The organism is Pristimantibacillus sp. Z349TD_6 (assembly GCF_056173205.1).
Window position 1 is genome coordinate 5,190,636 of sequence record NZ_CM149662.1, and the last position, 57,671, is coordinate 5,248,306.

Sequence of the window (57,671 nt, forward strand, 5' to 3'; positions counted from 1 at the left end):
CATCACGAATACGGGCAATATTGCCGTGCAGGCATCCGTATTTGATACGATTCCAACTGGTGCCGCCTTTGTGCCAAACAGTGTGCTAATCAATGGCGTACCGCAGCCTGGCGCTAATCCGGCGACTGGTGTTCCTGTTGGCACCGTTTCGCCTGGTGCATCCGTTAGCATCCTGATTTCACTGCAGGTAACGGTAGATGCACTACCTTCGCCGCAGCTGCTCGTAAACCAAGCAACAGCCAACTTCTCCTACGTACCGCCGGATGGTCGTGTGCTGACCGGAACTATTTTATCGAATGTATTGTCTATTCCTGTGTCTTCTCCAAATGTGTCTGTCGTGAAGAGCGCATCTTCCATTGATGCTGTTGTAGGCGATAACATTACCTATACTATAACGGTGTCCAACAATGGCATTGAATCCGTCAATAACGTCATACTCATCGACCCTACCCCAGCGGGAACAACGTTTACGACGGGCAGTGTCACTGTAGATGGTTCACCGCGGCCAACAGCTAATCCCAATAATGGCATTACCATTGGCACCATTGCTGCTGGAGGCAGCTCAACCGTTACATTCAATGTGCTGGTTGTTACACTATGAGCCCGCTTCCTGGCGGTAATCCAATGGTTCAAAATCAATCGCTTGTTCAGTTTGCCTCAGGAAGCGCAGAGCTGGTGACCTACTCCAACACGGTCAATACCGCATTAATAGGGACTCGTATCGTACTCGAGAAAAAAGCCTATGAAAGCGAGGTTACTCTTGGCAGCACGATAACTTACAATATCACGGCAACGAACACGGGAAACACTGCCGGCAGCGTCATACTTACCGACAAGCTGCCGGAAGGAACTTCATTTGTCGCGAACAGCGTAATATTGAACGGAACACCCATTCCTGGCGCTAACCCAAACAACGGTATTGCAATTGGAAATATGATGCCGCAAGCGCAAGCACAAATCATATTTCAACTCATTGTCGTTTCCATTCCAAGCAGCCTTCAGCTAATTAACCAAGCGCAGGCAGATGCCGAATTTCGAACAGCAGAAGGGCGAATTGTCACGAGTATTACCCACTCGAACACGCTCGTTACACCTGTTAATGAGGTATCGTTATCTGCTCGACTTAGCGCAAGCACCGAACAAACCTTTGTCTCAGAGCATGTAACCTATGAACTTACGATTGTTAATGACGGCAACCTTAGTCTCCGAGAGACAGTCGCTTCCTTCGATCTGCCTCTCGGTATCCTTTTTGTACCCGGCAGCGTGACAATCAATGCTGTTATTTCACCAAGCGCTGACCCGAATGCAGGTATCCCACTCGGCACTATTAGACCACAATCAACCATCGTTATCACTTATCGGGCGCAAACGACGGAGGATGCTGCCTCTATATCTATCAGCAAAGCGATCGTTCGTTATCAAGTTTCCGGCACGCCGGATTATACACAATCAAATGAGGTCGCCGTTATCCTTATCCAGCCTGAGATCAGCGTTAATAAGCAAGTAGATCCGCTTGTCGCTGTCCCAGGTGATGTCTTGCATTACTCGATCTACATTGATAATGCCAGTAATGTTGCCGTTGATGCCGTGATGGATGACACTTTGCCTGCTGGCACATTCTTTGTACCAAACAGCCTGAAGTTAAATAACCATTCGATGCCAGGCGTGTTTATTGAAGATGGCATTAATCTCGGTACGCTGCTCGGGCAATCACAAAACAGGATAACCTTTGATGCCCAAATCCCTTTACAACTTGCCACTGTTGCACCATTAACGAACACTGCATCGGTTGTCTACACTTTTCGGCTCTCAGACGGAAGAATAGTTAGCAATTCCGCGATCTCAAATGCTGCAATAACAGAAGTGGCTGCTCCTATTATTCAGCTTACAGCAAAGATCAATCCGCCTATTGTGGAGTATGGCGATACAATAACCATCGTTTCAACGCTTATAAATAAAGGGAACTTGCCAGCTTTCGTTTCATTTACAAGCGAGTTTCCATATGGCGTGGATTTATTGCCGAAAACGTTCCGTGTGGATGGAGCTCGACTAAGCCCCATTGATTATGACGGCAACCAAACTTGGCAGCTTGGAATTATACTACCCGGAGCAACACTTGAAATCATTTATTCTGCTATCGTTACGGACGCAATCGCTTCTGATGAAATCGCAGGTTATGTCAAAGCGAAATTCTCCTATGAGGTGCGCGGGCAAAGCTACACTGGCGAGGCTCTATCCAATTCATTAGCAGTTGCTGTAATTGGGGATGACGAGTGAAACAAAGAAACAAATAAGGGGCTGTCTCAAAAGTCATTTTGCGATTTTTTGAGCACTACTTAGAACTTATTTTCATCGAGAAAAAGGACCTCAAATTCCACTATACAGTGGAATTTGAGGTCCTTTCATTTGAAAACGGGGATGTTTCCCTGATGCAAAGACTTTTGCGGCAGCGCCTGCAGCATCTTCATCTAAGTGCAGAAATGCACTTATTTAACCAGATCTTCTTCAAATCTGATCAATTAGAGGTATTAGTACACCTATTTGCAACTTTCCAATCTTGTTTGTTAAAAACAGGTGCACTTTTACACTTATTTACTCTCCACTATCGGTTCGCGCACATTACAATCATACGACTATCATCGCTGATGCTGGATATGGTCAGTCTGAGTTATTATGCGCTACAAGTAGCAAGCAAGGGAAATAGCGAGGAAGGATATTCGCTGTCGGTAAGACGAATGATTGAACCCGAAAGTATTTTAGGACAGATAAAGAATAACCAAGGATTCCGACGTTTCTGCTTCGCAGCTTACCTAAGGTAAGTCTGGAGGTCGGGTGGCTTTCGCTTGCCCATAATCCTATGAAGCAAGCATAGACCAGAATAGAAAAATAGCAGTACAGGAATAGCTCTCCTGTACTGCTACCAATACTCCGTTCAAAGTGAGCTATTCCTCAGCGAGCTTGATGCTTATGGGACAGCCCCTTCAATTATTGAATCTCCTTTTGCCAAAGCTGCCTCACAAGTTGCTTCAAATAAAGGGACTGCGACCAGCGGTCACTAATCTCCGACTGCCGAGAACCAGCCTCATCTGACGTAATCGCATACGATGCAGGACCCAGCTCAACGACGACAGGGAATAAATCATTCTCTTTTCTTTGTCCATTAAGCCAGTGTCTCATTGCACTGCCCCACCATCTGGAGAAATGGGGTACCATCGGATGATTGCCTGTTTCCCCTGGGTCGATCTGTATTTGCTCGCCATTTGAAATACGTGTATGAATACTGTGCGTGTTCGGCAGCAAGCTTTGCAGCATCAGCTCCGCCTCATCCGAAATCGTATGAAGCTCACCAGCTACGACATAATGTGAATAGTCAATCGTAAGCCTCAGTTCCGGCAGCGACTGCAAATATTGCCGTGTTCGGATGAGATCCTGTGTAATCGTACCTCGGTGCGTCTCTACATAAACCGGGATGCCCGCCTGCCTCGACAGTGCATCAATTCCTGATAGCAGTTCAATGGCGGAATCACCAATGAGGAAAGGCGTCATCACCTGTGCATTGATGTAGCCGATGTTTTCGAATGCTGCTGCTTTTTCCAAAAACTGAGACATCTCGTTTAGTGAAGAAGGATATGCATTTACACTAAATGACATGTTGTATTTATGAAGCAGCTCCTTCCATAAGCTGCTTTCCTCAGGTGCCGGCACAAAGGCGTTAATGCCGTCGAAACCATTCTCTGCTATTAGCTTGAATTTCCCTTCCATATCTTGCGCATGCCCCGCTGTTCCTTGCAACCCGCTCATACCCCACCAGGACATCTCAACCAACAATTTATCTTCTGTTTTCATCATTAATTAGTGCGGATAGGCCATATCAAATTCAACTCCGCATGGTCCTCCGTCCGGGTTAATTTCCAAATCTACAGCGGTGCCATCCTGTCTAAACAAAGGGCGATAATGATCGCTAATATGAGTTGCTGACGCATTCGCATAATGGCAGATGAAGGCTCTGCGGAATTGATCCTTTGTTTTGTTTCTGTACGATCCATGAATCAAGTTCCCGTTGAAAAATAGCACGTCGCCTTTATCCATAATTACCGGCATCGCCTTGTGATCCTTAGGTGGCTTAACGAAATGGGAAGTGAACGATTCCGTTGAATCCGCAATTTCAGGACAGCTAATTTCATGCTCGCTCGTCTTCGGAACGACAAGCAAGCTGCCGTTCTCCTCATTTGCCGCATCGATCGCCGTCCAAGCTGCGATACAATTGCCTGGCTCCACCTGCAAATAAAAATTGTCCTGATGCAGCGCTTGACCTCGTGAGCCTGGCGGCTTGTAATAAAACATGCTTTGGGCTGCGAGCGCTTCTTCACCATAAAGATCGGCTAATACGTCCATGACCGGTTTATGGAGCAAATATTTTTTGGACGTCTCATTAAAGCGATGCGGATGCATGACCCGCGGATAACGCTTTAACGGATCATCTGTCTCCCCTGACAGATCAGGCTCAAAATAACCCGGCACTGCTTTATGGCTCATTTCCTCGAAAGTTTCTTCTATCGTGCGAATATCTTCCTGAGAAAAAAGGCCTTTTATCACAATGTAGCCCTCAGTACGAAATTGATTAACCTGCTCTTCTGTTAGTGCAATCAATGCTTCTGTCATCGCATAACGCTCCTTCACTGAATTAATCATTGCTCTTGACATAATCATAGTGGTTTCGCTATTTTTAAGGAAGAATGATTACTGCTGAAAACTACTTGTATTATGCTATTTTGAAAATGAAGGAGGAGTTTGTCATGCTTCCAAATCATAGAAAAGAAGCTGAAACAGAAGCACATGGCGGTGTGTTTCTAAGTGGTCTATTTGATGAATCCGACTCCTATCGTTATCGCAGGCCAAACGGAATAAGTGATTGGCTTATCTTTTACACCTTAGAGGGTGAAGGCTATTTACGCACATCCGCTGGAGAGAGGCGCTGCCGCAAGGGACAAATCGGGCTGCTGCGCGCTGGCATTCCCCACGAGTATGGGACGGTTGCGGGAAGCAGCTGGCACTTTTATTGGGCACATTTTCAGAAACTACCTGAAATCGACTATTTGCCAAAGGATGAAAGCATCGTCATCACGATTCCAGACGGCAATATGAGAAGTAGAGTACAACTCACCTTCGACCATATATTGAGTGATTCGAGAGAGCGGGCAAGCTTCTGGCAAATGTTATGTGAGAATGCACTGCGCCAAGTGATATTGCTCACAGCGCAGCAGCTAGATAAACGGCTAGATCCTCGCATCGAGCTTGCCCTGCAATATTTATCACAGCATATGGAGCAGCCGATACGCATTGAAGAGTTGGCTCGGTCAGTTGGATTATCTCTCTCGCGGCTATCTCATCTATTCAAGCAGGAGACAGGAACAAGCGTGGTCGAGCATCTGAATCATCTGCGGCTTCAGCAAGCGGCTCTTCTCATGGAGCATATGGGCCGTTCGGCAACCGAAGCTGCGCTTGATGTCGGCTTTAACAATTACAATCATTTTGCTGCGTTGTTTCGCAAAAGTTATGGCGTAAGCCCACGAACATACAAAAAGGACAAAGCCGCTCATAACGAGTAGCTTTGTCCGTAGGGTTCCATCTATTTAATTAGGAAGTAATCATTAAACCTTTTGTACGGCTAAATCAAGCCAATCCATCTCTTCCTTGGTGAGCGTAATGAGCGAGCCTGCATCACAGGAATGAAGCTCTTCCGCTGATTGCGCGCCAATCAAGGCACAAGTCGGAAACGGTTGGTTTAGCACGTATGCTAGCGCGATCTGGATAGCAGTAACGTTTTTCTCAGCTGCCAACTGCTTTGCACGCGCCAGACGCTCCCAATTCTCATCGCTATAGAACACGCGTACAAGATCCTCATTATCTCTCACTTCGGGAGTAAATCTACCTGTGAAAAATCCTCTTGCCTGCGATGACCACGAAAGCAGCGGGAATTGCTCTTCCTCATGCCAAGCGCACGTTTCCTCATCAGCAGAGACGCAGCCATGCCAGAACGGTTCATTCGCTTTCGCAAGGCTAAGGTTCGGACTGCTGAATGAAAAACCGACAAGTCCATTTGCAGCTGCGTATTCATTCGCTTCCTTAATACGCTGCCATGTCCAGTTTGATACGCCAATCGCTCGAACAGTTCCTGCTTTCACATGCTCATTAAGAATATCGATAACCTCTGCTGCTGGTACTGCTGGATCATCCCGGTGCAGTGCATAAAGGTCGATATAGTCGGTTTGAAGACGCTTCAAGCTAATCTCCAAATCATGAGCAATAGCCTCTTTGCTCACGCGCGAACCCGTATGATCATGATGTGCGCCCTTGGTCAAAATAACCAATTGCTCCCGATTGCCGCGTTCTTGCATGTAGCGGCCAATCACTTCCTCGCTTTCCCCGCCGCAATAAATATGGGCTGTGTCAATTGAATTGCCTCCAATCGCTAGAAAAGCATCTAGATTAGTTGCTGCTTTCTCGTAGGAATCGTTATAGAAATAATCCGACCCTTTCATTAAGCGAGATACCTGCTTGGGTGAACCTTCAATTTGAATATATTCCATCGTAGTTTTGCCTCCTTAATTATGGTTTCGTTATATTTTAATTCGTGTATGCTCGTGAGCAGAAAGCAGGCATGCATCGATTACTTTCATGTTGTTAACCCCATCAGCGCTGCCGAACTGAAGCTCTGATACACCGTTAATGGCATTTGCCATATGATCGGCCTGCAAAGTGTAGGCGTTTACATGCGGCACCTCAACTTCACGGCGCTCTCCTTTTGCATCGACGAAGAAATTGCCGCTTCCCGGCGCGCCAGTCACAAATGCGGAAGGCACTTCGATAATACCCTCTGTACCTAGCACCTCAAGCGGGTTGCGGAATGCTGCCCACATGCCGCAATCAAACGTCAGTGAAACCGCACCTTCAAACTCGATTAATCCAGAGGCCATCATATCGACATGATCATGCTCTGGTGAGAACAAAGCCTGAACGGTAACGGCTTCAGGTTCTTTGCCAAGCAGCAAGCGAGCAGCATTAATTGGATAACAGCCTACATCGTAAATCGAGCCGCCTCCCCACTCCTTGCGGTATCTCACGTTTTCTTTATGTCCTGCATTGTTGAAGGTAAACGCACTGTGAATGCCGCGAATGTCGCCAATTTCCCCATCTGCGATCACTTTCTTGATCATGTCGTATCGAGGGTGATAGCGATACATAAAAGCTTCGGACAATAACACGCCTGCTTTCGCAGCGGCTTCAGACATTTCAGCTGCTTCTTGCGCAGTCAAAGCAAGCGGCTTCTCGCATAAAATATGTTTTCCTGCTTCAGCAGCCCGGATCGTCCACTCTCTATGCAAATGATTTGGGAGTGGAATGTATATAACGTCAATAGAAGCATCTGCAAGCAATTCTTCATAACTGCCGTAAGCAGTCGGGATATTCAGCTCTTCTGCCGTCTTCTTTGCCTTGTCCACGTCACGGCTAGCAATAGCCGCTACCTCATTTAATTCCGAAAGATGAAGGCCAGGTATTACTGCGCCTTTGGCAATTCCAGCGCAGCCCATGATGCCCCATTTTAGTTTCTTTGTCGTCACTCCATCGTCACCTCAACCATTATTTTATTATTATATTGCGATTGCAAGCTGAAACTAGTTACACCATCAGTTCAGAGCGCTGCACCTAAATCGTGAGGTACAAATTAGTATCAAACGATTTCATTGTGCTTGCCTCTAGTTTAAAGTAGATAACCAAAAAATAAAATGATATTATTTTGTTATAAGTTAAAACAATATTGTCATTGAGGTGAGCAACATGCAAAGACAAATACATCTGCTTACGCTGCCAAATAATCCTTTTTTCTGTTTACCTGAATCCGTCGGGAATTACTGGAATGAGCCTGATCATTACACGCTTCGTATGGCGGGAGCGCTCAATAACTTTAATATTCATTACGTTGTTTCTGGAAAAGGTTATGTGGAGTGGGATGGCGAGGTGCACACCCTCGAGGCTGGTGAAGCTGTTCTTTATTTCCCCTTGCAGAGACAGCATTACTACAGCAGCAAGGATGATCCGTGGGATATAAGGTGGGTTCATTTTTATGGGAGCGGGCTTCAGGACTATATGATCGAACGAGGTTTTCACAAAAGCCAGCTCTGGACAATTCGTCAGCCAACTGCTTGGGAACAGGTGCATGAGGATTTGCTGGTCGAAGCAGAAAAGTCTCGCATGCTGCATCCGACCAAGCTTTCTGCTCTCATGTATGCCATACTCGCAGTATTCATCGAGCAAGCTGTACCGATATCCGGCAGCAAAGCTAGTACGTCCGGCAACCGCATCTTAAAGCTGCTCCCTTTAATGCAGCAGGAAGCGGCTGAGCCGTTCATACTCGAGCAATGGGCTGAAAAAGCAGGAGTTAGCCCCTACTATTTTTGCAAATTGTTCCGAAATGTGATGGAAATGACGCCAATGGACTTCATTACACGCTGCCGGCTTCAAATGGCGAAGCAATGGCTTCTGGAGCGCAAGGATGTTAATATCGGACAAATCGCTAGTGATGCCGGCTATCCGAGTGTCAGCTACTTCAACAAAAGATTTATGGCTCATGAAGGGATGACGCCTACGGTATATCGTCAGCTTTACGGGGTGTAATACGAAGGTTACTATTGGCGCTGTAAGAACATATATGCACTTAATGCACTCTTTCGCGAGTAACCTGGCTGCTCTCGTGCTTTGTAAGAACCTATTGGTTCTTACAGACACTTATGAATGTTACTTTTTGCTCTGTAAGAACATATATGCACTTAATGCTCTCTTTCGCGGGTAACCTGGCTGCTCTCGTGCTTTGTAAGAACCTATTGGTTCTTACAGACACTTATGAATGTTACTTTTGGCGCTGTAAGAACATATATGCACTTAATGCTCACTTTCGAGAGTAACCCGGCTGCACTCAAGTTCTGTAAGAACCTATTGGTTCTTACAGACACGTATGAATGTTACTTTTTGCTCTGTAAGAACAAATATGCGCTTAATGCTCACTTTCGAGAGTAACCCGGCTGCACTCAAGCTCTGTAAGAACCTATTGGTTCTTACAGACACTTATGAATGTTACTTTTTGCTCTGTAAGAACATATATGCACTTAATGCTCTCTTTCGCGGGCAACCACCCTTTACTTGGGCTCTGTAAAAACACATATGCGCTTAATGCTCTCATTCATGAAAGTAAGAAGTAATATACACACGCTTAAATTCCTAATGGAACCATATACAGTCCGGTATCTCCGTCGTTCTTCATCACAACATCAACGCCATAGGTTTGTTTGATCGTTTCCGCAGTCACGACTGTCTCAGGCGCACCTTCTCCTACGATGCATCCTAATTTCATCACAATAATATGGTCGCTGTATCGAATAGCCTGATTCATATCATGCAGAACCATCACTATCGTAATTCCATGCTTACGGTTCAGTGTCTTTACTAACTCTAATATTTCGATTTGATGATAGATATCCAAATACGTCGTTGGCTCATCCAAAAATAACAGCGAGGTTTGCTGTGCCAGCGCCATTGCGATCCAAGCTCTCTGCCGTTCGCCGCCTGATAAATGCGCTAAACTTTGCTTTCGCTTGTTCAGCAAATTCGTGCAGCTAAGCGCCCAATCCACAGCTTCATCATCTAATTCGCTCTCTTGTCCCCACCGACCCCGATGCGGCAATCTACCGAAGCGAACCAATTTCTCAACAGTCAAATCTGCAGGCGCTTCCTGCTGCTGATGCACCACGGCCAGCTTCTTGCCAAGCTCCTTCGGCTTAAAATGCGCGAGCTTCTTCCCATTCAGCAGCACCTCACCTCCACTTGGCCGAAGATTTTTCGCCATTACACCAAGCAGAGTTGACTTCCCGCAGCCATTTGGACCAATGATCGTCGTAATCCGTCCTTCCGCAATACGGCTAGTTATTCCGTTCAAATGGAATGTTTTTTTGTCATATGAAAACCTTATTTCATTAATGTCCATGGACGCGTTCGCTCCTTCGCAGCAAAAAGATGAGAAAAGGACCGCCGATGACTGTCATGACAATCGAAGCTGGAATTTCTGTCGGAGCTAAAAGAGTACGGCCAAGCGTATCCGCAGTCAAAATGAGCAATGCTCCGCCAATCGCAGAGAAAGGCAGTAGCACTTTATGGTCTGAGCCAATGAGCAGCCTCGCAATATGTGGGACAAGCAAGCCTACAAACACGATTAACCCGCCAATAGCTGTTGCGACAGAAGCCAAAAGCACGGCAACAACCGAAACGAGCAGCCTTACTTTCATAACAGACATACCAAGATTTTGAGCGGTTCGATCCTGCAAAACAAGCGTATTGCACCATGAGCCAAGCAGCATCGAGAGTAACAAGCCTACACCGCCATACAGCGCCAACATATGTACATCATCCCAGGTTTTCATTGTAAATATAGAGGAAATCGCTTGATTTACGCTAGTTACCGCATAGCTGCCGCGATAATTAAAGGACTGCCCAAGACCTGTAAATGTAGCATTAACCGCCACGCCGACCAGAATAAGCCTCAGTGGGCTAAGACCTGAGCGCCAAGAAAGCGAATAGACCAATAGACAAGCGATTGCTCCTCCAACAAATGAAAACAGCGGCATCCAAAAAAACAATGCTGGGAATATCGTTACAAGCAGCAAAGAAACCAAGCCTGCTCCTGATGAAATGCCGATAACGCCTGCGTCCGCCAGCGGATTGCGCATTACGGCTTGAAGCAGTACACCAGACACGGCTAGAGCTGCCCCTGTCAATAAAGCAACGATTATACGCGGCAGCCGCAGGTCGCGAACAACCTCTACCTGTTCACTTGGCGAGCCAAGCAACCCTTTCATGAGTTCAACAAATCCTACGCTGATGCTTCCAGTCGTCATGGAATATACGATGGTTGCCAGAAGGAGCAGCGTAATTGCTGTGAAGCTGAATATTGTTTTTGGCATGAAAAACATCCTTATTTATAATCCTGATAAAGCATTGGAGCGAGCGCGGTTAGTGCTTGGACAACAGCCAAATTTCCCGTCGTGCCAAATAAAGTTTCTTCCAGATCATATACACGCCCCGATTGTACCGCTTCAAAATGCTTCCAGATATCATTTTTTTTGAACTCTTCATCAAACATTTTCACAACCTCAGCCGGCATGCCATGCGCTGCTCGCAAAATGACATCCGGATTCGCCTTCTGCAAATATTCCGTATTGGAAGCCAAAAATTCAACCTGCTCGCCCTGTACGATATTTACTCCCCCAAGCAAACGAACAAGATCTCCAATGTAAGAATGCTCCGTCGCAACCAAATAACTGCCGGGCACACCAAGCAGGATCAGCACCGTCGGTTTTTCTTTACCTTCTGTATTCCGCGTGATGGCAGCCAGCATTTCCTTCTGTTCATTTACGATTGCAGCAGCCTGTGTTTCTCGCCCATACCGATCTCCGAGCGTTGTAATTTCAGCTTGCATGCTGGAGATACTCGTTAAATTTAGAAAAGCAGCCTTTAACCCTGCACTCTCAAATACAGGCTCCAGCTCATATTGCAGCGTCGAGACAGACAGCACCTCCGTCGGCTTCAAGGATTTAACCATTTCCATATCAGGACTCATTGGATTCCCAACTTTAGTAACGGTGCTGTAACGCTCCGGCAGCGTTTTTACGCTTTTCGGTATGCCAACTAAATCAAGCTCAAGCGCATCCATAATTTGTGTAATAGCTACGGTTGTTGACACGATGCGCTGGCTAGGCTCCTCAGATACTGAGCCTGAAGCCGCAGCTTTGGACGAAGAGTTTGAAGACGGCGCAGCAGTTGGCGCATTTGCTGAACCGCTTCCCCCTCCAAGCGATCCGCAGCCTGCCATCATCGCAGCAAGAATCATTAGGTATAACCCCTTCATAAATCGATAGCGCATTTCCTTCTTACCTCCTTAAAAACAGCACAGAGGACACCCGTTAATCAGGGTCCTCCTATGCCATCTGTCTAAATCACCCGCTTCAAGCTCTGCAACAGCTGGAGCCTTCTTTGCTGCCGCTTATGCCGTTTTAGCTTTTTCTTGCTCCGCTGCTTTTGCTTCTAAATAATCGACAGCACGCAAAACGAGAGTAATCGCCTCAGCTCTTGTTGCGGACTTCGTTCCGCCGAACTGATTTTGATCCAGTCCCTTAATTAATCCGTACTTCACGGCCGTAGCAATGTATGCTTTGGCGTAGGAAGGAATTTCCGCTGCATCTGCAAAATTAAGCGAATCCGCTGCTTCCAGCGGCAAATGAAGTGCTCTTACGATCATGACTGCAATTTCCGTACGGTTTACGTTTTGCGTTGGACGGAATGTCTGATCCTCATAGCCATTAATAATGCCTGCTGCTACCGCTTGCTCGATAAAGGACTGTGCCCAAGTAGGAATGTTTTTCATATCTGCAAAAGCAGTTGAAGCGTTCTTGCTTTCCAGCTTCAGAGCTCTGCCGAGAATAACCGTCCACTCCGCGCGATTGACCGTTGCATTCGGTTTAAAGCTTCCATCCGGATAACCCTGAACGATGTTTAGCTTCAATGCGCGATTAATGGCTTCTTTCGCCCAGTTGTTTGCTAAATCTTTAAATGCAGACGTTGCATCTTTTCCAGCCAGCTTATCTTTTTCCTCTTGTTCCTTTTTCTTTTTCTCAATTTCTTCTGGCGTCTCTCTTGGAACGACAGAGCCAAATGAATCAGAGTCCCAGCTTGCTACTGGCGTTATTGCGCCAAGCTGAATTTGAATGCTGTATTCATGATGGTACTTCACTTCAGGCCAATCAATTTTCACCCAGCCATCCAGCTTAGCCGGTAGATCGGCCACTGTAAATTGTACTCGTCTTGTGTTAGCCGAAGCATCGGATTCGATCGTTGCTGGCGTAGAACCGCCAATCGTAAATCCGGTAATTTCCTTGCTTTGCTTTAGATTCACTTGTACAAGCTTCACACCATTTTGCACGAGCAAACGAGCAGGATGAGCTACATATTCATCCATGACTGACGTTTGTGTTGTACCTTGTTTTAAAAACTGAATATCAATCAAATACTTGCCGTCCGCAAGTGCTCCCGGTTCTGTTGGTTTGACCGGATCAACAACGACAATTTTTGTCGCTAGGAAAGCACGAAGCGCTTGATCCAGCGTACCTTCTGCATCAATGAGCTGCTGCTTTGTAGACAATATGCTGTTTGCGACAGCGTTCGCTGCTGTAATTGCACTAAGCAGTGTATCTTTCGCTGATTGCGGATATTGTCCTACACCTGTACCTGCGACTGCTTCATCATGAGCTGTCTTCGCTGCCGCAATAGCTGCCTTCAATACTGCAGGATCGCCATTGTCAAACAACAGACGAATGTTATGAGTCGCATCATAAGGTTTGCCTGTACGTGGATCAATTACGTTTGGCATAATGATTCTTACTTGCCCTGGCACAATTGCCGTTAAATCATCCACTTTAAATTTGATAACCCTCGTATTTTCCGTCTTGTTTTCACTGACAACGGTCACATCTGTAAGTATGCTGTTCTGAGCAACTTTAAACTCTGTAACGATGCTGCTGTCCTTTATTGCAAAAGATACATAAGTCTCACCGTTATTGGACGTAACAGATGCTGGCTTGAGGAAGTAACTGTCCATGCTCGATAATGCTGCATTTGTGGCATGCAGGGCCGCGAAAGAAATATTGCGAATCTGGCTTCCATTAAAAACCTGAACAGATTTCTCTAAAATCTTTGCCGCATTTGCAATTTCTGGACGTGTAGAATTGAGTTTCTTTCCTGTTTGTTCAGCTAATTGAATAGCAGAAAGCAATGATTCTTTTGCTGCCGCCTCATATTGCCCTGTAGCCGTTCCAACAACTGCGGAATCATGCAGTTGACGCGCTGCAGTGATCGAAACGTTTAAGGCATTAAGATGATTGGCATTATAGCTGAAAAGTACTGTTCGCTTCTCTGTACCAATTGTGTACTCTAATTTTGATAAGCCTTGATAAATAGAATCATTGGCTAGTTCATGTCTAGCATAAAGCTGATAGGCCGTCAGTCCATCTTCACCCTTTTTAATAGGGGTTTCGTACCCATTCAGAGTACCAGAGGAAACCTTACCATCTGAAGTTTGCCCAAATAAATTCATCAAAGGCTCGCTTACCAGCACCTCTGCAAAAACAACATGGGAGTAAGCATTAAAATATTTTTTACCCAATTGAGTAAACATGATTGCTTCTGTCTTGAAATCTTTGGAAAATTCCGATTTTTCTCCTGTTTCAGGGTCCAAAACAAGGAGCGGTAATACTTCTTTTTTAAATTGCTGATACTTTAAATCCTCCACTTTAGCAGTCAAAGTACTTAATGTATTGTTAACGGCAGTCTGTGTCGCTTGTGGATCACCAGCTACAGCCCTTGCTTCAGTAATCCATTGCCCAAGCCTTACGCTCGCTCCAACCGAATACTCACCATCTGTTAATACAGCATGAGCGGCTGAAGCTCCATTTGCTGTCCCTATATTTTTCACCGTTGTCGCAAAAACAGTAATTTCTTCTAAGGCACGTACCAAATTCACTTTATTTACAGTAATACGCGCTGCCTCGTACTTCTTTTTGCCCTCTTGCAGAACAAGGTAAGCAGCCTTGATCAGCTCTTGATTGGAACCGCCAGCGCTGTCGGCAATGCTTCTTGCCTGATTGATCGTATTTTGAAAAGTTGCTTTGGAGCCTAGCAAATAGAAGCCATCGCCAGTTCCCTCCGCCGTTGTACTCAGCAGCTCATTCGATGTTGTAAATAAAGCTTCAAGCTGCTCTAATGATACAGTGCCAGTCTCGCCTCCGCCCCCATTGTTTCCTCCATCAACGGGCAGACCTGAGATATCCAGCTGAAGCTGAACATTATACCAATTGTCATAATTTACTGAAGGAATAACGATATGAATCAAAATTTCTTGTTTCTCTTGCAAGTTCTCAATATCATAGCTAACAACGACGTGATCCGGATCTAATCCGTCCCCTGCTGGCTGAGCAGCAACGACTTGATACCCTTCTATGCCGTTGATTGTGTTCCCATTGATTACTGCTTTATCTTTTCCTGCTAATTTAGCCGAAAAATGTTGAAAGGAAGTATACTGCGTAACCTCATGCTGAAACTTTGCACTGCCATTATTAATAATCAGCTTGCCTGTGCTCGGATTAAGATAATCGTTAATAATCGATCGTTCATTGCTTCCATCCTTCACATAAAGAAAAGGAACACTATACTCCCCATTTGGCGTTACACCCGCCGCTGCACTCACAGGAAAGGCCGACAGCAACAATACGAGCGCCATGAGCAGCGCCGTCAATCGGCGAAATTTCATTTGCATTTCAAAAAACACTCCTTCGTCATTTAACTGCTTTCGCTTATGTACCCTAGCATTTTGAACAGGAGAGCGAAACATGCCGCAGCATTGCTCTCCTGTTATTTTTAAAGCGCTATTCTAACCGTAGAGCTCGCTGATGCTTAAACGCTCCAATTGAATTGGATTGTGTGAACCGTATTGTAGCCTTCAAATCCTGGTGATGGCGGAACGACAACGTGGATTTTGGCAACTTGATTCGGTGTGAAATCAGCCACTTCAAATGTAAATTCAACGTTGCCGCCTGTATAATTAGCAGCTGCATAGCTGTATGTTCCAGTAGCAGGATCTTGCACTTGCAAGTATTGAATGAAGCTTGAACCAGAGAATGTAACCGTTGTCGTTGTGCCATTGCTAGCTACAACTGCATCGCCTACTTTATAGGCATCAGCATAAGAATTGGCTGTATCTCCCGCGTTGCGAACGACATAGCTTACACCAGTACTCGCGAAAGCAGATGGAACAACTAGAGCCAGAGCCATTACGAGCATTAACATAACGAAACTTGTTTTTTTCATCGATTTTACCATTTAGAACACTCCTTATTTTTTAGCGAATTTGGTTTTGCGCAAAAGAATATAGGCTACTCCGACAACAATAATGATTAGGGAAATAACAAGCGGTGACAACACGCGCTTAGAAGAAGCCGAATCTGACAACTGCTGCGCAGCTTCACCTGTAGCAGGTGTATCCATATCAGCTCCCGCAAGCTGAACATCGGCCTTCGGTTCTTCATGAACAGCTGTCTCAGCAGAGTCGTCAACTTTGGTATCCTCTGAAGACAATGGCTCTTGTGTAGATGGGGTTAAAGTCTCCTTAGGCGATGATTGCCCTTCAGCTTCAGCCGCTATCGGACTAACGGTTGGAGCAGGCGAAGCTTCGACCTGTATCTCTTTCTTAGAATCTTCTTTTTTAGAATCGACCGTTTCAAAGCTCGGCTTATTTACCTCAACCTTTGGTTTTTCTGTCACCTTATTTGTGGTTTGAGGAGCTGTTGTACCTGTCTTTACTTCGGTCTCTTTTTTTGGTTCTATTGTGGTTGCTGCTGGTTTCTTTTCTTCTTTGACAGGGGCATCGGCTTTGCTGATCTGCTTCAGACTGCTAGAATCGAAAACTAGTCGAATCGTGTAGCTGTGATCATAATCAATATCCTCTACCGTTACGTGGATCTTGGACTCTAACGGCGTTGTAAGATCAGCAATTCCGAACTTAACAATTCTCGTATTGTCAGCTTCGTTGCTAGATACAATTGCCGTATCTATGTACCCGCCGTCACTCGGAACTTTATATTCCGTTACCCATGAGCTATGGTTTATTTGCAGTTGTACCTGCAAAGCTCCTTTGGTCACAATCAGCTTGGCTGGTTTTTCCCAATAGTCATTTGCCATCGATACCGATTCATCTTCGGCTTTCTTGACAACATAGTCTATCGAGTACGTACCATCAGCCAGTTCAGCTGCATGTGCTTCAGGTGCAAACGGAACAACGAGTAAAGTAATCATGATGAAGAAAGCCAGCACTCCAAACTTGTGAATAATTCTCTTCTCCTCCTTTACTCCTGACATCCAAGCTCGCAGCAGATTATCCGAATGGCTCTCTCTCAAATCATGAATATGATAATCATTATCAATTAAAATTTATTTTGATTATGATAATCATTATCATTCGACAATTAAAAAAAAAGCAATCTGCTGCAGAATGCATCCCCATTTCACGAAACGCCATTCTCAGGAATGAAACTATCATGCATGCCCACAATTTGTCAACACAAAAAAAGAAAATTAGCTATTTTCTAAATAATTCCTTTTTAGGTATTGACGTCCTCTGTTTTTAAGCATTATACTCTCGAAGAGATCATTGAGACTGATTATCAATACCATTTAGCTTGGAGGTACTGCAATTGTTATGAAAACTTGTCTCCCCCTATTTGCTGTGCTTCTGTTGCTCGTTTTTACAGGATGCAGTATCGGCAAAAGCAGCTCTTCAGAAATGAGCGATGGAAGTCTGATAGTAAAAGACTTTGCTGGACGCCAAATTGCTTTTAAGGAACCTCCCGCCAAAATTGTTGCTCTGGGCAGCGGCGAAGCTGATATTGTGGCAGCTTTAGGAGGAAATCTAGTCGGCCGACCTACAACATCCGCTCAGCCCGTTAATCGGGCAGTCCTCGAAGCTGAACAAATCGGAAATGCTCACGAGGTTGATTTGGAAAAAATAGCATTGCTTCGCCCTGATGTCGTGCTTGGCAATTATCCATTGAATGAGAAAGATATTCCCGTTCTTCAAGGAATCGGTGTACAGCTCCTGTTGACGGGTGCCAACTCCATCGAAGACATTAAACGCCAGATTGAGCTGATAGGCCAACTTCTTCGCAAAGAAGAGCAGGCAAAAGCAATTATCGCCAACATTGTTGATAAGATTGCTGTTTATAAACATACCGATGTAACCAACAAGCCGCGAGTGCTGCTTGTATATGGAGCACCAGGTACATTCATGGCAGCACTCCCTAATTCCTTGAGCGGCAACATACTCGAAACCGCTGGCGGAGTAAATATCGCTTCGGATTATCCGAGGCTGCAAAGCTTCCCGCAATACGCGCAGCTAAACGCAGAACGTGTTGTTGAAGCAGACCCCGACATCATTTTTTTCATGACGCATGGCAATCCGGAGGAAATCAAGAACAGCTTCATTCGTGAAATGGAGACTAATTCTGCATGGAGCAGCATATCCGCCGTCAAACAGCAGCGTATTGAAGTGCTGCCGCAGGACCTGTTCGGTACTAACCCTGGAACTCGTGTGATCGAAGCACTTGAGCTTATGGACCGCTTGCTGAAAGAAGTGCCTAACTGAAAGGATGCTAAATAAGGATTATGAATAAAGAAACACGTACAAAAAGACGTAAGCTGGCCTTCATCATCTCACCTATATTTCTGCTTTTAAGCGTTCTTATCGGGTTAATATCTGGATCAATCACGATTCCACTGCACGAGATATGGAGCATTCTTATCACAGGCGATTCATCAGCTCACTACGTAATATTGCTTGATCTTAGGCTCCCTAGAGTATTAATTGGTTTGTTGACAGGCGCATGCCTTGCTGCATCCGGAGCAATTCTGCAAAGTGTCATGCGCAATCCGCTTGCTGATCCCGGCATTATTGGCGTATCGGCAGGTGGCGGTCTCGCTGCTGTCATCACGATGGTGATGCTGCCGCAATTCAGCTTTTTATTGCCAGCTGCCGCTTTTGTTGGCGCCCTCTCTGCAAGTCTAATTATTTATTTTCTTTCATGGGATAAAGGTGCTTCACCTATTAAGATTGTATTAGCCGGTGTTGCAGTAAACGCGCTCGTGGGCGCCGTTATGAATGGCGTGATGGTCGTTTACAGCGACCGGGTTCAAGCTGTGCTTCCATGGCTTTCCGGCGGATTAAATGGACGAAGCTGGCATCATTTCAGCTTTATGCTGCCTTACGCGCTCGTTGGCCTCCTTCTTACGATACCAGCGGTCAAATCAGCTAATCTGCTGCTGCTCAGCGACGATTCTGCTCGCTTGCTGGGACAAAAAGTGGAGTTGCAGCGGCTTCTGCTTATTCTCTTATCTGCTCTGCTTGCAGGAATTGCAGTAAGCGCCGCAGGTCTTGTCGGCTTCGTTGGGCTGGTTGTGCCCCATATGGTCCGCCTTCTCATTGGAGACGATTACCGTTATTTGCTGCCAGTATCCATAATAACCGGTGCTGCTCTGGTCGTCATTGCCGATGCCGCGGCTCGTTCCTTATTCGACCCTGTTGAGCTGCCGGTTGGCATCTTATTAGCTTGCATCGGCGCACCGTTCTTTTTGTATTTGCTGAGGAGGAGTAACTGGCGATGAAGGCGATTCAAACCCATTCGTTAACGCTGGAAGCAGGCATGTTCAAGCTGTCCGATGTTAATATGGAAATCCCTAAAGGTAAAATAACTGCGATAGTCGGGCCAAATGGCTCAGGAAAATCAACGATGCTTAGATTAATCTCGGGTCTGCTGACTCCAGATAGCGGCAGCATTCTCATTAATGAGAAGAGTACGAGCGATTATAAAAGATCCGAATATGCCAAAAGTCTTTCCATGCTGACGCAAGCCAAAGATATGCTTCCTTCGCTGACCGTTCGCGAGCTGGTCGCTTATGGGCGTGCTCCTTACCAAAAAAGCTTCCGTCAGCGGCTAACTACGGAGGATGAACGCATCATTGATTGGGCATTGCGGGCAATGCGCATTCGGCGGCACGAAGACCGAATGTTTCATACTCTCTCCGGAGGCGAGCAGCAAAAGGCGCGAATCGCCATGGCATTAGCGCAGCAGACCGAAATTCTTTTGTTAGATGAGCCTACTACCTATCTGGACATGTGTCATCAGCTCGAGGTGCTGGAGACACTCGCCAAAATAAATCGGGAATATGGAACGACGATCGTTATGGTTCTGCACGATCTGCAGCAGGCAGCCGCTTATTGCCATTATATGATTGCCATGAAAGAAGGAGAGCTTGCTGACGCTGGAGAACCACGAACCATCATTACGCCTCGTTTCATGCGCTCCGTATTTGATTTGGATGCGAGAATCAGCTTTGCTGAACGTTATCCCATTATCATTCCTATACCCAAAACCGATGAGGAGGAAGAAACGATGATCATTGTGACGAATGTATCGCAAATTACGAAGGGCGAAGGAGAAAAGCTTGTTGAACGTTTTGATCGGGTAGGCAAAGTCGAGGAAATGGAAGGATTTCTTGGACTTGAGGTGCTTCTCACGCAAAACCTAAAGGACTACGACGAGGTTTCCATCGTTACAAGGTGGCAATCCAGAGATGATTTTAACAACTGGACAAAAAGCGAGGCGTTTCGTGAATCTCATTCCCACCGTAAAACGCCGGAATACATTTTATCTAACAAAATTATGTTTCAGGAAGTCAAAGTCAAGCGCACTCCGCTCCCTGCCGCGGAACGCAGCGATGAGCGGCTTGCCCAATAAGTTTCCTTCTTAACAAACAAGACAGCTATTCCTCCTCTAAACGAGGCGGCTGCTGTCTTGCTTTTGTCTGTTCATTTTTTACGAGCTTATCCGGCTGCTAAGTGAATGCTAGACCTTTTACAAGGATACTAGCGTCCCGCCTTCATTGGCAGAGCGCAGCTCTGCTTCAATGATTTCAAGCGTGCCTACCGCGCTCTCAGGTGCACAGATCGAAACTGGCTGCCCAGCATGAATAGATTCAATAAAATATTTGATTTCACGATAATAACCCATATCCTCAGACAATTCAGCGATAAAGCCTGGCGCATCATTTGGATTAACTTTCACTTGCCCATTTTCAAAAACGAGATTTCCGCCTTCAAAATTAACGCGATACGTCATAGCGAAGCCAAAGTCGCCTTCCAGCGTCCAATCTGCCTGAGCATTCAGCACCTTGCCGTCTGGATAAATATAATGAGTAGACACGACATCATAGCCGCTGCCTGGAATGACATTGCGTGCAATCGTTGATACCTTCTCAGGCTTGCCGAATAACCAGTGAACCATGTCTGCATCATGAATATGCATGTCCAGTAAACAGCCTCCGCTTTTGCTGCCATCCAGAAACCAACCCTTTGGCGCGGCAGAGCCTCTGAAGAAATAACCGCCCGTAACAGCTCCATAACGGCCATCCTCTACGCAAGCCTTCAAGTATTCATAAGCTGGCCAGAAGCGCAGGCATTGGCCGATCATCAACGTTTTTCCTGTGCGCTCTGCTGCATGTGCCATGCGCCAGCCATCCTCTGAACTTCCTGCCACAGGTTTCTCGCATAATACATGCAACCCTCTCTCAAGCATTGAGCAGGTTAAATCAGCATGCAGATTAGTAGGCAGCGTAATATCGACGATATCTAGTTCCTCGTTCTCTAGCATTGCAGCAATATTATCGTACAAACGGTAAGGCGCAAGATCATAGACGTCCTGCTCTGTCGCGATGTTTCCTGACGCTTTTCCTTCCTTCAACTCCTCGATCAGCAAATCGCAAATCGCTACGAGCTGAACAGGAGCTCCTTCCTTAGCAAGACGGACATAATTGTCAAAGTGCATCCGACCCATAAATCCAAAACCGATTAAACCAACCTTTAACATATTAAAAACCTCCTAATAGTTTTTGAGTAGATGAGTTCTAACGTCCTAATATGGCATCCATCGCTTTTGAAGTGTTGAAAATGATTTGTTCGGAATGGTGATTGTATGGCGGAATCATTTCTCCAGTTACATAATTGTCATAGCCAATTGCATGAAGCGCCTGCATGACAGCTGGGTAATCAACATCACCTGCTAATAGATCAACAAAGCCATGCAATCCGCCTGCTTGACGGCGGTAATCCTTGAAGTGTACCTTCTTGATGCGATGACCTAAAATACGAATCCATTGCTCAGGATAACCATTATGAAGCGCATTGCCGACGTCGAAATACGAGCCTACAAAACTCGAGTTATGCGCATCAATGAAGGAACGCATCTCAAGCGGCGATAACAAGAACTTGTTCCAAACATTCTCAATGCCAATCGAGACACCCGCGCTCTCAGCAAACGGAACAAGCTTCCCGATCGCTTCCAGCGCCCGGTCATATGCATATTCGTAATCAGCAACTTCACTGCCCGGTATAAAATCAACGCCAACAGCGCCTGGAATGACCAAAATGGTATCCACGCCGAGAGCCGCTGCAAGCTCCAGCTGTTTCTTGCACACATCGATTGCTTTCTCGCGTGTAGCCGCGTTTTCACTCGTCATTGGATAGGACCAGTACAAGCCTGTTGCTAAACCTGCAATTTCCAGTTCATTTTGCTGCAGTTCGTTTTTGATTTCTTGAATCTCTTTGTCGGATGCTGCTAGGCTAAGCTCGCCCGTCTCGTTCAATGACAGCTCGATTCCGTCAAAACCTGCTTTTTTTGCTGTACGAATGTTTTCTGCAATGGTTGAATCACCTTTGAAAGACCAAATATTAATCCCTTTTTTCATGTTGAACCCTCCTACATTTATGTTTTAAATAAATAACAGCCTGCCAAATTTACGGGGAAGATGAAAGTTTATCGCTTTGGTAGCCTGCCAAGCCTGGAATTCACGGTTGCCGTGTTTATCCTCATCAATTCGGTAAAAATTCACTCTCCAGCTTAATCCTTGCTCGAGAGGCTTCTTGAAATTCTCAACCGGAATATGCACAAAATAAATCCGTTCAGCATCGCCACTCGTTTCAACAGTTGTCTGAATACCCTCAAACCTCCATGCTAAGTCCGTCGAAGTGATCTCGGCTTCACCATCATTCGCAATCAGAGCATCAAAAACAACATTGTTCGGACTAACTTCTAGCTCTAGATAACGATGCCCAGTCCCATCCTCATCGATAAACAGCTCAACGACATCCTGCTCATAAAGCGGCTCATCGCGTATGGTAAAATCAGATACAACATGTGAATCCTTGCATAAATAGCGAATATGCAAATAGTTCTGGCTCCAGCATGCTCTTACTTCCGTACGCTCCTTAGGCTGCATGGCAGTAACCGTATCAACCAATTCAATCGCATCGAAGCTATCCCAATGGATAGCGCCAAAACCGGCGTCTTCGATGCTGATCGGCACTTGCCTGCAAAGATAGGTTTTACTCTCTTGAAATGCAGGAACCTCCATTTGTTCAAACTCCTTTTTAGATAATTACGTTATATTGAGTTTGCTGCAACTACATGTGATAATACGTTTATAATAAACGATTATTCTTGAAATTTATTTAGCTAGAATAGCGAATTTTTGGACAATTCCGTTCTCTTTTTTATTTTCTTAATGAAAGGAGCCTACCGCTTGGAAAAGTCTGAATCTCCCTTTCCACGCATTCGTTCAACTCCATTTCGCGAGTGGTCGCCCAGCGTCCACTACGCGCAGTTCCAGCGCTTGCCAACGGGTGCTCTGCCAAGACGTAGATTGTATGATTACGAGCTCCTGTACGTGTACCATGGCGAAGCAGCGACGACCATGCATGGGCAGCGCTATAAGATTGAAGCTGGTCAGCTTATCTTTTTGCCCTCTGGCGTCTATCACCAAAATGAAGTCGTTTCCAGCCCAAACGCTCGATTTCTCGGCATTCATTTTGATTTTTTTGATGAGCTCGATATTCAGACAGAGGCTGACATGGTTGTGAACGAAGCTGCTGTTTTGCCGAGTAAATTCATTTATGAGCCCTATGTTGAAGGGTTGGCTCCCTTATCCGATCATCCGGTCTACACGCCGCCTCTCGTATGCGTACAATTGATGGAGCAGCTTGTTCATGAATTCACTATGCGTCCTATTGGGTATGAGCTGGTTTGCAAAGGTCTAATGCTACATATATTGGCCCATTTGCTGCGATTGCCCTCATCTCGATCCGCTGGACAAACCTCACTTCATGGCGGCAGGATTGCCGAGTTAATGGAGGAAATAGAGGCATCACCTGCTGCCAATTGGACAAACACAACGATTGCTGCAAAGCTGAATTTGAGCATCGACCATACCGCGAAGCTGTTTAAGCAAATCGCCGGCATACCTCCTAGCGAATATGTTCAATCGATACGTCACCGTGAAGCTAGAAGGCTTCTTCGGGAATCCGAGCTTTCAATCGAAAACGTCGGCAGCATCGTCGGCTATTCCGATATCCACTACTTCAGCCGGATATTCCGCCGTCATGAAGGAATATCTCCGCGTGAATATCGGAAATTGTCCAAAATATTATAAAAAAAGAGCTCTATATAATGAAAGCCGAATACCTACAGTGGTGTTCGGCTTTTAACTTTTCTTCATGTTTGGACAAACTAAAAAACACTTCTTTGCTTTGTCCATTGAGTACAGCTCGTGTATCTATTACGATAATGTATATCGATAATGATTATCATTATCTTATAACATCTATTGGGGGAGAATTAAAATGTATCAAGGAACAAAATCAGCCGCTCTTTTGGCTACATTCGCACTAATGGGAACCCTATTGCTAGCCTGTGGCAGCAATTCAGCAAATTCGGGCAATACAGCGAGTCCAGCTGCTGAAGCAACAAAAGCACCTGAAGCAACGGAACAAACAGCCGATACCACCCGCTCCTTCACCGACTGGTCGAAGCATGAGGTAGAAGTTCCTGTTACTCCACAGCGTGTTATCTTTCACGGTGAAACTACCGGTGATTTGCTTGCGCTAGGCGTTAAGCCGATCGGCGTCATACAGGATATGATTAAAGGGACGGTATTTGAGCAGCAGCTCACTGGTGTCGAGGACGTAGGTTTTCCGCTCAGCGTCGAGAAATCTTTAACACTGCAGCCTGATCTTATTATTTTCTCGAATTCGGACGAACAGCAGTATGAGGTTATTTCAAAGGTTGCTCCAACGGTAACGTTCAACTCCTTCGCCACGCTGGAGGACAGAATGCGTACGCTAGGGGATTTGTTAAATAAGAAGCAAGAAGCTGAGGATTGGCTTGCAGAGCACGCGGTCAAAACAGCAGATATGTGGAAACAAATTCACGATAGCGGTATAAAAGAAAGAGAAACGGCAGCCGTATTTACAATGTATCCTGGCAACCGCCTGTTTATTATGGCTGGCACTGGGCTACCGCAATTTTTATATGAGAAAGGCGGCTTAAAGCCAACGCCAATCATCCAGGATCTTATTGATAAAGAACAAGGTTTCGCAGAAATCTCTACTGAACTTCTGCCAGAATATGCGGCTGACCGCATCTTCATTCTGAATCCAGTCGCTCCTGAGGCGCAGCAATCAACGAACGAGCTTATGAAAAGCGATTTATGGCTCAAGCTCCCTGCCGTGAAAAATGGACAAGTATACAATTTTGATTTGCTCAAAGCTTCCAGCGACGCACTTTCTAGAGAATGGTTGTTAGAAGAGCTGCCAAAAGCACTTATTAAAAAATAAATGCTGCTTAACGTCTGTTGAACTAGAAGAAGCTCTTCAACTACGGTTGATAAGCTTCTTCTATTTGTTTATAATGAAATTAATTGATAACGATTCTCAATACTGAAATGAGGCTACAGCCATGTCTAACTTAACGCATCAGACTTTACCTCTGCGCTCCTTAAGCTTCCATTTTGTAGATATGAAGCTGTACAGCCATACAGAGGGTGAAGTATTAGCGGAGAAAGTGACTTCCTGCTATACGATGCTTATATCGAGGAGCGGCAGAGGCAGACTGTTTATGGGTAATGAAAGTTCCCTTTTCTCGTCCTACAGTTCTTTCCTTCTATCCCCGAACACTGCATATCAATTTGAAAACATAGGCGACGGCAAATTGGAATATTACCTTATCTCTTTCCACATCCTTCATTTGCTAAACCAAGGTCCTGTGCTTTATACGGAGCAGCTATTTCCGAACCGTCAAGAGCTGCGCGTTTATCCGCTCGCACAATGGATGGATTTGCTGAGCCAGCTTTATACCGGAATTACGGACTGCGATAACATTGAAGCGCATCGTCAGCAAACGCATTTTCAGAAGCTTATCGGATTTGTTCTTGAACATAACCTGCAATTCGACTCGATGAGCAGCTCCACGCAAACGGTTGAACAAACGATTCAATATATGCAAAATCATTTTCAGAACCGAATAACGGTCAAGCAGCTCGTCGATATGGCCAACGTACCTGCTTGGCAGTTCACTTCAATATTCAAGGAGTTGACTGGCAAGAAACCGCTTGATTATTTGAATGAGCTTCGTATCAGTCGGTCCAAGGATTGGCTAATCCATACCGATAATACTTTGCGCGATATCGCAGATCGTGTCGGCTTTACCGATGAGTATTATTTCAGCCGCCGCTTCCGTCTTATAACCGGCTTTTCTCCAAGGCAATATGCCCTATCGATGCGCCAAAATATACTTGTTAAGGATTGGGACGGTCACGAGGTCAGCATTCCCGCTCAGCCCAATCGCATTTTTTATTGTGGTGAAAGTATCGGAGATATGAATACGCTTGGCATTCAGCTTGTAGGAAGCCATATGATCAGCAAAGGCGAGCCTTTTCGTTCGGAACAGGCTTCTGCTCTATCGCCTGACTTAATTATATTCGACCATTCTGATGAAAGCTTGTACGCACAAATGTCAGAGCTTGCGCCTACGCTTACCTATAATTCACGCGGGTCGCTTGATGAGAGACTGCTCATGCTTGGAGAGTGGTTTGGCAAAAAAAAAGAAGCCCAGCAATGGCTTCTTCATTATAATAGCAGTACGTTATTGATGTGGCAGCAGCTTCAGGCGTGTATTCGGCCTAACGAAACAGCTTCTGTCTTTATCTATCATCGGGGAAAACGTTTATTTGTCATGGGCAATATCGGTTTATCCTCTATACTGTACCATCCAGACGGTTTCCGGCCTACAGGGAAAGTTCAAGACATTCTGAAGTCTGGCAGACCCTATAAGGAAATTACAGAAAAAACCATCCAACAATACGCAGGCGACCGCGTATTCATGATGCTGCCCGAAAATGAGGAGTCCAAAGCAGCCATGGAGAAATTAGTGAATAGCCCAATCTGGAGAAACCTTCCTGCTGTCAAAAATGGCTTCAGTTACGTGCTTGACGAACGCGACTGGAATCAGGAGGATGCTTCAGCAAGGGATAAGCTGCTATTGCTTCTCCCCGAGCTGCTGAACCAAACCTCATAAATCCCCTTATGCGCCGAATTGAGCTTGGTGAAGCCTGCTGTAAGCACCACGCGCGTCGAGCAATTCATCATGATTGCCTTGCTCGGCAATCCCTTGCTCAGCTACAACTACGATGCGGTCAGCATTCTTGATCGTAGCAAGACGATGAGCGATAACAAGCGTCGTTCTGCCGCGGGACAGCTCAGCAAGCGCTAGCTGAATCGCCGCTTCCGTCTCGGTATCCAGCGCGGATGTCGCCTCATCCAAAATAAGGATCGGCGGGTTCTTCAGAAACATTCGTGCAATGGAGAGCCTCTGCTTCTGTCCTCCCGACAACTTAACCCCTCTCTCGCCTATCATTGTATTCAATCCCTCAGGCTGCGATAAGATTAACTCCTCCAGCTGCGCCTGACGAGCGGCTTTCATAATTTCTTCCTCCGACGCTCCGAGTTTGCCGTAAGCAATATTTTCTCGAATCGATCCATCAAAGAGGAACACATCCTGCTGCACAATCCCAATGTTGGAGCGCAGTGATTCAAGCGTCATATCCCGCAAATCAATGTTGTCGATCGTAATCGAGCCTTCTTCGACATCGTAGAAACGCGGAAGCAAGCTGCATAACGTTGTTTTCCCCGCTCCCGATGGCCCTACAAGAGCTACCGTCTCACCTGCGCGAATCGATAGGCTGAGACCTTGCAGCACCTTGTCTTTATTCTCATAACCAAACGTCACTTTGTTAAAGCGAATATCACCTTTGAGATGGCTTACCACTTGTGCATTCGGCGCATCGGCAATATCTGGTTCCGTTTCGAGCAATTCCAAATAACGTTTGAATCCGGCTATTCCTTTTGGATACGTCTCAATGACAGAGTTGATCTGTTTAATCGGACCTAAGAATACGTTCGAGAGCATAACAAATGCGATAAACTCGCCATAGCTCATATCGCCTTGAATAACGAACCACGTACCGCATACGAGTACAAACAAAGAAATGAGCTTCATTAGAATAAAGCTGATTGACGAGTTCCATGCCATCACGCGATATGCAATGAGCTTCGTCAAACGGAAACGACCGTTATTTTCAGCAAAACGTGCCATTTCATGCTTTTCATTTGCAAACGCTTGAACGACACGAATGCCGCTCACGTTATTTTCAACGCGTGCATTGTAGTCAGCGATATCAGAAAACATCCGATTAAAGGCTGCTGACATTTTACGGCTGAAGTACAGCGACAAATAAATCATAAGCGGTATAATAATAAAGGTCATTAACGCAAGCTGATAGTTAATGCTCAGCATAATACCGAACGCACCAGTCAGCGTCATTAAAGCAATAAATAAATCCTCCGGCCCATGATGGGCGATCTCTCCAATATCCATCAAGTCATTTGTCATCCGCGATACCAAATGTCCTGTCTTGTTATTGTCGAAGAAACGGAAGCTCAGCTTTTGTACACGATCAAACAGCTGCTTGCGCATATCGGACTCGATGTTGATTCCGAGCTTATGTCCCCAATAGGTAACGACATAATGCAGCGCAGAGCTGAACACATAAATGACTAATAGTCCGATACAAGCATACAAAATCCATTTCCAGTTGCCGCTCGGCAAAAGATCATCCACAACCCGGTTAACAGCAAGCGGAAAAGCAAGCTCAAGCAATGCAGCCAAAATGGCGCATGAAAAATCTAAAATAAACAGCTTCTTGTAGGGCTTGTAATAAGCAAAAAAACGACGCAGCATATCCAGCTTCCTTCCTAATCTATTTTATGACACATTCAATGATAACCATTATCATTTGTGGCTAATCTATCGTAGAACAAAAGGGTAAGGGGAGGCAATGGACAAATGTGATCATTTTTTTGTACAAAATGAAGCAACATCATCCGGAAAGATGTCATGATTTTGTAGATGTCATGTCCTTTTCTCACCATTTCATGCCTAATACAGCTGTGCTAAAGTAGAATCACTACAATGAAATGAGGGATATTGAAATGACAAGAACGATCCGAATCGGAATTATTGGAAGCGGCGGTATTGCAAGAGCGCATGCTTCAGCTTATAAAAAAATGCCTCTTCACGTGGAAATCGTGGCGGTGGCAGACAGCATAGCAGGAAAAGCGCAAGCTTTTATTGATCAAGAGGAACTTGTAAACGCCGTTGCTTTTGATGATCATAAGAAATTATTAGAGCTTGACCTAGACGGCGTCAGCATCTGCACACCAAACTTTGCACATTCTGAAACTTCAATAAACGCTTTGAATGCAGGCAAGCACGTGCTCGTAGAGAAGCCGATGTCTGTCACACTCCAGCAGTCCATCGATATGGTCGAAGCCGCTGAACGCAGTGGAAAAATTTTGACGGTTGGCTTCCAGCCGAGATACGATCCCAATATGTCGTTGATTCAAGAAATTGTTCAATCGGGAAAACTTGGTAACGTTTACTTTGTTGAAACAGGCGGCGGCAGACGGCGCGGTATGCCTGGCGGCACTTTTATTTCCAAAGAGCTTGCAGGTGCTGGCGCAATGGCTGATATCGGCTGCTATTCGCTTGATATGGCGCTTAATGCGCTCGGCTACCCTAAGCCGCTTACTGTATCGGCTTATACATCAAATCATTTTGGAACAAATCCGAAATACCATCGTGAAGCAGCCAACTTTGAAGTTGAGGATTTTGGCGTGGCAATGATTCGTCTTGAGGGCGACATCGTTCTCAATTACAAAATCAGCTGGGCTATGCATATGGATTCGTTAGGTGCAACGATGTTCCTTGGAACTGACGGCGGCCTTAAAGTCACTCCAGCAGGCACAGGCCCTTGGAGCGGTGTTTGGGATGGTAGCGTAGGCAGCATGACGCTTTATCACGATGTCGTTGATCAGCATATCCATTCGACTATTCCTGTTATCCAACATGGACTAAACTTGTTCGATGAGAAAGTAAGAGACTTTGTTGCAGCGATCGCAGAAAATCGTCCAGCTCCTATTCCTGGAGCAGAAATTTTGTACAACCAAGCGATTATCGACGGAGTGCTCCGTTCAGCTGCAAGCAAGCGTGAAGTTACAATAGAGCTGCCTTAAGCTCATCACACACAAAAAATGGCGGTGCAAGATTACTCTTGCCCGCCATTTTTGTATTCTTTTCTAATCTTTCAACCGCAAGTAGAAAAAAAGAAGCAATCATTTCGGCGGGTATCCTTCCATACATTAATCTATAACCTGTAAGACGGAAAGGAGCCTGCAATGTACGGCAATCAAATTTACTATACCGCTATTCCCATTCCCTGCAAAAACGTGTCCACGATTGAAGTTTTGGGCGAAGGGATCGTTACAGCTGCTCCAGACACAGCCTTGGTCATCCTTGGCGCTGTTACCGAAGGCAAGGAGCTGCAAGCGATACAAGCTGAAAATGCACAAATTACAGCAGATATTATACAATCCCTTCTCGATTTAAGCATCCCGCGCGAACATATCCAAACGAATGATTATCGTATCGAAATGATGTATGATTTTCCGGACGGAAAGCAAGTCTTTCAAGGCTACAAAGTAACTCATCTCCTGCAAATCACCATTGATCAAATTGCACTCACTGGAACTGTAGTAGATACCGCCGTTTCTCACGGTGCCAATACAGTCACTTCCATTCAGTTCTCGGTTTCCGATAGAAAACCGTTGGAAAATGAGGCCTTGTCGCTTGCTGTCCAGAACGCCCGACTGAAAGCTGCTGCTATCGCAAATGCATTAGGAACATCCATTTCTGCCGTTCCCAGCAAAGTTCAGGAAGTATCCAGTTCATCTGAACCTTTCCCTATCCAGAGAACCTTCCAATCCGATGTTATGGTCACACCAATCGAACCTGGACAACAGAAGATTTTTGCTGCTGTTCGTGTATGGTTCGCGCAAATCACATAAAAAAAGAAGCCGCTCCATCCCGGAGCGGCTTCAACCCATTCTAATTATACAGATGAAATAATGCCGCGGTTACTATTTTTTGCGAAGTTGATAATGGACTCATATTGCGTTTTAGCAATGCGACGGTCAGACATGGGAAGCTGAGGATTTTTGACTATCTCGGCTAGTTTCTTAAGCTCATGCATTTCCTCAGTTGTCACTTTGACCGTTATTTTCCCCACACGCTCCACCCTCCTTCGATATTTTTGTAAAAAATCGATTAGTCAAGCAAAAACGCCTTCGGCGTCCTTTAGACGCTGAAGTAGCTTTTACAGTGAAATATAAGATAAGTATGAGAAAATGATATACTTTCTTATATTTAAGCAAAAGGATTATCAGCTATGGTCATTATACGCAAAACTTAAGTAAACTTGCATGTTATTTCGGTGGCGTTTGCGGATTTGAATCATCTATTTCTTCAGGAAACAAATCAGCAAACTCTTTGTTCTGCTTGCTCTTCAGGTAAGATAAGCCTGCGTAGCCTGCCAGCAATGAACTGCTCACGACTGCAAAGTTGTCCGATGTATTGGCCATAGCCAGCGCTGTTTTTGCTAATATGCCTGTTCCGATTGCGATCAGCAAATCGCCGAGAAAGCCGAGATCAAAAAATATCTTTTTTTTCGCATTGCTATGATCTCTGAAGCCGATGACAAAAATAACAAAATAATAACAGCGCTGAATCCACTTTACTAACCAATTTGAAGAAAGGGATAATCCTTCTTCATCATATTCTATGACGAGTTTCGGCATTTCGATAATCCCATTTTTCACAAAATGTCCGATGAGGCCGCCTACTAAGCTCATGGAGATTGATAAGCCAAACACCTGAATAAAGGCTTGAAAGCTTGAAATAACCATCGCCGCATGACCACCTTTCAACAACACTCGTTTGGCAGCACTTTTTGGCACTACTCTCACTTTATGTTGCTGATGCATGGTTCACGACTATTATTTTTTGGTTCCATCCTCAAAAAGCTCTAACAGCATGTTTGGAATGGAGCCGCTTTGATTGTTCATGATCAGCCGAAGCATCTCATCGCCCAGATCATCCTCACGCTCTTCTTTAATGGCTGCGATCTCATTATGCAGTCGCTCCATCTTCTGGTCCAGCGCGGATGCAGAATCTGCTGCTTCTTTTAGTTCATTCAGTAAGCGAGGAGGTATCGCCTGTTTATATTTATAATAGATTTTGTGCTCCAGGCTCGCCCAGAAATCCATCGCTATCGTTCGAATTTGAACTTCTACACATACATTTTCCACTCGATCCGATATGAACACCGGCACCTCAATGAGCAAATGCAAGCTTTGGTAGCCGTTTGGCTTCGGATTTTTTATATAGTCTTTAACCTCCAATAAGGTCAAATCACTCTGATTGCTTAACATGTCGCTAATCCGGTAAATATCAGAAATAAAAGAGCAGGTTATTCGCAGGCCTGCTATATCTTTAATGTGATTCCGAATGCCGTTAAAAGAAAGCTCGCTTTGCTTCCGATATAGCTTTTCGACAATGCTTTTAGGCGACTTTAGGCGCGAGCTTGTATGCTCAATCGGATTGTATTCATGCAGTAAATGAAATTCTTCCTTTAATATTTCGACTTTTGTCTCAAGCTCTTGAATCGCAAATTTGTACATCATTAGAAACCGTGTGATTTGCTGCTTCATGTCTTTCATTTTTTGCATTTGATCCATAACCATACTTCCGTATTCCCCTTCCAATTCTTGCTGCTGAAATGTTTCGATTAGATCCCGCTAATCATCTAGCGATGTAAATATTCGTCTCAAATGCTCCAAATCCTCTTGCGAGATCCTCTCACTCATATATCGGATAATAGCATCATCATTTTCATTAAAAGCCTTCACAAATTGTTTGCCTTCATCTGTAATTTCCAAATAAACGACTCGTCTATCATCCTCGCTGCGATTTCTGCGAATAAGCCCTCTTTCCACGAGCTTGTCCCCGATGAGCGTAACCCCGCCCGCAGTAACCAAAAGCAATTCAGCTAGGTCCGTCGACTTCATGGGACTTTGTTTATCTAAATGTTGAAGCATTCTTGTTTGATTAATGGAGAAGCTGCAATCTATTCCTTTATACCATTCGGTTTTTAATTTTTTGTAAACAACCTTTAATTGCGGAAACAATTCTTTCCATTCCTCGTAGTTGTTCATGTTCCACCTCATTTCTGTTGTTTTGTTGACTTCCTATCATAATAATAACTATAATTACGTAGGTAACCTAATTACTTTATAAAATAAGTTCACCGAGGTGAATCCAATGTCCGCAGATAAATATGAAAATGTGACAGACTTAATCGATGTTTTCCATAAATTCGCTAAAGCCGACTGGCGGAAAAAAACGATGTGGGGCGGTCTTAAAGCGAGCGAGGTTCGAATGCTCGTTTGTGTGAAAAAAAGCAATGATAAAGGTTCAACAGGAACGACAGTTACAGAAATCAGCAAATTGCTGCAAGTCACCTCTCCAACCGTTACACAGATGCTTAATAGCTTAATTGCATCTGGTCATGTGGTTCGTACATCCGATAACATAGATCGAAGAATTACCGAAATAAAATTAACGGAGACTGGCGAAGAAATTGCCCAAAAAGCAATAGACCGTTTTATCTCCATGTTCAAAGGCTTGATTGATCATTTAGGCAAGGAGCAAAGTGATCAGCTTGTCGTCATGTTAAACCAAGTATTCCACTATTTGGACTCTGCCAAAACAAATGATGACTTTTAATAAACAAAGGGATTTCGCTTCCTGCAAAGCTGCAGGAAGCGAAATCCCTCCTATAGGAGCCGCTCTTATTAATTATTAAGAGCAGGCTCTTTTTTCAACTTTTCAGATGGCTCTACAGTAACTGCTTCTTTCTTGTCAGAAGAGCGAAGCGGAATTTCTTTCAAGAAGAACACGAGTAAAAACGCGACGATCAGCAAGGACATACCGAACAAGAATACAACCGTCAAGGAATCGCTTAGTACCGAGCGAACCATCTCGATGATGTGAGTGAACAAAGGCTGAATTTGTTCCGGCAGCGTCGCATGAAGCTCCTTCAGCTTCGGTTGATCGAGCAGCATTTGCGGGTTAAGGAAACTAGACAATTTCTCAGCTGTAGCCGCATCTACTTGACTTAAATCAGGTCCTTGCCCTGCTGCGACAGCATCCTTCAGCTTACTGGTTAAAGTGGAGTTCATAACCGTACCCATCACTGCAATACCAATCGTACCGCCCAGGTTACGGAACAACGTAGCTGTTGCTGTAGCCACACCAAGCTGTGAAGGCTCTACTGCATTTTGAACGGTTAATGTAAATACTGGCATTGAAATACCAAGTCCAATACCAAATACGATCATTGCAGCAACCGCAACGCCAACATTAGTCATGAATGCCATCATAAGCATACCCGCGACCATGAATGGCATACCGATAAGGGCGAATCGTTTGTATTTGCCTGATTTGGAAATCCAACGACCAGACATTGCACTTAGGAAAATCATGGCGATCGACATCGGCATGTTTACAAAGCCCGAGTTCGTTGGTGAAATACCAAGCACACCCTGCACGAAGAATGGCAGGTACATCATCGCACCCATCATGCCGGCATTCATAAGGAAACCGACGGAGTTGGAGATCGTTACAATGCTGTTTTTAAACATCGACAAAGGCAATACTGGGCTTTTGGCTTGACGTTCTACAAGAATCAATAGAACTAATAACACTGCTGCAGAGGCGAACATGCCAATAATTTGTGGCGAGCCCCAGTCATATTTTGTACCTGCCCATGAGAAGCCGAGCAGCAATGCAATAAGCATAAGTGAAAGCAATAATGAACCCCAATAGTCAATGGATTCCGTTGTTTTACGCGCTGTTTTTGGAAACATGGACCAAATCATACCAAATGCAATTATGCCAAGCGGTAGGAAAATCCAGAAAATCCACTTCCAAGCGATATGATCGACCATAAAGCCGCCTAATGTTGGCCCGATTACACTTGAGAAGCCGAATATGGCCATCATTAATCCAGTCCATTTCGCCCGTTCTCTAGGTGCGAACAAATCACCAACCGCCGTAACGGTAGCTGACATCAGAATACCGCCGCCTATACCTTGAATACCACGATAAGTGATGAGCTGGAATACCGTAGTTGAAGTGCCGCATAAGAAGGCTCCGATTATAAATAACACGATACCGACTAACAAAAACGGCTTCCTTCCGTAAATATCCGAAAGCTTACCTACAAGTACAGTAGCAATCGTTGATGTGAGCATATAGATGGTAATAACCCATGTGTAATACTCGATGCCACCCAAAATGGCAATAATGCGCGGCATAGCCGTACTTACGATTGTCTGATTGATAGCTGCGAAAAACATAGCTGCCATCAGAGCAATCATGATTGTTAACTTTTTCTTCTGACTCAGTTGCTCCATATGCTCTGCACTCCTAAACATTTTTATTTATTATGGCCTATTGGCCGCCAAACTACTTCGCGAAATAGTTAGGTTGCCTACCTATTAGACAATGATACAATAACTTTAGTACTAAAACAACTGTCAATTCATTGTCGTGCTGGATACACTTAAATAAGATTAAATCGTTTAAAAACACAAAAAAAACAGGTCAAGAAATACTTGACCTGTTTTCCTGTCATCTATATTAATCGCCTAGCGGAAACCAGCCTGGCGTATGAACAATTGCCTGCCAGAGCGGGGTAGGAACGACCAATCGATCTTGATCATCCTTGCTGAGCGTTGTTTTTATTTCCGATTCGCGGCCTTCTTGCACCTTCTCGACCCAATCCGGTTCAACAATAATTTCGCGGCCAATCGCAACAAGCGGAATGCCGATATCTAATGCCTTTACAGCATCTTCTGGGGTATGAATGGACCCAACGCCAATAATCGGTATTAAGTGACCTACACGATCTTTAATCCATTGCATACGCGTTTTCGTTTCTTCAGCGCCTCGTTTAGGCAATGACCAGAAATCCATTAACGAAACATGAAGATAATCGAGCTCTTTGTTGGTAAGCTCATCTAGAAGCCTAAATGTATCCGACATGGTAATACCAGGCGTAGTCGCCTCCTCAGGGGAGAAGCGATAACCAACTAGGAAAGGTTTTTTCGCATAGGCAGCAACCACTCGCTTCACTTCATCAACGACGGCTAATGGGAAACGCAATCTGTTCTCAATATTGCCTCCCCAACGATCCTCACGTACATTGGAATGCGGAGAGAAAAATTGTTGGACAAGATAACCGTTTGCGCCATGAATTTCAACACCGTCGAACCCTGCCTCAATTGCTCTTCTAGTCGTTTCTCCAAAGTCGCGAATAATTGATTCAATTTCCTCATCTAATAACGCTCTAGGTGTAACCCCAGCGTTCTGCTCCGAAGCTACAGCGCTCGCACTTACCACATCACCATTTGGCACGAGGTTAATTGGGCATTCTCTGCCGCCATGAAAAATTTGAAGCACCGCTTTGGCGCCCTTTTCTTTAATTGTTGCTGCCAAGCGCTGTAGACTCGGAATCATGTCATCGCTGTCGCTTGCAAATTCGCCGTGAAATCCTTTTCCGTTTGGTGAAACGTAAACACAAGCTGTAATGACTAGGCCTACTCCACCCGATCTGCGGCTATAATAGCTCAGCTCCGTCTCCGATACCGTTCCGTCTTCGTTTGCTGAGAAATTAGTCATTGGTGCCATAACAATCCGGTTTTTTAACTCAACACCGTTTTTAAAGGTCATTTGTTCAAACAATGGCAAATAAGTTGATTTCATTTATTTCATCTCTCCCGTTATCCTCTGTTTATCTAACTAACTGTAACTTTTTTGTATACTGTAATATTATTTCATACAGTTAGAGATGTCAAGCAGCAAAAAAAGCATCCCAAACCATAAGGCTTAGACATGCTTTTTCTACTCTTCCCCATTAGTCTTGCTTATATAAATACTCGACTTCACTTCTATTGATGTATAGATTCCAAAATTGTTCTGCAATTTCATCTGGATCATAGAAGCTTCCTTTGGCAACAAAACCAGCAATCGTTACGGTACCAACATAAATGCCATGCGGTTGTAGTTCTTGTGAAAGTGAGAAAGCAAGAGAGCGAATGCCCGCTTTACCGATCGACAATGAGGACAATTCAGCGGCAGGTGCCAGCGCCAATCCGCCGCCAGTAAACAGTATTGCTCCATTCTTATGCTTAATCATATGAGGAATGACTTGATTCGCGCTCGTTAACGCCCCAACAACATTTACTTTAAACTCCTCAAGCAGCTGCGTTTCAGTTAAATGTGTAGGTGTAGCCTTAGATATGACAGCCGCATTATAAACCAGAACATCAGGGGAACCATAAAGCTGCTTAATTTGTTCAAATGTAGAAGTTAATGATGATGAATCGGCTGCATCAGCTTTAATACTATAAGCTTCAATCTTGCTATTATTGAGCTCCTTCGTATAGGTTTCCAGAGCATTCGTGTTCCTCGCTGCAAGCACAACACGAAATCCTTCGTTACCGAACTTCCTTGCAACACCCGCACTTACACCTGGTCCAGCGCCAACAATTACGACTAAAGGTTTGCTCATCTCGCTCTCTCCTTCTAGTTAAATTATATAATTTCCAGTTTATTGCACTTGTAGGTAGAGTCAAATTTTATCATTTTTCGCATCATTCCTCTAATTCAAATATTTTATATCCTTAATACGAAATCGCTCTGTTGTTTCAAAACAAATAGCTCCCATATTCAACTACACTGCAGAACTCACTGTGTGTAATTGATTATAGAGAGCTTCGTTTATTTTACGATTGACTTCTAAGCGGTTGTTGAAGATGATTTGGTCTTCTCAAGCTTTGTCTGCAAAGCTGCTTGATCACGTGATGGTCTGAATAGCAAATAATACAAGCCAACAATGATTGCAGCCAAGATTGCTAAGGAAAAGAAAATATTGCTATATAGGTATGCCCCGTTATGAATGGCAAATGGGTTAAAATGGACTGCCGTTTGCTTCAAATCCAGCATCTTGCCGATAATGCTCGTTGTCATTGCTCCCGAAATAAAGTTAAGCAAGGACATGAGCCCCATCCCTACTCCAATTTGCTCCTTGGCAAGCGTTCTTGATATCGTGTTGGACATCGCAATTTGCATAAAGGTTTGACCTATATTGCCGAATATTAACAAAAACACGATTAGATATGGCGATAATCCAACAAACATTGATAACAAAATAAAACAAGTAAAGCTTAATGAAATCGCAAGGTATACTAAAAAAGAGTTGCCTTTCTCATCTGCAAGCCTGCCCCCGCGACGCCCCATCAAAGCAGAAGTAATAGCTGCAGGAAACATGACAAAGCCGATAATCGCAGGGGACAACTGGTTAAGACCCGCCAAAAACTGTGGGGTTACAAAAGGCATGCTAAAGCTTAACGATGTAGCTAGAAAGGTCATGATTAAGCCAAACGTATATTTCTTATTGCTGAACAGCTTGGGCTGGATAAACGGCTCAGACGCTGTTCGAATGCGCACAATAAATAAAACAAGCGTTACAGCACCGCCTAGAGCAATAAACCAACTTCCAACTGAAATGGACATCAGTAATAATGCGACGGATCCTCCAAGCAGAATGCCGCCCAAATAGTCAATTTTTTGAGCTTTTCCTCTGTCGTTGTCCAAATATTTTCTAAAGAACGGAAGTGCAATCAGCGGAATGACTGATATTAAAAATAAAAATCTCCAATTGATGAAACTTGTAACGATTCCGGCAACAATGGGCGCGAGTGCGGTTCCAAGAGCAAGACCCGCCGCAACCGTACCTAACGCCCTGCCACGCTTCTCAGGAGAGAAATAACGTACAGGGACAATCATCGCAGTAGCTGGGATAACGGCTGCCCCGCTTGCTTGCAGCACCCTCCCAAGCACGATCATCCAATATTCAGAAGCGAGCAAACCTACAATCGATCCAAGTGCAAAAATAATTAATCCGAAGGTCAATAGATCCTTTAACCGGTATTTGTCCGCGAGCTTTCCGTATGTAACGGAGCCTACTGCAAAAACGATCATATAACCCGTAATCAGCCAGCTCACCTGTGAGGCGGTAATGCCAAATTCCTTGCTGATGACAGGCATAACAACATTAAACATTGAAGCATTCATAATGGAGAAGACTAATGTAAAAGCTAATATAGGCAGCAGCTTTTCGCCTATTTTTTGTTTATCTGCAACTTCCATATCCCGTTACGTCCTTTCCTGTTTTAGAATGCATGTAGTTTGAATTCAAACTATATGTCCGAATATAACGAGCGTATCGCTTATTCATACGCTTTAATGATTTTTCTGAGTAAAACATGTAGAAGTGCCGCTTCTTCCTTGGTTAGCAAATGGTCCGATTTCTCTTTCGCTTGTGCAACAGCACTTGAAGCTTTCAAGGACATTTCTACCCCTTGCTCGGTTAAATAAATTCTTTTCATTCTTGCATCCGAGTCATGCGCACGCCTTACAACCCAGCCTCTCTTCACCATCCCGTTAATTAAGCTGGTTACACTCGATTTGTCTATAAATAGCAGCTTCTCCAAGTCGGCATTCATCACGCCTGGTTTCATGGCGAGCAAATGAAGCGACTGTGATTGCTGAGGAGTGAGGCCGAGCGGCCTGAGCGAAGTTTCAATCTCACGCCGAATATTCGTAAATGCCAGCTTTATAAGCAATGTACTGCTGTCCTCTTGCTCCCATGGAAAACGAGTAATGTGATTGTCTTCTCCCATTCAGAGCACCGCCTAAACTAGTTTGAATTCAAACTAATAATAAGGATGTAAGATTGCTTTGTCAACGAAAATTAACTGGACTGCGCTCGTTAATCTCCTTTTTCTAGTCTATAACTTCAATTCTCTTGTTTCATTTCATATAAAAGAGGTTATAAACAATAGAATTAACTGCATATAATCAAATAGCTTGTTTCACATTACAAGGAGGATTCAATCATGGACTATATTATTAACAAAACATTTAAAAACGTGGATGTATACTTTGACGGCTCTCATTATATTGGCTGCTCATTTATAGACTGCACGATTCATATAACATCACTGCGTTTTAACTATGATCGCTGCACGTTCTCTGGTTCAAAATTCAAACTCAGCCCTAAAATGCTAATGCTGAGAAACGTTTATTCATTATTGCCTTCATCTATAACTGGATAAACGAATGTACAAGCCTAAACCTAATGTCCAGCTTCAGGGAAACTAAAGTTTAAAAACTTTAATGCCTCTGAGCGCTGGGCATTTTCTTTTCCCCCTTTAAAAAAGATATTCCATCGCGTTCACATTTCGGTTTAATTTCCTAATTGAGGAAACATTAATGAGTAAGTAGGCTATACTTTATGTGTCCCAGATGGCAAAATAATGAATAGTAAGGGACAAACCATACATAAGGGGAATATTAATGAAATGGATTCGCGAAATAGCTTACAAGCTGCATCTAATTAAGCTTGTATCCATCCTATACCGTACAAGAGTACTGCGTTATCTATTGCCAGTTGCCATTATCGCCTTTGTATACTTCGAAGGAAAAAAACAGTTCCGTGAGATCCACTGGGGAAGAATGATCCATGAGTTTCATCACATGCACCCCTTCACGATTTTTCTTCTGCTCAGCTTCTCCATGCTCGCTGTCTCTGTCATGAGTACTTATGACTTGTTGATTCGCAAGCATTTTCATTTAAAGATTGGAATTTGGGATACGATTCGTTATGGATGGATTGCAAACACCTCTAACAATTTGATTGGTTTTGCGGGTCTTACAGGTGCAGGCCTGCGATCAATTCTATATCGAAATCGAGAGGTTCCCATCGGCAGTATTGCTGCTTCTGTTGCCTTTCTTTCGACGATAACGTTCACAGGACTATCGCTGCTAGCATGGCTGTGTATTATCGGCATTTTCCCTGTTCAAGCATTGCTGGATGCTCATCCATGGCTCACCTATGCGATGTGGGCAATTGCACTGTATTTACCGCTATTCGTACTGCTTCAAAGAACCTCGCTTTTCTCCAAATGGATTAATCGGAATCGAGGACAATTGACTTGGCGCATTATGACCGCTTCTGTTGGTTCATCCTTTTTGGAATGGTTTTTTGCTGGGATGACCTTCTGGCTTATTGGAGCAACATTTATTCCTGAACTTACATTTACAAACGCGCTTGGAATTTATACGTTAGCAGCAATAGCCGGCATTATAAGCATGGCGCCTGGCGGTATCGGTGGATTTGATTTAACGGCTATATTAGGCTTACAGCTGCTCGGCTTTCCACCTGATAAATGCGCGGTCATCCTTGTTCTGTTTAGAATTCTGTATTATTTTGTACCATGGTTAATTGGCCTTATGATGGCCGCATTCGAGTTTCCTATGAACCGGAAACGAACGGAGCAGTCTGATAGCGGCATTATGGATCGAGCATTAAATATTTGGCAAAGCGTATGGCGCTGGCCGGGACAATTTGCGTTTATCGGCGAGGTTGGGGCATGGTCACTCGGTAAGCTTGTATTTGCGAGTGGGGTCATATTGCTGCTGTCCGCGGCGACACCGGCTTTACTTTACAGGATACATTTCACGGAAGAACTGGTTTCGTTTCAAATTATGAGGCTGTCCCATCAATTAAGCATCATCATCGGCATTATGCTGATCATGCTGTCTCGCGGCATTTCACTTCGTGTGAAGCGAGCCTATTATTGGACACTCTTCCTGCTTTGTGCCGGTTCCTTCTTCGCACTTGCCAAAGCGTTTGATTACGAGGAAGCTATATTTCTTCTCATTGTCGCTTTGCTGTTATGGATTTCAAGACATCGATTTTATCGTTTGGCTATACCCGTAGGAATTTATAATGTGTTAGGCTGGGGATTTATTACACTCTTAATCACCTATGGCTATTACCTCATCGCATCCCATTCGTATCCGGCATTTCTCAAACATCTGCCAAGAAAGGCTCACACCACTTGGCTGATAGATCCAAGCCAGCATACGATAGCTGCGATATTTGGTCTCTTGGTTGCTTGGCTCTTCCTATCCTTGCTTTATATGTTTCGTCCTAAGCCGCTCGCCGTTTTAGAAACAGCCGAGGATGAACAGTTGAAATTAAAAGCTTTTCTTGAAAAGGAACAAGGAAATTTATTGACGCATATGCTCTTTACCGGTGACAAGAGCTTCTTCTGGGCGATGAATGATCAAGTGTTAATACCCTATGCGAAAATTCGAAATAAACTTGTTGTGCTTGGTGATCCTTTAGGCCCCAAAAGCATGATTAGTGAAGCGATACAACAGTTTCAGCAATTTGCCGATCAATTTGCGGTAGAGGTTGTATTTTATCAGACGACACCTGACTATTTACCGTTCTATCACGAAAACGGCTATCGCTTTTTTAAACTGGGTGAGGAAGCATTGGTTCATCTGGACAATTTCACGCTTGTCGGAAAACAAAATGCCAGTCTTCGGGCAGTTAAAAACCGCTTCGAACGTGAAAATTTTCAATTTGAAATCGTACATCCGCCTCATGATAAGCAGTTGTTAAAGAAACTGTCGTTCATCTCTGACCAATGGCTGGATGGAAAACATGAGAAGGGTTATTCTCTCGGATGGTTTGATGAAGATTATTTGCAGCTCGCGCCCATTGCGCTATTAAAAAATTCAGATGATCAAATTATTGCTTTCGCTTCTTTGACACCTGCCTATGATGATACGACCTTATCTGTAGATTTAATGCGCTATTTAAAATCCACCCCAAATGGAACGATGGATCAGTTGTTCATTTGCCTTATGGAGTGGGCAAAAACAGAAGGGTATGCGCAGTTTAATTTAGGGATGGCTCCACTTTCGAGTGTAGGCCAGAGCCAAAACGCAATAAAAGAAGAGAAGCTGGCACGCATTCTGTTCGAGTATGGCGGAAGCTGGTATGGCTTTGTTGGACTCCGGCGATACAAAGACAAGTTCTCACCACATTGGGAGCCGCGCTATTTGGCGTATCCTTCGACAGTATCATTACCGCTATTGCTAGTCGAGCTGGTACGGTTAATCTCACGGCATCCAAACAAAAACAAATAAAGCAAAGCCCATGGAATCCCATGGGCTTTGCTTTATTTATAGAACAAGCTCTAATTAATGCTGCCTACAAGCTTCATAACGGCGTCTCGCGTTAATTTGTTACCGCCAACTGCAATGAGGTTAATGGTTGCATGTGCCAGCGTAAGCGGAATTTTGCAAAACTCTAGCGCAGGACCGCCTTTTAAATCAGATATATACGAATCCGCCAACTTCAGGTTGCGGCGCGTGTACTTAATCATTTCTTTCTGTCCCCAGCCTTCAGGGAAAAAGTCTACGCCACGTTCAAGATCCTCTGTGCGATTACGCAGAATGTTTACGGCTTGTAAGCCTCTTCCGAAAGCAACTGCTTTGATTCGGTCTGATTTCGTGCCATCGTGCCAGAACCATATGTCAGACAACATTTCCCCCACCATACCTGCAACACTATAAGTATAATTATCCAGATCCTCTTCCGTTCGGATATCCCAGCCTTCATGAACCCAATCAGCCATCTGCTTGGCCATTGTCGCTGTATGGTTATAAACGACATTCGTAACCGTCGGAGGACATAAAAGCGCCCATTCATGAATTCTCATCGTAACTTCCGGCAGTGTTTCTGCATAAGGAGAAAGGAGTTTTTGCGATTCATTAATCACATCATCGGAACTAAACGCATCATGAATGCCAAGCAATAATTCTGCTTTCACCTCATCTGCTAGCGTTTCATGATCCTCAATTTCATCAATTGCTCTCATACACAAATAAGCGGATGCAACTGCATCCTTTAAACCTGACTTCAACCTGCTGATGGGAATATAAAAAGTACGACTTGTTTGCTTTAACATGATCATCGCATCATTCAAAATAAAAACTCCTTCATTATGGCAGCTTTACTTTTAACTTGTTTTAATCGTTAATAATATAATACCATACATGGATTTAGATGTGCACCGCAACTGTGATTTCCTGCGTTTATCCTTCTTTATTTAGGAAGAACCTGTAATCGTATCCTTAATATCGGAGGCTTTTGGCATAATTATTCAGTTAGGATGACACGTTTCCCTCTCCTTTCATTTAAACGCAGCCTTACTTCCTGAAACGATACCCTTAATAAAACACAAAATCCCGAATGTTAAACTCATCCTATTGAGTGTTTAACTTTCGGGCTGCAAAAAAGATGAGCTGTGAAACAGCAGTTTATTTATAATAAGTGGCTTCTTATATTCTTACTTTAAAAATAACATTTTCAGCTGATAACCTATTAAGAAGAACGTTTCTCTTAAAAGAAAAGGAAGCTTAGTACCCAAACTCTTGTAGGCTGACGTCTGAGTTGGTGAAGAGTAAGCATCCATCCCTAAGTGTCTAGTCATAACAAGAGCACGCTTCATATGCAAAGGATCGCTGACGATGGTAAAGGTATTGATTTGTTGTTGTCGTGCTAACGCATGAGAATTAGCTAAATTTTGTTCCGTGATTTTTGAATGCTCTTCAAGAACAATATTCTCCCCCGGCACCTTATACTGCATAACATATCGTTTTGATACTTCTGCTTCAGACAAGGAATCTCCCTTACCTGTGCCTCCAGTAACGATTATTTTCTTTATGTATCCATTGTTATAAAGCCAAATGGCATGATTTAATCTGTTCTTTAGAACGGTCGACGGTTTATCGTCCCAGACTGCTGCCCCAAGCACAATTGCGGCATCTGTGTGAATGAGTTCATTCACCTTTGCAAACGAAATAATGCTCCATACTGCATAGAGAATATAAACAAAACATAAAAGCACAGCAATTGCTGTGCCTTGTATAAGTCTCCTTCTCACTGCTGTACCCTCCTAACATGGCATATAGGTTTATAGGTCACCTTTATGGCCGAATATATTTTCTCCGAAACTCTCGAGGTGATTTCTCATACTTTTTTTTAAACGCTCGTTCAAAGTTAGGCAATGTATTAAAGCCCGCGGCATAACATACTTCCGTTATCGGCAAGATTGAACTGCTGAGCAATGCAGAGGCAAACTGAAGCCTTTTTCCTTGTAGATGCTCTTGAAATGATGTACCTGTATGCTTTTTGAAGCATTCGCTAAAATAATTCGCTGAAATTCCAGCATATCTCGCTATTTCATCTAATGAAAGCGGCTCTCGAAAATGGTGTTGTATATAGATGATCGACTTTCTAATGGAAGAAGGGATTGTGCTGATGGCTACATAGTCGTCAAGCAAGCGCTGATGCCCGTTATTTCTATAGAGATGGATGAGTATTCTCTCGAAACTTCCCTGCACCAGCATGCTGCTGCCTAGCTGCCACATCTGTGATTCATTCCAAATCCGAGTAAATTCCATTTCAATTTCACTAGCACTCTCGTCATGAAAAGTATGCAAATGGAGCGATACCTGTTCAAATAACATTTCTGTCAGCTCTGGGCGGATAAATGATTCATCAAAAATAAGATTAAACAAATGAATCGTTTGTCCTTCATCTGGGATGATCTCATGGAAATCTGCCGTTGTCAGCAGAAAAGTCATTCCTTTCTCTAAAGGAAATGGCTCTCCGTTTATAACATGAGTTCCTGTGCCAGACACAACAAAGCCCATTTCAAAAAAATCATGCCAATGGGCAGTAATTTTGTTATCGATCACATGTTTGAAAATCTTATAGGGGGATGACAAGGTCAAAAAGTTTTTACCAAGCAATCTCTCAGGTGTTAATTCATACTTCATGACGATTTCCCCCTATCAGACTTTTATTGGTCAAACCATTCGGCATATTTGGCAGCCATATAATCGGTCATCCATTGATTCACTTCTATTAAATCAACAATAGGCTTATTGGTAAAGGGCACCGTCGGCATATAATTCGGTGGACCGAACTCTGCTGTAAATGTTGTCCAAGTTCTTTCCTGCGCAGCTTGTTTCATAAAAATCCGCTGCCACCAGCCTGTAAATAAAGCAAGCTCCGATGCGTATTCAGGTGCGCCAGGATGTGGAACTTGAGGTCCCTGCGGAAATCCGACACGGCCATGAACATGTATGCTGCGATCAATAGCAAGAGCAAGCTCATCCGAATGATTATCCAGATGCGACTCACATACGTTCACCCAATGGCTGAAGTCTGCAGTGATGCGCAAGTCAGGAAAACGCTTCAGCAATCTTGCAGTTGTCCAGGGTGTAAACATCGCTCGGCTGCGATGGGTTTCATGCCCGACCTGCAGACCAGACCTTTGCTCAATTGTAAGTGCTCCTTCAAAAAAACGATCCTGCTCAGCTTCTGACATGCTATCTCTAGCGCTTTGCGAGTTAATAAACAGCGGATTAAAATCCGTTGCTCGCATGACTTGTTTCTCGAAGCTATCGAGATGGTCATCATGTGTACTTACCTGCGCGATGAAGGCCAGCTTATTTGTTTCCAATGCCGCTTTAAAGGACTTTTCTTCAGAGGCAGGCGGCAGCGGCGCTTCTATTCCAAAATAACCTGCTTCTGCTGCATATGTCAAAAGCTCCTCATAGCTTCCCTGCATTCCCCACAACGCTTTTATTCGTCTCAATTCCAATACCTGTCCCCCCTTTTGTTAAGCCTATTATACATTGACAAAAGGATTGCCGGCTAAATCTTTTCCACGCGCTAGCCAGATTTTATGACCACGGTTCTTTTCAGTATAGACTTGCGCATCCGTTGAGAAATAACGCATCGTATAACCACAGCGGCGGAATTCACTTTTGTTAGGAGCTGCACCATGTATGATGCGAGAATCATGCACAGAGCACTCGCCTGGCTCAAGCTCGAAATAAACGGCCTTTGACTCATCCTTATTGCGAATTTCCGTATCGAAAATATTGTCATTGCCATCTACCTGCTCGTACTCTGAGAAACCATTGTTATGCGTTCCCGGAATGACGCGCATACAGCCATTTTCCTTAGAGCTGCGGTCAATAGCCAGCCATACGGTCACAATGTTATCAAATCGGCTAAGTCGTCCGTTCCAATACGCGGAGTCTTCATGCCATGGCGTTTGCTTGCCAATAAGCGGCTCTTTGCAGATGAAATGACTAGACCACAAGCCAATGTTAGGACCAATTAAAGGCTCTACCAGATCAAGCACTTCATCGCTTAATAGAAACTTAAGTAGTCGCTCATCACGGAAATGCGGGGTATCGAGCTCGCTGTTCAGCTTCCGGCCTACAAGCTCCCATTGCTCCTCAAAAATATTAGTCAGCTCCGTCATCTTATCTGCGCTAAACAACTGCTTCTTATGCAGCGCGTAACCATTTTCCTTATAAAATTGCACTTCTTGCTCCGTCAATGTAGATATCGTCATCCATATCGCCTCCAATAAAAGTGGTGTACTGCTATGAAATGATCATAACGGAGCAGGAGCAAACTTACTTCTTATCCCATCGGCAAAAGTATGCATATCTTCTGATCCAACTGCTCGCTTATCCAGAAATTAAATTTAATATGCAAAGAGCCGCATCCTAATGGACGCGGCTTATTCGTTGTTTATCCTGCAATATTTGGAATGCATTCTTGAACAATAAGATTCCTTTTCCTTGCTGGAATCCTTATATGGACAGTTGTTCCAATACCAATACGACTGAATATGGAAACCCCATATTCTGAACCATAGTGAAGCTTGATTCTCTGATCGATATTTCGAATCCCATATCCAATATTTCCTTTATCTAGCCCGCTGAATATTTCATCAATTCGCTCCTGCGGCATTCCGAACCCGTCATCGATTATCTTATAATGCACCGTGTTTTCTTCCATATAGGTAACAATCCGAATATGAATGCGATCTCCGCTCCATGCGTGCTTAAGCGTATTTTCAATGAAAGGCTGCAAAATAAGCTTCACCGTCTCAAAAGGCCATATATTCTCATCAATCTCGAATAATACTTCCAGACGTTTCCCGTACTTCACCTTCTGTATGCTTACATATGCGTTTGCCTGCTCCATCTCCGCTGCGATTGGGATCATCGTACGGCCTGAATTGAGTGTAAGCCTATAAAACTTCGCGAGCTCCAACACCATTTTTTGCAGTTTTTCATTTTCCCCGAATTTTGCAAGCTGGTTGATCGATGAAAGGGTATTGTATAAAAAATGCGGATTGATCTGAAGCTGCAGCATTTCCAGCTCAGCCTCTTTTTTCTGAAGCTGCGTCAAATATACCTTATTAATTAATGCCTCTACATCCTCGCCCATTCCGTTTAACGCCGTTGCAATTTGAGAGAATTCATCCTTCCCTCTGTAGGCAATTCGCTTATGCAAATCCCCCTCGCGGAAAGCATTCAACACCGATACAAATTTCAAAATTCGTTTGGAGAAATAACGTGAAATAAAGACACCCGCAAACGTTAACAAAACAAAGCTTAGTACGCAGATGAAAATAATAAATGCCCGCACCTTCGCAGCTTCCTGTTCAATAATGGTAAGTGGAACTTGCGCCACTAATGTCCAATTCTGATTGAGCAATTTCTCTTCTATTCTTAAATATTCTTGCTTATCGCTATTTTCATTTGTCGATACATTTTTGTTTATTTTCGAAACTGGTCTGGTTGAGCCTTCCGGTAGCTGCCCAGAGGAAAAAATAACGTATCCCGTAGAATCCACGACAGACAGCTTGCTGCCGTCGCCAAGCTTCGAGAAGTCAACGCTATTAAACAGCTCCTTCATCTGAACGCTAAACCGCATAATAGCCAGCTCTTCAACTTCCAATGGATTATCGGTGTCGACGATACGTCGTATCATTGAAATACGATGATCTCGTACATCCTCTTCAACCTGTTTCCACTCCATAGTCACGCCGTATTCTTCTTTTGGAATGGATTTGTACCATAACTTATCCTGAATGCGGCTCATATGATAAATATCATAGGTTTGCTCTTTGGATTCATCGTTATCGGAAGCATTGTCTTTCTTCCATCTATTCTCATAAATTTGGTTCACCGTTTTATTATGAAAGTAGACAGACAACCTTAAATTCATCCCAATAGATTTCGAGGCGCTTTCCAGCTTTGGGCTAATGATCTGATTCATTCGATTTAAATTGGCAATGCCTATTTCATCAACTCGAATGCTCTGAACCAGATTATAATCATCATAGAGCGTAGACGATATTCGTACGATATCATCTAGTTTATACTTCACGTTGTCGCGCATTTGCTCCATCGTTCCTTCAATATTCATACGCGTCTGCTTACGCATGGAAGAGTCATACATCGAATGTGACACATAGAAATTGACAACGACCAAAATAACGATAAAAATCATATAGGACAGCATAAGCTTGTATCCGATCGGCATATATCCGAGTCTCTTTCTATTCTCCCGGACTATTTTCATCTAAAGCTCCCCCATTAATGATCAATTCTCTCTCTTCCGATATTCCATAGGCGTCATGCCAAACTTCTCCTTAAATTGTCGGCTGAAATAGGGAAGATAACGATAACCAACCTGATCGGCAACTTCATAAATTTTTATCCCGGGTTGATTGAGCAGTTCACATGCTTTCTCCATACGCAAATGCACGAGCAGTTCATTGAAGGTATGACCTGACTTTTCTTTTATTAAAAACCCCATATAGCTAGGCGAGAAAGAAAACTGCAGCGCCATATCTTTAAGCGTGATATTCTCACTCATCCTCTCCTTAATTGACTTCGTGACGCTGCGTATAAACTTGCTGTCTTTCATAACATTTTTCTTCTGCAGGCGTTCAGAAATTTCATATAAAAGCTTTACAAGCCAAGATCGTATATCGTTAATCGTTTCGAATTGCATTAAAACTTCGAGATGGTGAATATCAATGCCTAGCAGTTCAAATAAATCCTCATTCATTTCACTTAAATATTGATCCAGCTTCCATATAATATAGCTGGTCATATGATGAACAGTAAATCTGGAGCGAAGACTAGAAGCCGATGCAAACAAGTTCTCGAATTCGTCGTAAATCCGAACAAGCTCATATCCTTCCATGGCCTTTAATAGTGCTTTCATTCGTGTATCCAGAATCCGAGCGTCCAGCATGCCTGGTTCCGCTCTGACCTCTTCATATTTGATGATATCCCCTTTTCCAAGAAACATTTTGCCTTCAACAGCTTCTATCGCTTGTCGGTAGGATACTTGCAGCTGTTCTATCGAATGAACCGCTTCACCGAGGCCGGTTGTTATCGATACCGTTAGATGCTGCGAAAGCGCATCGCATAACGTTTTGACGGTTTGACCAATAGCTTTGTCTTCCAGTAATATAGCAATGCGTTGAGATGACAGCTTGCAGTATGGAAGCATCCCTATCTTTTGAATTGTTTCATGTACAATTTGAAGAGAGTTGCGCGACCATTCTCTCTGTGAAGATGCGTTCTCGGTTTGTCTCAACGACTGATTATCCAGTTCCATAATCGCAACACGGACTGGCCAGTTCAATTGATCGAAGCCGTAGTGTAAAATCAGCTTGGACATGGAAACGCCCTCTGTCGTTTCCAATCCTTCCAACACATGAATCAAAAAGTCGCTTTTGGCAATCGGAATCATTTGTTGATAGGCTTCTTCCACTTCACGCTGCTTGTTCTCCTCATCAAGATCCTGCTTCACCTTTAACAAAGACGACACCAATTCATTGTCATCCATTGGCTTTAGTACATAATTGTAAGCCTTTAAAGATAACGCCTGCTGTACATAGCTGAACTCCTGATAGCCGCTAACGAATATAATACGCATATTAGGCTTGCGTTCGAGTGCAATTCGGGCAAGCTCAAGTCCTGACATATAAGGCATATTAACATCGCTGACTAATATATCGATGGGCTGCTCATCTATGATTTCGCATGCTGATAATGCATTATTTACGCTGCCCTTCACTTCCATTCCAAGCTCAGACCAAGGAATAAACCGTTTCATTCCTTCCAGATCGAGTTCTTCGTCATCGACTAACAATACCTTATACATAAGAGCAGCTCCTTCAAGTTAACAAATTTACGTTACTCTTGATTTAAAACTTTTAAGTTTTCTTGCCACTTCGACGTAATAAAATCTAAATAATCTTGAAAACCTGATTCCATCGAATCCTTATGCGCTAAATCCAAAATCTCTAATACCTCTTCATCCGTTTGCCCGTACATCGCATATGAGCGCGCGCTTAACCATATTTCTTTCACCCGGGCAAAGATTCTGCCTTCGTCAGAATTTGGAGTCGGTTGCAAATTGATAAACGGTGTTGCATCCCCTTGAGATTCCCAAGTTACCTTTTGCTGCCAGTATGTAGACCAGTTTCGCTTGTCCTCAGGCAATGTTTTTTCATAATCGCTTTTGGTTTGATCGAGATATACCGTGTTGCCAACCCAAATCAACTCGCCAGAGATTGCTTGTATTTCACTCAGCCCATCCGGGTCTGATGTGTATTTGCTCGTAAATTTTGGCGTTATTCCATCTTCTTTGAAGCCATCCCAGTACCCGTTTGGCCCCGGCGGGCCCCACATCTGAACAGCAGAACCTTCTGGCCCTGTCATCCAATCCAGCATAGCGAATATCGCTTCTGGATTTTTTGCGCTTGTCGTTATCGTAGAGACATTCCAGCCAAGCACATTGTATGTGCCAGGATAAATCTTGTTCGGATCCAATCCTTCCTTATAAATAGGATCGATAAAGATATAACCGTCCTCCGGATTTTTCCTTACAAGCTCAGCATTTGCCAACATCACTTGACGCATAGGGTCCGCACTGGCATAAACCGCCACTTTGCCGCTCATAAGCTTCTCACTTACCTGATCATCCGTTTGGGTCCAAGCATCCGAGGTAATTAGCCCCTCACGCACAAGCTTTGCTACAAATAATGCCGACTCGCGAAATCCTTCGTCTTTATAAATCGATGTCATCTTATCTCCGCTCGTTACTGCGTAGTAGCGAGTAAAGCTATAATTATCTTCCTTGAAAGCGGAAAATAATTGATCAATGCCTTGCCCCTCACTCGCAATTCCTGTTTCAAAAGGTACGACGTCAGGGTATTTGGCTTTTACTTTATTGAGATAATCATAAAGCTCATTTGTCGTAGATAGCTTAGGGGAACCTAATTCCCGATATATTCGTTTATTAACGACATAACCTGCGTTGCCGTACGGTTTATTAGTGTAATAATTTGGAAAATAATAAATATGACCATCTGGTGCTCGAAGCAAATCTAAAATTTTAGTGCCTGCCCATTTTTTTAAATTTGGATATTTATCTATATAGTTATCGAGCGGTACGAGTAAGCCCGCTTCACGCAAACGTTCCAGATCATAACCGCGATCACCCCAAATGATATCCGGCAGCTGCTTGCTGGCAATCATCTTTCGAAGCTTCTGCTTTCCGTTTCCTTCTACGTCGATTCCTTTGATGTGAATGTTAAGATTATCCTTAATCCACTTCGAAGAGGGATCTGCGCCCCACTGCGGCATCGAATAATAACTGTAGTGACCATAAAAAGAAATATCAAGCCTTTCTTTGCCTAGTTCATAGAGCTGATCGGGAGGTAGATTTAATTGTATATCTTCCGTTGTTCCCTCTTCAGTTGTTGGAACTGGTTTACTGTCTACTCCACTGCAGGCGACAAGCATACTAACAATGAAATAGACCAACATGAACCGCAGGAACCTCTCTTTCTTCGCGTACACTGACCAAGCACCCCTTATATGAGCAGCATTTTTTGAAAAATCTCCCTTTAATAATATCAAAATAAATGCAAGCTATATATATAAAAGTTAAGTATAACCAAAAATACAGAGATATCCCAAGTGATCCAAATGGATCCCTTGGGATGATCTCTTTCACAATTAAACCTTATTATTCTCCAAGAATAGTTCTGTTAGCATGCCATCTTTCAGTACGCCATTCTAGCAGCTCTTTGTATTTATACGAATTAGCTTTCTTCTCAGCTGCATCTAGAATACGATCAACATCTGCATCACTCTTAGCTGTAGTTGATTCTGCTAGAGTCTCAAGAGTAAGATCGACAATTTGTTGTCTGGTATCACCGTATGGAGAATCCGGCTCAATATTAATGTTGGTAAGCGCTGTTGTATCATTAGATGACGGCCAAGTAATATCTCTCTGCCAACGTGCTGCCCAGTTTTGTTTTTCTAATGGCAGTGAATTAACGTATTTCAATTTTGCTGGGTCGATATACGATACGTTTCCTACGATGTGAACAACATCGTTTGCAGCTTGAATTGCTGTTACTTCCTCTTCATTGTAGTTTTCAGTGAAGATTGGTTGTTCATTTTCATCGAAACCTTTCCAGTTGCCGCCCTCAGGTCCGAAGAATGAGATTGTCATGCCTTCAGGTCCTGTCATCCAATCAAGTGCTGCGAAGATTTTTTCTGGATCTTTTGCATGTTTAGTAATCGTCACAACGTTCCAACCAAGTGCATCGTAACCACCTGCAAAGATTTTGTTCTTATCAAGTCCAGCTTTGCGAACTGGCCAAATCATGAAATAACCAGCATTTGGATCTGCCTTTCTAAGCTCAGAATCTCCGCGTGAAGCAAACGTAGTAACGCCTGATCCTGCATAAACAGCTACTTTACCGGTTACGATTTTTTCCGCAACGACATCTCTTGTTTGTGTCCACCAATCTTGTGCGATTAGCTTCTCACGGTACAATTTTGCAAGGTATTTTTGAGACTCACGGAAAGAAGGAGCTGTAAAGAATGAAACGAGATTATCGTCTTTGATCACACCCTGTACATCACTGCTTAATGATTTGTAAAGGTTGTTTTCTCCAAATCCTGCGTAAACAACGCCTTGTCCTTGAATTTCAGAACCACGATCCAGTTCCAATGGAATCATATCCGTGTATTTCTCTTTTACTAATTTTAGGTATGCGTACAAATCATCAAATGTTTCAAGTGCTGGCGATCCAAGCTCAGCATACACTTTTTTGTTCACTACATAACCAGCTGTACTAGTTGGTTTATCTGTGTACCAGTTAGGGAATTTGTACAGCTTGCCATCCGCGGAACGAAGAAGTTCCATGGACTTAGGATTAAGATATTTCTTCAAATTTGGATACTTATCAAGATAAGGATCAAGCGCTACGAGCTGATCATTTGCAATAAGTCTTTCAATATCCGGATTGTAACGATCACCATAAATAACATCTGGCATTTGACTAGAGTCAGCCATAAAGGTCTGCATCAGCTGTGCAGAGTTCCCTTTTGCGTGAATCGGTTTGATCGTTACTTGTTTATTTTCTTTCAAGTATTTCCAAAAAGGGTTTGCATCCATGGTGTCAGGAAAATCTTGCCAGCTGTAGTGCGTATAAGCTGAGAATTCAATAGGGCTAGAACCAAATACCCATGCTTGATCTGCTGGAGCGTCTGTAGCCTCACTCCCTTTATTTGTGTTCGTTGCTGAATCTGTTGCTGCTGGTTTTGGATCATTGCCCCCCGAATTGCTGCATCCTGCAAGTACAGTTACCAGTAGAAATACCGCAGAGACTACCATTAACAGCGGCTTTTTCATTTTCTTCATGCTGATTTTACCCCTCTCATGATTAATATATATGTCCAAAGCGACATTCGCCTTAAACCGCTGGTCAACAAGCTATTCTTTTAGAGATCCAACCATAACACCCTTCATGAAAAATCTTTGAAGAAAAGGATATACAGCGATAATGGGAAGTGACACAATCATAATCATTGCGCTAATAAGAGATTTGGAGGTAAGGGCTTTCGATGCCATTTTCTCACTAGCAATGCTGTCATTTCCGATCGCATCCGTTAGAACATTAGAGTTCAGTACTTTCCGCAATATCGTTTGAATAGGCAGCAAATCTTGATTAGAAACATAGATCGATGGCGCAAACCAATCATTCCAATGGGCAATGGCTGTAAACAAACCAAGCGTGGCGATAACTGGCATTGACAGCGGAAGCGCCATTTTGAAAAATATGCCCCAGTTGCTGCAGCCGTCAATTTGAGCCGACTCTTCCAGTCCCACAGGCAAGCTCTTGAAGAAGGTTCGGAAAACGATCATATTCCATACACTGATTAGACCGGGAATAATGTAAACAAGGAAACTGTTCATCAAACCGAGTGATTTAATCAATAGAAAGGTTGGAATCAACCCGCCGCCGAAGTACATCGTAAAGATGAAATAAAAGGAATAATAGCCACGACCCATTAAATAGTTTTTGGACATGCCATACGCGAGCAATGCAGTCAAAAAAGTTGCTGATATGGTTCCAATGATCGTTCGGCTAAAGGAAATGTAAAATGCATTTAAAATTTTGTCATCTTGAAAAACAATTTCATAGTTTGCAAATGTAAACATCCTTGGCCAAAATGTAATGCCGCCTTTGGCAGTATCTGTTCCTTCATTCAACGAAACAACGAGTGTATTCCAGAACGGATACAATGCGGAGAAAGCTAACAAAATGAGGAACACATATATGCATACAACCATAGCTCGGTCGTTATAGCTCAAACGCTTGAAAGTCAATTGGTTTCGCCCCCAGTTATGAAGTAATGTTCTACCATAAGCCGTTGCCGGACCTACGGGCTAGGTAGTTAGCCGCCGTCAAGAGCAATACGCTAATCACTGCTCTAAATAAACCAACTGCAACACCGTAAGAAAATTTCCCATTCTGCAGGCCGACCCGATATACATAAGTATCAATAACATCCGACACCGGTCTTAGAATTGGATTCTGGGCAAGGATCAAAATATCTTCAAAACCAGCACTCAATAAATTCCCCATTGCTAGAATCATAAAGATGATAATAACCGGCATAATCGTTGGTATCGTTATGAGATAAATTTGCTTAAACTTGCTGGCTCCATCAATATCTGCCGCTTCATACAAATGCGGATCTACACCTGCGATTGCAGCAAGGTAAATAATCGAGCCAAAGCCGATTTCCTTCCATACCGTGGTCGAAACCAGTATGCCCCAGAAGTATTCCTTTAGGGACAGGAAGTTGACCGGTTCATCTATCGCTCCAACACCTTCGAGCAGCATATTGACACTGCCGTTTTCAGTTGAAAGCAACGCCATAACCATACCGCCTACAATAACCCATGACATGAAGTACGGTAGATATGTAATTGTTTGTACGACTCTCTTAAACATCATATGCCTTACTTCATTCAGCATTAGCGCCAATATAATCGGTGCTGGAAAACCTATTAATAGCTTTAAAAGGCTTATCATAAGTGTATTTCTCATGACCGTAGCGATATCAGGTGCAGTAAGGAACGCTTCAAAATGTTTAAAGCCCACCCAAGGGTTATCGAATATTCTCGATCCCGTAAAAAGGTTGTAATCCATAAACGCCGTCAATACACCATACATAGGTATATAGGCAAATACGAATATCAGCAAAATACCCGGCCACACCATCAATTGCACATCCATTTGCTTCATCAGACGGTTGAAAAAGGTTTTTTTTCTCGGGCTGTTCTCCGGCGGAGTCGCTGTGTACTTTACCTTCGTTGTTGCTTGCGACATGCTCATCCTCCCATAATAAAATGATATAATTTTTGCAAATTAGCACTGAAGCGTCCTGCATCTTCAGCAGCAAATGCCGTTCATTAGGCTCATTTACATTCTAACTCTGTCAAAAAGTTGAAACTATATAATAAAAACCCGATTTTTTATACTTTCACAGGCTTTTATGATAAATTCGATCATTTTATTGATTTTTGCAAACAAAATCGGTGAGGATGGTTTCAAAAATGGCCTTAAAATGACAAAAAAAACACGCCTTAAAAGGCGTGTCGTGTGTTGTAAAACTATATGTTCAATCCACCCAAGCTGGCACCTTTAACAAATAATCGCTCGATGCTCTTCAGAACCGAAGGATCTGGAATTAATGGCGGTGCTTGATGCGGTTTAATACGAGCGTCAATAATCAAATTGTCACAAGCCCAATGCTTGTTCTCATAATGACTATTCACGCCATACATATCGTGTGATGGATTGCTGCGCGTAAAGGTAACCCATAGGAAGTTTTTAATCGTCTCGCTAATGAAATGACTATCATCACCTACTATAATCATAGGGCATGAAGAAAGAGCTCCCTTTTCTTGTATAGCATCACATAACGATTGCATTTCCTGCTTAGCACTGGCATAACTCACAAATGTAGAGCCTTGGATGACTACAACTCCCGGCATGACCATACGCGCATGTTCAAATCCGCTTATTTCTTTGAAAACATCGGGCACTTCTGTACATAAGTCTCTTTTTTTGTCCCCATATGCTGCGATGACTACTTTACTGCCGCTGTTTAATCCCGTACCCGAATAATCGAGTGTATCAATCGTCGTATTTGTATGGAAATGAATGTCTCGGCTAAGGTCGATACGTTCTAGTATATACGTTAAAAAATCCACTTCATCATGTGAATCCAGCGGCCTTTGATCTTCAGCTGTAATAAATAGATATTTGGCCAAACTCAGTTGTCCCGTACCCAAAATCCGATTAGCAATGGTGAGCAGCTCTGCCGGCTGTTTCACTTGCTGATAAGGCGTGTACCGTTCGCTGCCTATTGCAAAAAGCAGAGGATGCACACCCGCTGCATCTACAGCATGCACTT

General features: G+C 43.8%; 50 protein-coding genes and 1 pseudogene (2 of these 51 cut by a window edge). 16 read left to right on the forward strand and 35 right to left on the reverse strand.

Annotation, left to right across the window (positions count from 1 at the left end; genetic code table 11):
- From AC0VYE_RS22820 to AC0VYE_RS22830, 3 genes and pseudogenes are all read left to right on the forward strand, one after another.
- Positions 1–601, forward strand: the 3' portion of a protein-coding gene (locus tag AC0VYE_RS22820; RefSeq protein ID WP_475442968.1) for a DUF7507 domain-containing protein. 6,107 nt of this gene lie to the left of the window's left edge; only the last 601 of its 6,708 coding nucleotides appear in the window; its start codon lies off the left edge, out of view; it ends in the stop codon at positions 599–601.
- Between the two features lie 23 nt (positions 602–624).
- A complete protein-coding gene (locus tag AC0VYE_RS22825) occupies positions 625–2,277 on the forward strand; it encodes a hypothetical protein (protein ID WP_475442969.1) in 1,653 nt (550 codons plus the stop codon).
- A 422-nt stretch (positions 2,278–2,699) separates the two neighbouring features.
- Positions 2,700–2,872, forward strand: a pseudogene (locus AC0VYE_RS22830) (transposase); the annotation flags it as partial.
- Positions 2,873–2,985: 113 nt separating this feature from the next.
- Here AC0VYE_RS22830 and AC0VYE_RS22835 read toward each other — a convergent pair.
- Positions 2,986–3,816, reverse strand: a complete 831-nt coding sequence (locus AC0VYE_RS22835) for a sugar phosphate isomerase/epimerase family protein (RefSeq protein ID WP_475449690.1) — start codon at positions 3,814–3,816, stop codon at positions 2,986–2,988.
- Between the two features lie 36 nt (positions 3,817–3,852).
- The gene (locus AC0VYE_RS22840; RefSeq protein ID WP_076270877.1) at positions 3,853–4,662 is read right to left on the reverse strand and encodes a phytanoyl-CoA dioxygenase family protein; all 810 of its coding nucleotides are present in this window, start codon (positions 4,660–4,662) and stop codon (positions 3,853–3,855) included.
- 134 nt (positions 4,663–4,796) lie between these two features.
- On the opposite strand from AC0VYE_RS22840, the gene AC0VYE_RS22845 reads away from it, so the two are divergent.
- Entirely contained in the window at positions 4,797–5,609 is an 813-nt protein-coding gene (locus AC0VYE_RS22845) for a helix-turn-helix domain-containing protein (protein WP_076270878.1), read from the forward strand.
- 42 nt (positions 5,610–5,651) lie between these two features.
- Here AC0VYE_RS22845 and AC0VYE_RS22850 read toward each other — a convergent pair whose 3' ends face one another.
- A complete protein-coding gene (locus AC0VYE_RS22850) occupies positions 5,652–6,590 on the reverse strand; it encodes an aldo/keto reductase (RefSeq protein ID WP_076270879.1) in 939 nt (312 codons plus the stop codon).
- 30 nt (positions 6,591–6,620) lie between these two features.
- Positions 6,621–7,592, reverse strand: a complete 972-nt coding sequence (locus tag AC0VYE_RS22855) for a Gfo/Idh/MocA family protein (protein WP_475449692.1) — start codon at positions 7,590–7,592, stop codon at positions 6,621–6,623.
- Positions 7,593–7,839: 247 nt separating this feature from the next.
- Here AC0VYE_RS22855 and AC0VYE_RS22860 point away from each other — a divergent pair, with 247 nt between their 5' ends.
- The gene (locus AC0VYE_RS22860; protein ID WP_076270881.1) at positions 7,840–8,676 is read left to right on the forward strand and encodes a helix-turn-helix transcriptional regulator; all 837 of its coding nucleotides are present in this window, start codon (positions 7,840–7,842) and stop codon (positions 8,674–8,676) included.
- A gap of 592 nt (positions 8,677–9,268) precedes the next feature.
- On the opposite strand, the gene AC0VYE_RS22865 is transcribed toward AC0VYE_RS22860, so the two are convergent.
- The 6 genes from AC0VYE_RS22865 to isdC all read right to left on the reverse strand — a co-directional run bounded on the left by AC0VYE_RS22865 (position 9,269) and on the right by isdC (position 17,013).
- Positions 9,269–10,039 carry an ABC transporter ATP-binding protein gene (locus AC0VYE_RS22865; protein ID WP_475442970.1) on the reverse strand — a complete coding sequence of 257 codons (771 nt, stop codon included), beginning with the start codon at positions 10,037–10,039 and terminating at the stop codon, positions 9,269–9,271.
- Positions 10,029–11,012, reverse strand: coding sequence for a FecCD family ABC transporter permease (locus AC0VYE_RS22870; RefSeq protein ID WP_076270962.1), 984 nt, complete (start codon positions 11,010–11,012; stop codon positions 10,029–10,031). The genes AC0VYE_RS22865 and AC0VYE_RS22870 overlap by 11 nt, the downstream gene beginning before the upstream one ends.
- A gap of 11 nt (positions 11,013–11,023) precedes the next feature.
- Positions 11,024–11,956: a heme ABC transporter substrate-binding protein IsdE gene (gene isdE, locus AC0VYE_RS22875; protein WP_475449694.1), complete on the reverse strand. Its 933-nt coding sequence runs from the start codon at positions 11,954–11,956 to the stop codon at positions 11,024–11,026.
- 135 nt (positions 11,957–12,091) lie between these two features.
- Complete coding sequence (locus tag AC0VYE_RS22880) at positions 12,092–15,415, reverse strand: NEAT domain-containing protein (protein ID WP_475442971.1); 3,324 nt, start codon at positions 15,413–15,415, stop codon at positions 12,092–12,094.
- Between the two features lie 137 nt (positions 15,416–15,552).
- Positions 15,553–15,978, reverse strand: a complete 426-nt coding sequence (locus AC0VYE_RS22885) for an NEAT domain-containing protein (protein WP_076270885.1) — start codon at positions 15,976–15,978, stop codon at positions 15,553–15,555.
- 12 nt (positions 15,979–15,990) lie between these two features.
- Entirely contained in the window at positions 15,991–17,013 is a 1,023-nt protein-coding gene (gene isdC, locus AC0VYE_RS22890) for a heme uptake protein IsdC (RefSeq protein WP_475442972.1), read from the reverse strand.
- 340 nt (positions 17,014–17,353) lie between these two features.
- Between isdC and AC0VYE_RS22895 the strand changes: the two genes are divergently transcribed.
- The 3 genes from AC0VYE_RS22895 to isdG are packed head-to-tail and all read left to right on the forward strand — an operon-like array spanning position 17,354 to position 20,444.
- Positions 17,354–18,295, forward strand: a complete 942-nt coding sequence (locus tag AC0VYE_RS22895) for an ABC transporter substrate-binding protein (RefSeq protein WP_076270887.1) — start codon at positions 17,354–17,356, stop codon at positions 18,293–18,295.
- 20 nt (positions 18,296–18,315) lie between these two features.
- Complete coding sequence (locus tag AC0VYE_RS22900; RefSeq protein ID WP_475442973.1) at positions 18,316–19,311, forward strand: FecCD family ABC transporter permease; 996 nt, start codon at positions 18,316–18,318, stop codon at positions 19,309–19,311.
- Positions 19,308–20,444: a heme oxygenase gene (gene isdG, locus AC0VYE_RS22905; RefSeq protein WP_475442974.1), complete on the forward strand. Its 1,137-nt coding sequence runs from the start codon at positions 19,308–19,310 to the stop codon at positions 20,442–20,444. The genes AC0VYE_RS22900 and isdG overlap by 4 nt, the downstream gene beginning before the upstream one ends.
- A gap of 117 nt (positions 20,445–20,561) precedes the next feature.
- On the opposite strand, the gene AC0VYE_RS22910 is transcribed toward isdG, so the two are convergent.
- Genes AC0VYE_RS22910 through AC0VYE_RS22920 form a run of 3 tightly spaced genes read right to left on the reverse strand, consistent with a single transcriptional unit; the run spans position 20,562 to position 23,115 of the window.
- The gene (locus AC0VYE_RS22910; protein WP_076270890.1) at positions 20,562–21,572 is read right to left on the reverse strand and encodes a Gfo/Idh/MocA family protein; all 1,011 of its coding nucleotides are present in this window, start codon (positions 21,570–21,572) and stop codon (positions 20,562–20,564) included.
- A gap of 37 nt (positions 21,573–21,609) precedes the next feature.
- On the reverse strand, positions 21,610–22,449 hold the full coding sequence (locus AC0VYE_RS22915) for a sugar phosphate isomerase/epimerase family protein (protein WP_339203771.1): 840 nt from the start codon (positions 22,447–22,449) through the stop codon (positions 21,610–21,612).
- A 24-nt stretch (positions 22,450–22,473) separates the two neighbouring features.
- Positions 22,474–23,115 carry a carbohydrate-binding family 9-like protein gene (locus tag AC0VYE_RS22920; protein WP_076270892.1) on the reverse strand — a complete coding sequence of 214 codons (642 nt, stop codon included), beginning with the start codon at positions 23,113–23,115 and terminating at the stop codon, positions 22,474–22,476.
- A gap of 168 nt (positions 23,116–23,283) precedes the next feature.
- Between AC0VYE_RS22920 and AC0VYE_RS22925 the strand changes: the two genes are divergently transcribed.
- The 3 genes from AC0VYE_RS22925 to AC0VYE_RS22935 all read left to right on the forward strand — a co-directional run bounded on the left by AC0VYE_RS22925 (position 23,284) and on the right by AC0VYE_RS22935 (position 27,110).
- Entirely contained in the window at positions 23,284–24,189 is a 906-nt protein-coding gene (locus tag AC0VYE_RS22925; protein ID WP_256711053.1) for an AraC family transcriptional regulator, read from the forward strand.
- Between the two features lie 190 nt (positions 24,190–24,379).
- Complete coding sequence (locus AC0VYE_RS22930) at positions 24,380–25,372, forward strand: ABC transporter substrate-binding protein (protein ID WP_475442975.1); 993 nt, start codon at positions 24,380–24,382, stop codon at positions 25,370–25,372.
- Positions 25,373–25,493: 121 nt separating this feature from the next.
- Positions 25,494–27,110: an ABC transporter substrate-binding protein gene (locus tag AC0VYE_RS22935; protein WP_475442976.1), complete on the forward strand. Its 1,617-nt coding sequence runs from the start codon at positions 25,494–25,496 to the stop codon at positions 27,108–27,110.
- A 6-nt stretch (positions 27,111–27,116) separates the two neighbouring features.
- Here AC0VYE_RS22935 and AC0VYE_RS22940 read toward each other — a convergent pair whose 3' ends face one another.
- Positions 27,117–28,832, reverse strand: a complete 1,716-nt coding sequence (locus AC0VYE_RS22940; RefSeq protein WP_475442977.1) for an ABC transporter ATP-binding protein — start codon at positions 28,830–28,832, stop codon at positions 27,117–27,119.
- Between the two features lie 251 nt (positions 28,833–29,083).
- Between AC0VYE_RS22940 and AC0VYE_RS22945 the strand changes: the two genes are divergently transcribed.
- Positions 29,084–30,166: a Gfo/Idh/MocA family protein gene (locus AC0VYE_RS22945; RefSeq protein ID WP_076270896.1), complete on the forward strand. Its 1,083-nt coding sequence runs from the start codon at positions 29,084–29,086 to the stop codon at positions 30,164–30,166.
- A gap of 162 nt (positions 30,167–30,328) precedes the next feature.
- Entirely contained in the window at positions 30,329–30,997 is a 669-nt protein-coding gene (locus AC0VYE_RS22950) for an SIMPL domain-containing protein (RefSeq protein ID WP_475442978.1), read from the forward strand.
- Between the two features lie 44 nt (positions 30,998–31,041).
- Here the strand turns inward: AC0VYE_RS22950 and AC0VYE_RS22955 are convergent, their stop codons facing one another.
- The 4 genes from AC0VYE_RS22955 to AC0VYE_RS22970 form a co-directional block, all read right to left on the reverse strand.
- On the reverse strand, positions 31,042–31,218 hold the full coding sequence (locus tag AC0VYE_RS22955) for a hypothetical protein (protein WP_161807520.1): 177 nt from the start codon (positions 31,216–31,218) through the stop codon (positions 31,042–31,044).
- A 196-nt stretch (positions 31,219–31,414) separates the two neighbouring features.
- Complete coding sequence (locus tag AC0VYE_RS22960) at positions 31,415–31,972, reverse strand: hypothetical protein (RefSeq protein ID WP_144376882.1); 558 nt, start codon at positions 31,970–31,972, stop codon at positions 31,415–31,417.
- Positions 31,973–31,984: 12 nt separating this feature from the next.
- Positions 31,985–32,731 carry a GTP pyrophosphokinase gene (locus tag AC0VYE_RS22965; protein WP_076270899.1) on the reverse strand — a complete coding sequence of 249 codons (747 nt, stop codon included), beginning with the start codon at positions 32,729–32,731 and terminating at the stop codon, positions 31,985–31,987.
- 54 nt (positions 32,732–32,785) lie between these two features.
- A complete protein-coding gene (locus AC0VYE_RS22970; RefSeq protein ID WP_076270900.1) occupies positions 32,786–33,202 on the reverse strand; it encodes a MarR family winged helix-turn-helix transcriptional regulator in 417 nt (138 codons plus the stop codon).
- A 106-nt stretch (positions 33,203–33,308) separates the two neighbouring features.
- Here AC0VYE_RS22970 and AC0VYE_RS22975 point away from each other — a divergent pair, with 106 nt between their 5' ends.
- Positions 33,309–33,773: a MarR family winged helix-turn-helix transcriptional regulator gene (locus AC0VYE_RS22975; protein WP_076270901.1), complete on the forward strand. Its 465-nt coding sequence runs from the start codon at positions 33,309–33,311 to the stop codon at positions 33,771–33,773.
- Between the two features lie 68 nt (positions 33,774–33,841).
- On the opposite strand, the gene AC0VYE_RS22980 is transcribed toward AC0VYE_RS22975, so the two are convergent.
- From AC0VYE_RS22980 to AC0VYE_RS23000, 5 genes are all read right to left on the reverse strand, one after another.
- On the reverse strand, positions 33,842–35,464 hold the full coding sequence (locus tag AC0VYE_RS22980) for an MDR family MFS transporter (protein ID WP_475442979.1): 1,623 nt from the start codon (positions 35,462–35,464) through the stop codon (positions 33,842–33,844).
- Positions 35,465–35,690: 226 nt separating this feature from the next.
- Entirely contained in the window at positions 35,691–36,815 is a 1,125-nt protein-coding gene (locus tag AC0VYE_RS22985) for an NADH-dependent flavin oxidoreductase (protein ID WP_475442980.1), read from the reverse strand.
- Positions 36,816–36,966: 151 nt separating this feature from the next.
- Positions 36,967–37,623, reverse strand: coding sequence for an SDR family NAD(P)-dependent oxidoreductase (locus AC0VYE_RS22990; RefSeq protein ID WP_475442981.1), 657 nt, complete (start codon positions 37,621–37,623; stop codon positions 36,967–36,969).
- A gap of 227 nt (positions 37,624–37,850) precedes the next feature.
- Positions 37,851–39,263, reverse strand: coding sequence for an MFS transporter (locus AC0VYE_RS22995; protein ID WP_475442982.1), 1,413 nt, complete (start codon positions 39,261–39,263; stop codon positions 37,851–37,853).
- An 80-nt stretch (positions 39,264–39,343) separates the two neighbouring features.
- Positions 39,344–39,796 carry a MarR family winged helix-turn-helix transcriptional regulator gene (locus AC0VYE_RS23000; protein WP_475442983.1) on the reverse strand — a complete coding sequence of 151 codons (453 nt, stop codon included), beginning with the start codon at positions 39,794–39,796 and terminating at the stop codon, positions 39,344–39,346.
- 216 nt (positions 39,797–40,012) lie between these two features.
- Here AC0VYE_RS23000 and AC0VYE_RS23005 point away from each other — a divergent pair, with 216 nt between their 5' ends.
- Positions 40,013–40,231 carry a hypothetical protein gene (locus tag AC0VYE_RS23005; RefSeq protein WP_076270907.1) on the forward strand — a complete coding sequence of 73 codons (219 nt, stop codon included), beginning with the start codon at positions 40,013–40,015 and terminating at the stop codon, positions 40,229–40,231.
- Positions 40,232–40,472: 241 nt separating this feature from the next.
- A complete protein-coding gene (gene mprF, locus AC0VYE_RS23010; RefSeq protein ID WP_475442984.1) occupies positions 40,473–43,121 on the forward strand; it encodes a bifunctional lysylphosphatidylglycerol flippase/synthetase MprF in 2,649 nt (882 codons plus the stop codon).
- Positions 43,122–43,171: 50 nt separating this feature from the next.
- Here mprF and AC0VYE_RS23015 read toward each other — a convergent pair whose 3' ends face one another.
- The 12 genes from AC0VYE_RS23015 to AC0VYE_RS23070 form a co-directional block, all read right to left on the reverse strand.
- Positions 43,172–43,951 carry a squalene/phytoene synthase family protein gene (locus tag AC0VYE_RS23015; protein ID WP_076270964.1) on the reverse strand — a complete coding sequence of 260 codons (780 nt, stop codon included), beginning with the start codon at positions 43,949–43,951 and terminating at the stop codon, positions 43,172–43,174.
- A 375-nt stretch (positions 43,952–44,326) separates the two neighbouring features.
- The gene (locus tag AC0VYE_RS23020; protein ID WP_475442985.1) at positions 44,327–44,923 is read right to left on the reverse strand and encodes a YdcF family protein; all 597 of its coding nucleotides are present in this window, start codon (positions 44,921–44,923) and stop codon (positions 44,327–44,329) included.
- 43 nt (positions 44,924–44,966) lie between these two features.
- Entirely contained in the window at positions 44,967–45,821 is an 855-nt protein-coding gene (locus tag AC0VYE_RS23025; RefSeq protein WP_076270910.1) for a helix-turn-helix transcriptional regulator, read from the reverse strand.
- Positions 45,822–45,844: 23 nt separating this feature from the next.
- Entirely contained in the window at positions 45,845–46,651 is an 807-nt protein-coding gene (locus AC0VYE_RS23030) for a sugar phosphate isomerase/epimerase family protein (RefSeq protein WP_076270911.1), read from the reverse strand.
- Between the two features lie 27 nt (positions 46,652–46,678).
- Positions 46,679–47,416: a phytanoyl-CoA dioxygenase family protein gene (locus tag AC0VYE_RS23035; protein WP_441962313.1), complete on the reverse strand. Its 738-nt coding sequence runs from the start codon at positions 47,414–47,416 to the stop codon at positions 46,679–46,681.
- 182 nt (positions 47,417–47,598) lie between these two features.
- The gene (locus AC0VYE_RS23040; RefSeq protein WP_475442986.1) at positions 47,599–49,443 is read right to left on the reverse strand and encodes a cache domain-containing sensor histidine kinase; all 1,845 of its coding nucleotides are present in this window, start codon (positions 49,441–49,443) and stop codon (positions 47,599–47,601) included.
- 21 nt (positions 49,444–49,464) lie between these two features.
- Positions 49,465–51,042, reverse strand: a complete 1,578-nt coding sequence (locus tag AC0VYE_RS23045; protein WP_475442987.1) for a response regulator — start codon at positions 51,040–51,042, stop codon at positions 49,465–49,467.
- A 32-nt stretch (positions 51,043–51,074) separates the two neighbouring features.
- Positions 51,075–52,712, reverse strand: a complete 1,638-nt coding sequence (locus AC0VYE_RS23050) for an extracellular solute-binding protein (RefSeq protein WP_475449696.1) — start codon at positions 52,710–52,712, stop codon at positions 51,075–51,077.
- A gap of 202 nt (positions 52,713–52,914) precedes the next feature.
- Positions 52,915–54,603: a type 2 periplasmic-binding domain-containing protein gene (locus tag AC0VYE_RS23055; protein WP_475442988.1), complete on the reverse strand. Its 1,689-nt coding sequence runs from the start codon at positions 54,601–54,603 to the stop codon at positions 52,915–52,917.
- 72 nt (positions 54,604–54,675) lie between these two features.
- Positions 54,676–55,536 carry a carbohydrate ABC transporter permease gene (locus AC0VYE_RS23060; protein ID WP_076270966.1) on the reverse strand — a complete coding sequence of 287 codons (861 nt, stop codon included), beginning with the start codon at positions 55,534–55,536 and terminating at the stop codon, positions 54,676–54,678.
- Positions 55,537–55,603: 67 nt separating this feature from the next.
- Entirely contained in the window at positions 55,604–56,581 is a 978-nt protein-coding gene (locus AC0VYE_RS23065; protein ID WP_475442989.1) for an ABC transporter permease, read from the reverse strand.
- Between the two features lie 284 nt (positions 56,582–56,865).
- Positions 56,866–57,671, reverse strand: the final stretch of a protein-coding gene (locus AC0VYE_RS23070; protein WP_475442990.1) for a UbiD family decarboxylase. Its footprint extends 1,027 nt past the window's final position; 806 of the gene's 1,833 nt are visible here — the last part of the coding sequence; its start codon lies beyond the right edge, outside the window; the stop codon is at positions 56,866–56,868.

Bases quoted from the DNA above. Each gene is read 5' to 3' on its own strand.
- AC0VYE_RS22850 (WP_076270879.1), bottom strand. From the start codon at position 6,590: ATGGAATATATTCAAATTGAAGGTTCACCCAAGCAGGTATCTCGCTTA.
- AC0VYE_RS22855 (WP_475449692.1), bottom strand. From the start codon at position 7,592: ATGGGCTGCGCTGGAATTGCCAAAGGCGCAGTAATACCTGGCCTTCAT.
- AC0VYE_RS22870 (WP_076270962.1), bottom strand. From the start codon at position 11,012: ATGCCAAAAACAATATTCAGCTTCACAGCAATTACGCTGCTCCTTCTG.
- AC0VYE_RS22915 (WP_339203771.1), bottom strand. From the start codon at position 22,449: ATGAAAAAAGGGATTAATATTTGGTCTTTCAAAGGTGATTCAACCATT.
- AC0VYE_RS22910 (WP_076270890.1), bottom strand. From the start codon at position 21,572: ATGTTAAAGGTTGGTTTAATCGGTTTTGGATTTATGGGTCGGATGCAC.
- AC0VYE_RS22960 (WP_144376882.1), bottom strand. From the start codon at position 31,972: ATGCATCAGCAACATAAAGTGAGAGTAGTGCCAAAAAGTGCTGCCAAA.
- AC0VYE_RS22865 (WP_475442970.1), bottom strand. From the start codon at position 10,039: ATGGACATTAATGAAATAAGGTTTTCATATGACAAAAAAACATTCCAT.
- AC0VYE_RS22965 (WP_076270899.1), bottom strand. From the start codon at position 32,731: ATGGTTATGGATCAAATGCAAAAAATGAAAGACATGAAGCAGCAAATC.
- AC0VYE_RS22920 (WP_076270892.1), bottom strand. From the start codon at position 23,115: ATGGAGGTTCCTGCATTTCAAGAGAGTAAAACCTATCTTTGCAGGCAA.
- AC0VYE_RS22935 (WP_475442976.1), top strand. From the start codon at position 25,494: ATGTCTAACTTAACGCATCAGACTTTACCTCTGCGCTCCTTAAGCTTC.
- AC0VYE_RS22900 (WP_475442973.1), top strand. From the start codon at position 18,316: ATGAATAAAGAAACACGTACAAAAAGACGTAAGCTGGCCTTCATCATC.
- AC0VYE_RS23065 (WP_475442989.1), bottom strand. From the start codon at position 56,581: ATGTCGCAAGCAACAACGAAGGTAAAGTACACAGCGACTCCGCCGGAG.
- mprF (WP_475442984.1), top strand. From the start codon at position 40,473: ATGAAATGGATTCGCGAAATAGCTTACAAGCTGCATCTAATTAAGCTT.
- AC0VYE_RS22845 (WP_076270878.1), top strand. From the start codon at position 4,797: ATGCTTCCAAATCATAGAAAAGAAGCTGAAACAGAAGCACATGGCGGT.
- AC0VYE_RS22930 (WP_475442975.1), top strand. From the start codon at position 24,380: ATGTATCAAGGAACAAAATCAGCCGCTCTTTTGGCTACATTCGCACTA.
- AC0VYE_RS22985 (WP_475442980.1), bottom strand. From the start codon at position 36,815: ATGAAATCAACTTATTTGCCATTGTTTGAACAAATGACCTTTAAAAAC.
- AC0VYE_RS22950 (WP_475442978.1), top strand. From the start codon at position 30,329: ATGTACGGCAATCAAATTTACTATACCGCTATTCCCATTCCCTGCAAA.
- AC0VYE_RS22880 (WP_475442971.1), bottom strand. From the start codon at position 15,415: ATGCAAATGAAATTTCGCCGATTGACGGCGCTGCTCATGGCGCTCGTA.
- AC0VYE_RS22975 (WP_076270901.1), top strand. From the start codon at position 33,309: ATGTCCGCAGATAAATATGAAAATGTGACAGACTTAATCGATGTTTTC.
- AC0VYE_RS22885 (WP_076270885.1), bottom strand. From the start codon at position 15,978: ATGGTAAAATCGATGAAAAAAACAAGTTTCGTTATGTTAATGCTCGTA.
- isdC (WP_475442972.1), bottom strand. From the start codon at position 17,013: ATGTCAGGAGTAAAGGAGGAGAAGAGAATTATTCACAAGTTTGGAGTG.
- AC0VYE_RS23060 (WP_076270966.1), bottom strand. From the start codon at position 55,536: ATGGTTGTATGCATATATGTGTTCCTCATTTTGTTAGCTTTCTCCGCA.
- AC0VYE_RS22840 (WP_076270877.1), bottom strand. From the start codon at position 4,662: ATGACAGAAGCATTGATTGCACTAACAGAAGAGCAGGTTAATCAATTT.
- AC0VYE_RS23025 (WP_076270910.1), bottom strand. From the start codon at position 45,821: ATGAAGTATGAATTAACACCTGAGAGATTGCTTGGTAAAAACTTTTTG.
- AC0VYE_RS22970 (WP_076270900.1), bottom strand. From the start codon at position 33,202: ATGAACAACTACGAGGAATGGAAAGAATTGTTTCCGCAATTAAAGGTT.
- AC0VYE_RS22980 (WP_475442979.1), bottom strand. From the start codon at position 35,464: ATGGAGCAACTGAGTCAGAAGAAAAAGTTAACAATCATGATTGCTCTG.
- AC0VYE_RS22825 (WP_475442969.1), top strand. From the start codon at position 625: ATGGTTCAAAATCAATCGCTTGTTCAGTTTGCCTCAGGAAGCGCAGAG.
- AC0VYE_RS23005 (WP_076270907.1), top strand. From the start codon at position 40,013: ATGGACTATATTATTAACAAAACATTTAAAAACGTGGATGTATACTTT.
- AC0VYE_RS22945 (WP_076270896.1), top strand. From the start codon at position 29,084: ATGACAAGAACGATCCGAATCGGAATTATTGGAAGCGGCGGTATTGCA.
- AC0VYE_RS23045 (WP_475442987.1), bottom strand. From the start codon at position 51,042: ATGTATAAGGTATTGTTAGTCGATGACGAAGAACTCGATCTGGAAGGA.
- AC0VYE_RS23040 (WP_475442986.1), bottom strand. From the start codon at position 49,443: ATGAAAATAGTCCGGGAGAATAGAAAGAGACTCGGATATATGCCGATC.
- AC0VYE_RS22990 (WP_475442981.1), bottom strand. From the start codon at position 37,623: ATGAGCAAACCTTTAGTCGTAATTGTTGGCGCTGGACCAGGTGTAAGT.
- AC0VYE_RS23055 (WP_475442988.1), bottom strand. From the start codon at position 54,603: ATGAAGAAAATGAAAAAGCCGCTGTTAATGGTAGTCTCTGCGGTATTT.
- AC0VYE_RS22995 (WP_475442982.1), bottom strand. From the start codon at position 39,263: ATGGAAGTTGCAGATAAACAAAAAATAGGCGAAAAGCTGCTGCCTATA.
- AC0VYE_RS22835 (WP_475449690.1), bottom strand. From the start codon at position 3,816: ATGTCCTGGTGGGGTATGAGCGGGTTGCAAGGAACAGCGGGGCATGCG.
- isdG (WP_475442974.1), top strand. From the start codon at position 19,308: ATGAAGGCGATTCAAACCCATTCGTTAACGCTGGAAGCAGGCATGTTC.
- isdE (WP_475449694.1), bottom strand. From the start codon at position 11,956: ATGAAGGGGTTATACCTAATGATTCTTGCTGCGATGATGGCAGGCTGC.
- AC0VYE_RS22940 (WP_475442977.1), bottom strand. From the start codon at position 28,832: ATGCTGCGTCGTTTTTTTGCTTATTACAAGCCCTACAAGAAGCTGTTT.
- AC0VYE_RS23050 (WP_475449696.1), bottom strand. From the start codon at position 52,712: ATGTTGGTCTATTTCATTGTTAGTATGCTTGTCGCCTGCAGTGGAGTA.
- AC0VYE_RS23015 (WP_076270964.1), bottom strand. From the start codon at position 43,951: ATGATCATGTTAAAGCAAACAAGTCGTACTTTTTATATTCCCATCAGC.
- AC0VYE_RS23035 (WP_441962313.1), bottom strand. From the start codon at position 47,416: ATGACGATATCTACATTGACGGAGCAAGAAGTGCAATTTTATAAGGAA.
- AC0VYE_RS22860 (WP_076270881.1), top strand. From the start codon at position 7,840: ATGCAAAGACAAATACATCTGCTTACGCTGCCAAATAATCCTTTTTTC.
- AC0VYE_RS23000 (WP_475442983.1), bottom strand. From the start codon at position 39,796: ATGGGAGAAGACAATCACATTACTCGTTTTCCATGGGAGCAAGAGGAC.
- AC0VYE_RS22895 (WP_076270887.1), top strand. From the start codon at position 17,354: ATGAAAACTTGTCTCCCCCTATTTGCTGTGCTTCTGTTGCTCGTTTTT.